Origin of the sequence: Sphingorhabdus sp. (genome assembly GCF_035329025.1) — a bacterium.
Classification (GTDB): domain Bacteria; phylum Pseudomonadota; class Alphaproteobacteria; order Sphingomonadales; family Sphingomonadaceae; genus Sphingorhabdus_B.
The window spans coordinates 1-56804 of sequence record NZ_DAOLHN010000016.1 but is presented as its reverse complement, the minus strand read 5'-3'; the positions used below and the strand labels follow the sequence as shown (position 1 = coordinate 56804).

The 56804-nt window shown below is 57.7% G+C and carries 53 protein-coding genes (1 of these 53 running past the window's edge); 20 read left to right on the top strand and 33 right to left on the bottom strand.

Annotated features, from left to right (window positions below; genetic code table 11):
• Positions 1–989 carry the 3' portion of a sigma-54 dependent transcriptional regulator gene (locus tag PKC81_RS06295; protein WP_324334209.1) on the top strand. It extends 433 nt beyond the left edge of the window, so the window shows 989 of its 1422 coding nt (coding positions 434–1422); its start codon lies off the left edge, out of view; its stop codon occupies positions 987–989.
• On the opposite strand, the gene PKC81_RS06290 is transcribed toward PKC81_RS06295, so the two are convergent.
• The 7 genes from PKC81_RS06290 to glmM all read right to left on the bottom strand — a co-directional run bounded on the left by PKC81_RS06290 (position 986) and on the right by glmM (position 7179).
• On the bottom strand, positions 986–1402 hold the full coding sequence (locus PKC81_RS06290) for a DUF2177 family protein (protein WP_324334206.1): 417 nt from the start codon (positions 1400–1402) through the stop codon (positions 986–988). The two genes, PKC81_RS06295 and PKC81_RS06290, sit on opposite strands and share 4 nt — an antisense overlap.
• A 66-nt stretch (positions 1403–1468) precedes the next feature.
• Positions 1469–2563: a dihydropteroate synthase gene (folP, locus tag PKC81_RS06285; RefSeq protein ID WP_324334204.1), complete on the bottom strand. Its 1095-nt coding sequence runs from the start codon at positions 2561–2563 to the stop codon at positions 1469–1471.
• Complete coding sequence (locus tag PKC81_RS06280; RefSeq protein ID WP_324334202.1) at positions 2560–3702, bottom strand: site-specific DNA-methyltransferase; 1143 nt, start codon at positions 3700–3702, stop codon at positions 2560–2562. Before PKC81_RS06280 ends, folP begins: the two co-directional genes overlap by 4 nt.
• A 231-nt stretch (positions 3703–3933) precedes the next feature.
• Positions 3934–4488, bottom strand: coding sequence for a ribonuclease HII (locus PKC81_RS06275; RefSeq protein ID WP_324334217.1), 555 nt, complete (start codon positions 4486–4488; stop codon positions 3934–3936).
• A complete protein-coding gene (thiD, locus tag PKC81_RS06270) occupies positions 4485–5618 on the bottom strand; it encodes a bifunctional hydroxymethylpyrimidine kinase/phosphomethylpyrimidine kinase (RefSeq protein ID WP_324334200.1) in 1134 nt (377 codons plus the stop codon). Before thiD ends, PKC81_RS06275 begins: the two co-directional genes overlap by 4 nt.
• Positions 5615–5839, bottom strand: a complete 225-nt coding sequence (locus PKC81_RS06265; RefSeq protein WP_324334198.1) for a DUF1272 domain-containing protein — start codon at positions 5837–5839, stop codon at positions 5615–5617. The genes thiD and PKC81_RS06265 overlap by 4 nt, the downstream gene beginning before the upstream one ends.
• Positions 5839–7179, bottom strand: coding sequence for a phosphoglucosamine mutase (gene glmM, locus PKC81_RS06260; RefSeq protein WP_324334196.1), 1341 nt, complete (start codon positions 7177–7179; stop codon positions 5839–5841). Before glmM ends, PKC81_RS06265 begins: the two co-directional genes overlap by 1 nt.
• Positions 7180–7330: 151 nt before the next feature.
• On the opposite strand from glmM, the gene PKC81_RS06255 reads away from it, so the two are divergent.
• Together PKC81_RS06255 and PKC81_RS06250 are read left to right on the top strand one after the other, a co-directional pair.
• Positions 7331–8566, top strand: a complete 1236-nt coding sequence (locus PKC81_RS06255) for a cation:dicarboxylase symporter family transporter (RefSeq protein WP_324334194.1) — start codon at positions 7331–7333, stop codon at positions 8564–8566.
• The gene (locus tag PKC81_RS06250) at positions 8563–9558 is read left to right on the top strand and encodes an aldo/keto reductase (protein WP_324334192.1); all 996 of its coding nucleotides are present in this window, start codon (positions 8563–8565) and stop codon (positions 9556–9558) included. The genes PKC81_RS06255 and PKC81_RS06250 overlap by 4 nt, the downstream gene beginning before the upstream one ends.
• Here the strand turns inward: PKC81_RS06250 and PKC81_RS06245 are convergent.
• From PKC81_RS06245 to PKC81_RS06230, 4 genes are all read right to left on the bottom strand, one after another.
• Positions 9553–10242, bottom strand: a complete 690-nt coding sequence (locus tag PKC81_RS06245) for an NnrU family protein (RefSeq protein ID WP_324334190.1) — start codon at positions 10240–10242, stop codon at positions 9553–9555. The genes PKC81_RS06250 and PKC81_RS06245 overlap by 6 nt on opposite strands.
• A 108-nt stretch (positions 10243–10350) precedes the next feature.
• Positions 10351–11643: an amidohydrolase family protein gene (locus tag PKC81_RS06240; protein ID WP_324334188.1), complete on the bottom strand. Its 1293-nt coding sequence runs from the start codon at positions 11641–11643 to the stop codon at positions 10351–10353.
• On the bottom strand, positions 11640–13043 hold the full coding sequence (locus PKC81_RS06235) for an amidohydrolase (protein WP_324334186.1): 1404 nt from the start codon (positions 13041–13043) through the stop codon (positions 11640–11642). The genes PKC81_RS06240 and PKC81_RS06235 overlap by 4 nt, the downstream gene beginning before the upstream one ends.
• Before the next feature lie 2 nt (positions 13044–13045).
• Positions 13046–14620, bottom strand: a complete 1575-nt coding sequence (locus PKC81_RS06230; RefSeq protein ID WP_324334215.1) for a peptide MFS transporter — start codon at positions 14618–14620, stop codon at positions 13046–13048.
• Between the two features lie 143 nt (positions 14621–14763).
• Here PKC81_RS06230 and PKC81_RS06225 point away from each other — a divergent pair, with 143 nt between their 5' ends.
• Together PKC81_RS06225 and PKC81_RS06220 are read left to right on the top strand one after the other, a co-directional pair.
• Complete coding sequence (locus PKC81_RS06225) at positions 14764–15333, top strand: nitroreductase (protein ID WP_324334213.1); 570 nt, start codon at positions 14764–14766, stop codon at positions 15331–15333.
• A 64-nt stretch (positions 15334–15397) separates the two neighbouring features.
• A complete protein-coding gene (locus PKC81_RS06220) occupies positions 15398–15739 on the top strand; it encodes a GntR family transcriptional regulator (protein ID WP_324334184.1) in 342 nt (113 codons plus the stop codon).
• Here the strand turns inward: PKC81_RS06220 and PKC81_RS06215 are convergent.
• Genes PKC81_RS06215 through PKC81_RS06200 form a run of 4 tightly spaced genes read right to left on the bottom strand, consistent with a single transcriptional unit; the run spans position 15736 to position 22529 of the window.
• Positions 15736–17682 (bottom strand): tetratricopeptide repeat protein, encoded by a 1947-nt coding sequence (locus tag PKC81_RS06215; RefSeq protein WP_324334182.1) that lies wholly within the window; start codon positions 17680–17682, stop codon positions 15736–15738. The genes PKC81_RS06220 and PKC81_RS06215 overlap by 4 nt on opposite strands.
• Positions 17682–19043 carry a PEP-CTERM-box response regulator transcription factor gene (prsR, locus tag PKC81_RS06210; protein WP_324334211.1) on the bottom strand — a complete coding sequence of 454 codons (1362 nt, stop codon included), beginning with the start codon at positions 19041–19043 and terminating at the stop codon, positions 17682–17684. The genes PKC81_RS06215 and prsR overlap by 1 nt, the downstream gene beginning before the upstream one ends.
• Before the next feature lie 2 nt (positions 19044–19045).
• Positions 19046–21139 carry an XrtA/PEP-CTERM system histidine kinase PrsK gene (gene prsK / locus PKC81_RS06205; protein WP_324334180.1) on the bottom strand — a complete coding sequence of 698 codons (2094 nt, stop codon included), beginning with the start codon at positions 21137–21139 and terminating at the stop codon, positions 19046–19048.
• A gap of 1 nt (position 21140) precedes the next feature.
• Positions 21141–22529, bottom strand: coding sequence for a TIGR03013 family XrtA/PEP-CTERM system glycosyltransferase (locus PKC81_RS06200; protein ID WP_324334178.1), 1389 nt, complete (start codon positions 22527–22529; stop codon positions 21141–21143).
• A 179-nt stretch (positions 22530–22708) separates the two neighbouring features.
• On the opposite strand from PKC81_RS06200, the gene PKC81_RS06195 reads away from it, so the two are divergent.
• Positions 22709–23740, top strand: coding sequence for a mannose-1-phosphate guanylyltransferase/mannose-6-phosphate isomerase (locus PKC81_RS06195; protein WP_324334177.1), 1032 nt, complete (start codon positions 22709–22711; stop codon positions 23738–23740).
• Here the strand turns inward: PKC81_RS06195 and arsB are convergent.
• From arsB to PKC81_RS06165, 6 genes are all read right to left on the bottom strand, one after another.
• Positions 23737–24795: an ACR3 family arsenite efflux transporter gene (gene arsB, locus PKC81_RS06190; RefSeq protein WP_324334175.1), complete on the bottom strand. Its 1059-nt coding sequence runs from the start codon at positions 24793–24795 to the stop codon at positions 23737–23739. The genes PKC81_RS06195 and arsB overlap by 4 nt on opposite strands.
• A 1-nt stretch (position 24796) precedes the next feature.
• Positions 24797–25300 (bottom strand): arsenate reductase ArsC, encoded by a 504-nt coding sequence (locus PKC81_RS06185; RefSeq protein WP_324334173.1) that lies wholly within the window; start codon positions 25298–25300, stop codon positions 24797–24799.
• An 8-nt stretch (positions 25301–25308) separates the two neighbouring features.
• Positions 25309–25797, bottom strand: a complete 489-nt coding sequence (locus tag PKC81_RS06180) for an ArsI/CadI family heavy metal resistance metalloenzyme (protein ID WP_324334171.1) — start codon at positions 25795–25797, stop codon at positions 25309–25311.
• Positions 25794–26147: a metalloregulator ArsR/SmtB family transcription factor gene (locus PKC81_RS06175; RefSeq protein WP_324334169.1), complete on the bottom strand. Its 354-nt coding sequence runs from the start codon at positions 26145–26147 to the stop codon at positions 25794–25796. Before PKC81_RS06175 ends, PKC81_RS06180 begins: the two co-directional genes overlap by 4 nt.
• Positions 26148–26321: 174 nt before the next feature.
• Positions 26322–28553 (bottom strand): adenosylcobalamin-dependent ribonucleoside-diphosphate reductase, encoded by a 2232-nt coding sequence (locus PKC81_RS06170; RefSeq protein ID WP_324334166.1) that lies wholly within the window; start codon positions 28551–28553, stop codon positions 26322–26324.
• A 110-nt stretch (positions 28554–28663) separates the two neighbouring features.
• The gene (locus PKC81_RS06165; protein ID WP_324334164.1) at positions 28664–30046 is read right to left on the bottom strand and encodes a short-chain fatty acyl-CoA regulator family protein; all 1383 of its coding nucleotides are present in this window, start codon (positions 30044–30046) and stop codon (positions 28664–28666) included.
• A 156-nt stretch (positions 30047–30202) separates the two neighbouring features.
• Between PKC81_RS06165 and PKC81_RS06160 the strand changes: the two genes are divergently transcribed.
• From PKC81_RS06160 to PKC81_RS06150, 3 genes are all read left to right on the top strand, one after another.
• Positions 30203–31804, top strand: coding sequence for an isocitrate lyase (locus PKC81_RS06160; RefSeq protein WP_324334162.1), 1602 nt, complete (start codon positions 30203–30205; stop codon positions 31802–31804).
• Between the two features lie 25 nt (positions 31805–31829).
• A complete protein-coding gene (locus PKC81_RS06155) occupies positions 31830–31991 on the top strand; it encodes a hypothetical protein (RefSeq protein WP_298600070.1) in 162 nt (53 codons plus the stop codon).
• A gap of 142 nt (positions 31992–32133) precedes the next feature.
• The gene (locus tag PKC81_RS06150) at positions 32134–32550 is read left to right on the top strand and encodes a hypothetical protein (protein ID WP_324334159.1); all 417 of its coding nucleotides are present in this window, start codon (positions 32134–32136) and stop codon (positions 32548–32550) included.
• Between the two features lie 83 nt (positions 32551–32633).
• Here the strand turns inward: PKC81_RS06150 and katG are convergent, their stop codons facing one another.
• On the bottom strand, positions 32634–34823 hold the full coding sequence (gene katG / locus PKC81_RS06145) for a catalase/peroxidase HPI (RefSeq protein ID WP_324334158.1): 2190 nt from the start codon (positions 34821–34823) through the stop codon (positions 32634–32636).
• Between the two features lie 173 nt (positions 34824–34996).
• Positions 34997–35782: a 3-hydroxybutyrate dehydrogenase gene (locus tag PKC81_RS06140; RefSeq protein ID WP_324334157.1), complete on the bottom strand. Its 786-nt coding sequence runs from the start codon at positions 35780–35782 to the stop codon at positions 34997–34999.
• 101 nt (positions 35783–35883) lie between these two features.
• On the opposite strand from PKC81_RS06140, the gene PKC81_RS06135 reads away from it, so the two are divergent.
• Together PKC81_RS06135 and PKC81_RS06130 are read left to right on the top strand one after the other, a co-directional pair.
• Complete coding sequence (locus PKC81_RS06135) at positions 35884–36786, top strand: neutral zinc metallopeptidase (protein WP_324334156.1); 903 nt, start codon at positions 35884–35886, stop codon at positions 36784–36786.
• Between the two features lie 6 nt (positions 36787–36792).
• Positions 36793–37941, top strand: a complete 1149-nt coding sequence (locus PKC81_RS06130; protein WP_324334154.1) for an alpha-hydroxy acid oxidase — start codon at positions 36793–36795, stop codon at positions 37939–37941.
• On the opposite strand, the gene creD is transcribed toward PKC81_RS06130, so the two are convergent.
• Both creD and PKC81_RS06120 read right to left on the bottom strand, forming a co-directional pair.
• On the bottom strand, positions 37922–39325 hold the full coding sequence (gene creD / locus PKC81_RS06125) for a cell envelope integrity protein CreD (RefSeq protein WP_324334152.1): 1404 nt from the start codon (positions 39323–39325) through the stop codon (positions 37922–37924). The two genes, PKC81_RS06130 and creD, sit on opposite strands and share 20 nt — an antisense overlap.
• Positions 39326–39412: 87 nt before the next feature.
• Positions 39413–40027, bottom strand: coding sequence for a LysE family translocator (locus PKC81_RS06120; RefSeq protein WP_324334150.1), 615 nt, complete (start codon positions 40025–40027; stop codon positions 39413–39415).
• Between the two features lie 80 nt (positions 40028–40107).
• On the opposite strand from PKC81_RS06120, the gene PKC81_RS06115 reads away from it, so the two are divergent.
• Entirely contained in the window at positions 40108–41094 is a 987-nt protein-coding gene (locus tag PKC81_RS06115; RefSeq protein ID WP_324334149.1) for an LLM class flavin-dependent oxidoreductase, read from the top strand.
• On the opposite strand, the gene sdhA is transcribed toward PKC81_RS06115, so the two are convergent.
• Genes sdhA through sdhC form a run of 3 tightly spaced genes read right to left on the bottom strand, consistent with a single transcriptional unit; the run spans position 41091 to position 43724 of the window.
• Positions 41091–42893: a succinate dehydrogenase flavoprotein subunit gene (gene sdhA, locus PKC81_RS06110; RefSeq protein WP_324334147.1), complete on the bottom strand. Its 1803-nt coding sequence runs from the start codon at positions 42891–42893 to the stop codon at positions 41091–41093. The genes PKC81_RS06115 and sdhA overlap by 4 nt on opposite strands.
• Entirely contained in the window at positions 42893–43282 is a 390-nt protein-coding gene (gene sdhD / locus PKC81_RS06105; RefSeq protein ID WP_324334145.1) for a succinate dehydrogenase, hydrophobic membrane anchor protein, read from the bottom strand. Before sdhD ends, sdhA begins: the two co-directional genes overlap by 1 nt.
• A gap of 1 nt (position 43283) precedes the next feature.
• Positions 43284–43724 carry a succinate dehydrogenase, cytochrome b556 subunit gene (gene sdhC, locus PKC81_RS06100; RefSeq protein WP_324334143.1) on the bottom strand — a complete coding sequence of 147 codons (441 nt, stop codon included), beginning with the start codon at positions 43722–43724 and terminating at the stop codon, positions 43284–43286.
• 172 nt (positions 43725–43896) lie between these two features.
• On the opposite strand from sdhC, the gene PKC81_RS06095 reads away from it, so the two are divergent.
• The 7 genes from PKC81_RS06095 (at position 43897) to PKC81_RS06065 (ending at position 49827) form a co-directional block, all read left to right on the top strand.
• Positions 43897–45237: a methyl-accepting chemotaxis protein gene (locus tag PKC81_RS06095; RefSeq protein WP_324334140.1), complete on the top strand. Its 1341-nt coding sequence runs from the start codon at positions 43897–43899 to the stop codon at positions 45235–45237.
• 57 nt (positions 45238–45294) lie between these two features.
• Positions 45295–45987 carry an SDR family oxidoreductase gene (locus PKC81_RS06090; RefSeq protein WP_324334138.1) on the top strand — a complete coding sequence of 231 codons (693 nt, stop codon included), beginning with the start codon at positions 45295–45297 and terminating at the stop codon, positions 45985–45987.
• Positions 45977–46879: a subclass B3 metallo-beta-lactamase gene (gene bla, locus PKC81_RS06085; protein ID WP_324334136.1), complete on the top strand. Its 903-nt coding sequence runs from the start codon at positions 45977–45979 to the stop codon at positions 46877–46879. The genes PKC81_RS06090 and bla overlap by 11 nt, the downstream gene beginning before the upstream one ends.
• Entirely contained in the window at positions 46876–47838 is a 963-nt protein-coding gene (locus PKC81_RS06080) for a 50S ribosomal protein L11 methyltransferase (RefSeq protein ID WP_324334134.1), read from the top strand. The genes bla and PKC81_RS06080 overlap by 4 nt, the downstream gene beginning before the upstream one ends.
• Positions 47839–47895: 57 nt before the next feature.
• Positions 47896–48492 (top strand): sigma-70 family RNA polymerase sigma factor, encoded by a 597-nt coding sequence (locus PKC81_RS06075; protein ID WP_324334133.1) that lies wholly within the window; start codon positions 47896–47898, stop codon positions 48490–48492.
• Positions 48492–49178, top strand: a complete 687-nt coding sequence (locus PKC81_RS06070) for an anti-sigma factor (protein WP_324334131.1) — start codon at positions 48492–48494, stop codon at positions 49176–49178. The genes PKC81_RS06075 and PKC81_RS06070 overlap by 1 nt, the downstream gene beginning before the upstream one ends.
• A gap of 94 nt (positions 49179–49272) precedes the next feature.
• Positions 49273–49827 carry a fasciclin domain-containing protein gene (locus PKC81_RS06065; RefSeq protein ID WP_324334129.1) on the top strand — a complete coding sequence of 185 codons (555 nt, stop codon included), beginning with the start codon at positions 49273–49275 and terminating at the stop codon, positions 49825–49827.
• A gap of 86 nt (positions 49828–49913) precedes the next feature.
• Here PKC81_RS06065 and phhA read toward each other — a convergent pair whose 3' ends face one another.
• Complete coding sequence (gene phhA, locus PKC81_RS06060; protein ID WP_324334127.1) at positions 49914–50783, bottom strand: phenylalanine 4-monooxygenase; 870 nt, start codon at positions 50781–50783, stop codon at positions 49914–49916.
• A gap of 15 nt (positions 50784–50798) precedes the next feature.
• Between phhA and PKC81_RS06055 the strand changes: the two genes are divergently transcribed.
• On the top strand, positions 50799–51482 hold the full coding sequence (locus PKC81_RS06055) for a DUF2459 domain-containing protein (protein WP_324334125.1): 684 nt from the start codon (positions 50799–50801) through the stop codon (positions 51480–51482).
• Here PKC81_RS06055 and ligA read toward each other — a convergent pair.
• The 4 genes from ligA to PKC81_RS06035 all read right to left on the bottom strand — a co-directional run.
• On the bottom strand, positions 51479–53545 hold the full coding sequence (ligA, locus tag PKC81_RS06050) for an NAD-dependent DNA ligase LigA (RefSeq protein ID WP_324334123.1): 2067 nt from the start codon (positions 53543–53545) through the stop codon (positions 51479–51481). The genes PKC81_RS06055 and ligA overlap by 4 nt on opposite strands.
• Positions 53542–55200, bottom strand: a complete 1659-nt coding sequence (gene recN / locus PKC81_RS06045) for a DNA repair protein RecN (protein WP_324334121.1) — start codon at positions 55198–55200, stop codon at positions 53542–53544. Before recN ends, ligA begins: the two co-directional genes overlap by 4 nt.
• Before the next feature lie 10 nt (positions 55201–55210).
• On the bottom strand, positions 55211–55999 hold the full coding sequence (locus PKC81_RS06040; RefSeq protein ID WP_324334119.1) for an outer membrane protein assembly factor BamD: 789 nt from the start codon (positions 55997–55999) through the stop codon (positions 55211–55213).
• A 157-nt stretch (positions 56000–56156) separates the two neighbouring features.
• Positions 56157–56804 (bottom strand): S1 RNA-binding domain-containing protein (locus PKC81_RS06035; protein WP_324334117.1); only part of this gene is annotated, 648 nt, incomplete at its 5' end.

Sequence of the window (56804 nt, the reverse complement as noted above, 5' to 3'; positions counted from 1 at the left end):
TTGAATTTGACGAGATCATCGGTTCAGCACCTGCCTTCCGCACGGCGCTGGCCATTGCGGCGAAGGCGGCGCGTAGCAAGGCCCCGATTTTGATCGAAGGCGAAGGCGGAGTCGGCAAGGAAGTCGTTGCCGATGCCATTCATGCCGCGTCACCGCGCGCACGCTTGCCGTTCCTGAAAGTGAATTGCGGTGCTCTTGCACCCAATCTGCTCGATTCCGTTCTTTTCGGTCATGAAAAGGATGCATTTGCCGGCGCTTTTGATCGCCGCGTCGGCATATTGCAGCAAGCCGATACCGGGACTGTATTTCTCGACGAGATCGACCAGCTGCCATCGGAAACGCAGGTCCGGTTGGTGCGCTTGCTAACCGAGGGCGAAATACAGCCATTGGGTTCTCCGCACGGCTATCGCATCGATGTGCGCGTAATTACCGCCTGCAACCATGACTTGATGGCCAAAGTGGCGAGCGGCGCACTCCGCGAAGACCTGTATTACCGTATCAATGTGGTTCAACTCCACATACCACCGCTACGTGACCGTATCGGCGATATTCCCGCTCTTGCCCGCCACTTTCTGGGACGCATGTCAAACCAGCCTGGCCTGCGCAGCTTGGGGATTACCGAAGAAGCCCTTGAGCTTCTCCGCAACTATGACTGGCCGGGGAATGTTCGCCAACTGCAGAGTGCGCTTTTCCGTGCCGCAGTGCTCTGCGATCGCGATGCGTTGACGCCCGACGAATTTCCCCAAATCGCAACTGCAGTCGGCAGACGAACCGAAGCTGTATCCAGCCATAAAGAAGGTGCCGGCGTCTCGCTGTTCGAACAGGACGGCAATATGCGGCCGCTTGAGGAAATCGAGGCCGATGTCATCCGCCTCGCCATCGGCCATTATCGTGGCCGTATGACCGAGGTCGCCCGGCGCCTCGGCATTGGCCGATCGACGCTGTACCGCAAGCTTGCCGATCTAGGTATCGAAAGCAGCGCCGCTTAATTCTTCCCGAGGATCAGCGTGGTCGCCCACCATCCGCATAGGGATGCGGAACCGGTTAAAATTGTTCCCCAGATAATGTCGAGCACAGTCACCTTGGTGCTCCAAACCTTCAGCGTGGCATAGTTGGTCAGATCATAGGTCATATAGCAAAAGAAGCCGAGCAGCGCGCCCCAAAGCAAGGCGGTCTGCCACTTGCCGTTGTGCAACGCGGGGCCGACAGCGAAGATCATCATGCCCAATATGTAGAGCAGATAGAAGACCACCGCTGGCCCAAGACGGAAGCCACCCTCGTACATCAAGCTGCCGATTTCGGGTTTATACAGACGCTCATACATGGTTCGCAGCCAGACGCTGTCGATCAATGCAAAAGAGACGCCCGTCGCGATATAGGCGACAACATATTTTGCGATCATGGTTGAATCTCCTGCTTGAAGGATAGCATCGGAGCCTTCACAAACGATACGGGTGAAACCCGCCGCCTAACCCGCGGTCAAAGCTGCATCGCGCAAGCCGCGCCAGACATGGATCGCTTGCACTGTTTCAGGCACATCGTGAACACGAACGATATGAGCGCCTTGCTCGACGGCCTTCATCGCGAGGAAAATCGAGCCGCCCAACCGCGCGTCGGCGGGGGCCTCATTTGACAGGGCACCTATCATGCGTTTTCGACTGGCCCCGAATAGGACGGGACAACCGATGCCATGAAACAGAGACAGATTGTTTGCCAGTGTCAGATTGTCGGATAGCGATTTGCCGAAACCGATGCCGGGATCGACCAATAAACGGTCACGCGTAATCCCGGCTGCCACCAACGCCTCTACGCGCTCCTCAAGCCAGTCATACACATCGAACAGCACGTCATGATAGCCGTCACTCTTGTGCGGATCGCTCGACTGGCTAGGCGCGTGCATCAGCACAATCGGGCAGTTGCTTGTTTTCGCAACCTCAAGCGTGCGATCATCGAACAGCAAGGCCGAGATATCGTTGATCATCTTCGCACCCGATTGCAAGGCAGCCTCCATCACCGCGGCCTTGCGGGTATCAATCGAAACGGCGTGGCCCGCTTTGGCCAAGCGTTCGACCACGGGTTGCACCCGCTTGATCTCGTCGCCTTCCCAGACCAGCGGAGCGCCGGGACGGGTAGATTCGCCACCAATGTCGATAATGGCTGCACCAGCAGCTGCCATTGCACCGCCAGTCTGAGCTTGCGTTTCCGGATCGTCACCATGCTTGCCACCATCGGAGAAACTGTCCGGCGTGCAGTTCAAAATACCCATGACCCGTGGTTGATCGAGCAGGATGTTGCGCACACCCATTTTTAGCGCAGGCCGTGGCGACGTGATATTGGAAAGTTGCGACCGGGCCTTTTCGGCCAGCTCGGCCGGCAGTCTGCCAAGATACGCTACCAATTCGGCAAGAGGTACCAGTGCTTTTGACGCCCGCTGACCACCCTCGGTTTCGATGACTTCAACTGCCGAAAAATAGACCATCGTCCCGGCAAGCCGCGCGGCCTGCCCGTCAAACCCGATGGGCGTCTCGATAAATGCGCAGGGGCGTAGGTAGATCTGCCTCACGGCTCATTGGCGAGCAGATAATTCTGCCGCAACTCGTCAATTACCTTCAATTCGCCCTCACGGGTCTGGTAATACCAGAACATCCAGCCATTGCAGCTCGGCGCATTCTGCACCAGCGCACCGATTTTGTGGATCGAGCCATATTTGTTGTTCCACACAAGCGAGCCGTCGGCCCGGACAATCGCACCAAAGCGGCGCTTCTTGTCGGTCAATTGCGCGCCAGCCCGCAAATAGCCATTCTCGACCAATTGGCCAAAGGCAACGCGGGGTTGCGACTTGGGCGATTGCATCGTTTCAAGCGAACTTTCATCAAGCGGCAGCGCCATTTCGATGCGCTCTTCGGCGACCTTGCAATAAGTGCTGTCACGCTCACAGCCGATCCAATGCCGTTGCAGCCTCTTCGCCACCGCACCCGTGGTGCCAGTGCCGAAAAACGGATCAAGCACGACATCGCCTGGATTGGTGCAGGCAAGAAGGATGCGATAGAGCAGCGCCTCGGGCTTTTGCGTCGGATGCGCCTTGGTGCCGTTCAGCTTCAGACGCTCCTTGCCGCCGCAAATCGGGATCACCCAGTCCGAACGCATCTGCAGCTCGTCGTTCAGCGTCTTCATGGAGCGATAATGGAAGGTGTAGCGTGCCTTGTCGCTCTTCGCCGCCCAGATCAGCGTTTCATGCGCATTGGTGAAGCGCGTGCCTTTGAAATTCGGCATCGGGTTCGACTTGCGCCAGATGATGTCGTTGAGGATCCAGAAGCCCTGATCCTGCAACGTCGCGCCGACGCGGAAAATATTGTGATAGCTGCCGATAACCCACAAAGTACCGTCGGGCTTCAGGATACGGCGCGCCTCAGCCAGCCATTCTTGCGTGAATTTGTCATAGGCCGCGAAATTGTCGAACTTGTCCCAATCATCGTCAACGGCATCGACCTGGCTGCCATCGGGGCGCTGAAGATCGCCGCCGAGCTGGAGATTATAGGGCGGATCGGCAAAAACCATGTCGACGCAGGCATCCGGAAGCGACCGCATCGCCTCGATGCAGTCCATTTTCAGGATGCTATCGAGAGGCAGGCTTTTCTTATCAACTTTTGCGACCTTGGCTGCGGCTTTCGGCTTGACCGCAATTTTTTCCATAACACCCATTGAACGAGGCTCCCCGCCTGAACAGCGCAAATCAGAGGCCAGCGATGAGTCTTCGGAACTCGCAGGTCAAGCAGTTTCGATTGCTGCGAATCGTTGGATTCCCTCGCGGAATCGCAAATATGGGCGGAACGAAAGGAGTCCGGCACAAGATATGGAGTCTTACGATTCCAGCAAGACTCAACCCCTAGTGGTGTTGCTCTAAAGACTCACCGTCAAAGATTTTACATTCAGTTACAGCAATTCCATCTGCGCGACCGGGGCAAAACTCCGGCGATGCAGAGGCGTCGGCCCCAAGCGACGCAGCGCTGAGAGATGCCCGGCAGAGCCATAACCCTTGTTGGAGGCCCAGCCATAGCCGGGGTGCATCGCGTCATAACTGCGCATCAAACGGTCGCGATGCTCCTTGGCGATGATACTGGCAGCAGAGATGCAGGGGTGGATGGCATCGCCGCCAATTACCGCCTGTGCAGGGTAACGCCATTTAGGCAAGCGGTTACCGTCTACCAGCACTTGGACCGGCTCAATCGCTAACGCATCAACCGCGCGTGTCATCGCAAGCATCGTTGCCTGCAATATGTTGATACTGTCGATTTCCCCCACATCGGCGACGCCGATCGCCCAGCGACACGACGCCTTGATCTGCGCCTCCAATTGCTCGCGCTTTTTAGCACTCAGCTTCTTGCTATCGTCAAGACCGTCTATCCCGCCTTCGCAAAGCACAACGGCAGCAGCGACTACCGGGCCGGCCAATGGCCCCCTGCCCGCCTCGTCCACACCGACAATCATATCCGCCAAGCGGGATAGCGCCGGTTCTCGCCTGCGCTGTACAGGCATACGATATTTCCGGATGGATCCAACAGGCGTGCCTCGCGCCAGCCCCAGCTTTCATCCAGCGGCATTTGTTCGAAGGCAAAACCCTCGCTCAGCAATTCGCTCACCCAGGCATCAAGCCGCTTGCTTTCGAAATAGACGACGGTGGAAGTGCCGATATCTTCACTGGCGTGGATCGAGAAGGTTACGCCATTGGGTACCTCAAACCGGGCATAGCCGTTGGACGGGCTATCTACGATCTGCTGCAGTCCCAGCGCCTTGTAGAAATCGACCGATGCCGCATAGTTGGTGCAACCAACTGTCACCTGGTTGAGCGAAGGCCCTTCAACCATAGCGTCCTCACGGACATATTGGTGGCCCATTGGCCCATGGCCCTGCCCGAGTCCTGGCGCATCGTGGAGAGCAAGTCGAACAAACAGGCGTGCGCGTTCGATCGACTGTTCAAGCGTAAAGCCCTGCCCCAATCCGGTCGCAATAGCACTGGCGAGCGTGCAGCCGGTCCCGTGGGTGTTGCGCGTTTCGATCCGCGGATCGGCCCAGTCGAAACCTTGTCCCTCAGCCAGATCAAGGCGATCGACAATAAGGTCGCCTGCCGCATGCCCACCCTTGATGAGGAGCGGGATATGGCGTTCGAGCAAAGCCTCTCGCCCGCCCAACGCCTCCAGCTCAGGCAGATTGGGCGTCGTCAAAGTGGCAAGCCGCATCAAGCGTTCGAACGCCGAAATCGTATCGTCATCGGCAAGGATTGCCCCGCTGCTCGCAACCATTACGGGGTCGAATACAATCGGGCAGGACAATTCGGACAGGCTGTCCGCAACTGCATGCGCGGTTTCCGCACTACCAATCATCCCGATCTTGACTGCATCGACGCCTATGTCGCTGAGTACCGCCGCGATCTGGTCGATCACCATTTGCGTTGGGATCATATGGACCGCATCGACGCCCAGCGTATTTTGTGCGGTGATGGCGGTCACCGCTGTCATCGCGTGACCGCCCAACATGGTGACGGTCTTGATGTCGGCCTGAATGCCGGCCCCACCGCCGCTGTCGGAGCCAGCGATGATCAGGATGCGTGCGGTAGTCATCCCTTATACTTTCTCTCGGTTGAAGCTGGATATTTTTCCAGAAGCTTTGCCGAGCGCGTGGGCCTGTCAAGCAGCTCACCACCACAATTGGGGCAGCGTTCGTCGAGCGCATCGGCACATTCGGCGCAGAAAGTGCATTCGAACGAGCATATGAAAGCACCGCCAGATTGCGCCGGCAAATTGGCGCCGCACTTTTCGCAATCGGGGCGCATTTCGAGCATCAGGCGGCCTCCTCTACGGCAGCGCAGATACGGTCAACAACAGCACGCACCTGTTTGGCATCGTCACCTTCGGCCATAACACGGATCAACGGTTCTGTGCCTGATGGGCGAATGACTAGGCGCCCCGAACCCTCCAACTCCTTTTCCGCCTCGGCAATCACCGATTTGACCGAAACATTCTCCAGCGGCTTGCCACCCGAATAGCGTACGTTTTTGAGCAACTGCGGAACCGGATCGAAGAGATGCAGCAATTCACTGGCCTTCTTCCCGCTCTCGACCAGTTCGGCGAGAACCTGCAGCGCGGCTATGGTTCCGTCACCGGTAGTGGCATGGTCGAGCAGGATCATATGCCCTGATTGCTCCCCACCAACATTCATTCCACGCGCGCGCATTTCCTCCAGCACATAACGGTCACCAACCTTGGCGCGGACGAGCTCGAGATTCTGGCTTTGCAAATAGCGTTCAAGACCGAGGTTCGACATCACCGTTGCGACAATGCCTTTCCCACGTAACAAACCATTGCGGCTCATCGCGGTTCCGAGCAGTGCCATTATCTGATCACCATCAACAACGCGGCCTTGTTCATCCACGACAATCAGACGGTCGGCATCGCCATCCAGCGCAATACCTATGTCGGCACCTGCAGCGACCACGGTTTCCTGCAGCGTCGCCGTGTGGGTGGAACCGACGCGATCATTGATGTTCTTGCCATTAGGATTGACCCCAATCGCAGTAACCCTTGCTCCCAATTCCCAAATGGCGGCAGGCGCCACCTGATAGGCCGCTCCATGCGCGCAATCGAGCACGACATGCAGACCGTCAAAGCGGATATGCTCGGGCAAGGTCGCCTTTACCGCGTGGATATAACGCCCGCGCGCATCCTCAACGCGCCGAGCACGGCCGATATCCATCGACTTGGCAAGCTTGGGCGGCTGGTCGAGCAGCGCCTCGATCGCATGTTCGTCTTCGTCCGATAGCTTAAATCCGTCGGGTCCAAACAGCTTGATGCCGTTATCCTCATAGGGGTTATGGCTTGCCGAAATCATCACGCCCAGATCGGCGCGCATTGAACGGGTAAGCAGAGCAACGGCAGGGGTCGGGATGGGACCGAACTGGACGACATCCATGCCCACGCTGGTAAAACCGGCCACTAGCGCATTTTCAACCATATAGCCCGACAGCCTTGTATCCTTGCCAATCACGACGCGGTGTTTGTGATCGCCACGCAGGAAATGCGCACCCGCTGCCTGGCCGACCTTCATCGCCATTTCGGCGGTCATGGCGCTAGCATTGGTCCGTCCGCGGATACCGTCCGTGCCGAAATATTTCCTGCCGCCCAACTGTCAGACTCCCGTTATTTGTTACGCCCAGCCTTAGCCAGCCAGAAGGACAGGTCCAAGCTGGAAATTCACTTCCCGCCGTAAAGTCTTGCCGCTTGTCAGTTGTGTCCAGCAGTGCATAAGAGGCGCAAAATCGACAATGGGAGCTTGCATGAAAAAGGCGTGGATCATTTTGGCAGCGTTGATTGCCGGATTGCTGATCGGGATGGCGGTTGGCGACCGGTCGCCGCTTTTCCACGATGCCGCTGATGTGGTTGGCACCATCTGGCTCAACGGCCTTCGGATGACAGTGATCCCGCTCGTCGTCGCCTTGTTGATTACCGGAATTGTACAGACAGCCAACGCAGCGAGCGCCGGGCGTACTGCGACACGATCGGTGATCACCATGATCTCCATCCTCGTGCTGGTCACCATCATGGCAGCGATTGTCACCCCTGCCCTGCTGGCGATTTTCCCGCTCGATCCGGATGCTGCACAAGCCTTGCGTCAAGCCATGGGCGCAGTCGAACCGGCTGCTGCGCCGCCGCCGTTCAGCGAGTTCCTGAAAGCGGTGGTCCCGACCAATCCGTTCCAGGCTGCGGCAAGTGATGCGCTGCTTCCGCTCATCATCTTCACCATCGCCTTTGCTTTCGCAATTACGCGGCTGGAGGCTGGCAAGAAGCAGATATTGGCGGGCTTCTTCGAAGCCATGGCCGAAGCGATGGTAACGGTTATCAGCTGGGTGCTCGCCCTTGCTCCGATTGGCGTATTTGCATTGGGCGTGGTGCTGGGGATGACGGCAGGCGCAGCTGCTTTTGGCGCGCTCGTGCATTATGTATTGGTAGTCACCGCCATCGGCACAATCATCATGCTGTCCGCCTATCCGGTGGCGATGTTCGGCGCACGTTTCAACCTGTTTGATTTTGCTCGTGCAGCGATCCCGGCGCAGTCGGTAGCGATTTCGACCCAAAGCTCACTCGCTTCGCTTCCCGCAATGGTGCAGGGAGCCAGGCAACTCGGCGTAGGTGCGCGCAGCACCGATATCGTCCTGCCGATGGCAGTCGCGATTTTCCGCGCAACCAGCCCGGCGATGAACCTGGCGGTTGCCATCTACGTCGCGCACTGGATGGGCATCGAACTAGGACCCGAGCAGATCGTCATCGGCGTTGCCGTGGCCTCGATCACCACGCTTGGCTCAGTCAGCCTTCCCGGCTCGATCAGCTTCATCGCAGCGATTGCGCCGATCTGCATCGCCATGGGCATTCCCATCGAACCGCTGGCCGTACTGGTTGCCATTGAGACATTCCCCGATATCATGCGCACATTTGGCAATGTAACCATGGATATCGCCGTAACCGGCACCATCGCCCGCGCAGAGGGCGACCTTGAAAAAGGAGAGGCAGCATGAAATATCGTGAATTAGGCCATGGCCTGAAAGTTTCCGCAATCGGTGTCGGCTGCATGCCGATGATCAAGGGCGGTAACATTCTCTATGGCGAAGCCGCCGATCCGGATGAGGCGATCAAGACCATCCACCGCGCGATCGATCTGGGCATCACCTTTTTCGATACTGCGCAGATCTATGGCCCGTTCCAGAATGAGGAACTGGTCGGCGAAGCGATCAAGGGCAAGCGCGACGGGTTGGTGATCGCGACCAAATTCGGTTTCCGTTTTGATGGCAAGCAGATCGTTGGTGTTGACGGCTCTGCGGCCAATGCAAAGCAGTCGGTCGAAGGTTGCCTCAAAAGGCTGGGCATCGACTGCATCGACCTTTTCTACCAGCACCGCGTCGATCCCAATGTGCCGATCGAGGAAACCGTCGGCGCGATGGCAGACCTCGTCAAAGAAGGGAAGATCAAGCATATCGGCTTGTCCGAAGCTGGCCCCGCGACATTGCGCCGGGCCGCTGCAGTCGCCCCGATAAGCGCGCTGCAGAGCGAATATTCGCTTTGGGAGCGTGACATCGAAGAGGATATCCTGCCCACCTGCCGCGAACTCGGCATCGGCTTTGTGCCATATTCGCCGCTCGGGCGCGGGTTCCTGACAGGATCGATCCGCAGCCTTGATGATCTGCCCGAAAATGACTGGCGCCGAAACGATCCGCGCTATCAGGGCGACAATTTCACAGCCAATTTGAAAGTTGTGGATGCCGTCAGCGAAGTCGCGGCCAAACATGGCGCGTCGAACGCGCAGGTAGCGCTGGCATGGCTGCTGGCACAAGGTGATGACATCGTTCCCATCCCGGGCTTCAAGCGCCGCGTCACTATGGAAGACAGCGCCAGGGCCGCAGATGTGACATTGGATGCGGACGATCTGGCCAAGCTCGAAGCCGCCGCACCGCGCGGTGGAACGGCTGGACCGCGCTATGGCGAAGCAGGCATGCGGATGGTCAGGCTATAGACCGACCCAGCGGTAAATGCCTGCCCCATAATTGCCGAACAGATTGTGCGCCCAGGTGGCCGCAAGCCAGAAGATTACGCCGATGAGCAATATGCGTGGCTCAACCTTCGCCAGTTGCGACAGGCGCGGTAGGAAGCTCGTCTGCCGTTCCCACTTGACCCAAGCGTCCCCGAGTGAAGCTTCTTTCTTGCGATCCTGCCCGTAAGAACCGGCTAGCGCTAGGAACACAAGGCTACCGTTAAACAGGAAAATGTCCATGCGCGGCGCAACCAGCATGTGCGACAGCCCCCATAGCGCAAATCCCCACATCATCGGATGGCGGGTGACGCGGAAAACGCCAGTAGGCACTTTGGCCGCTAGCGTGCGGATCATATCGCCATCGGGATCAGGCATTGCAGGATTGCCACGATGGGACCCAACGAACAGGATTGCCGCGAGCAAGGTCAGTATGCTCGCGACGATCCATATGGCATTGGTCGGAGCCCAATACAGCTCACCCACAGGCGCCTGCGAAAACGCCCAGATCATCCAGCCAAAACCCGCTAACGACACCAGCGAGTAAACGCCGAGAAAGCCCTTTTCACCAAGTCGCCCAATCATGGGTCGACGCAAGGGGTGCGACATCAGGAAATGGCTGCCCACGAAAAAAACGCAAGCCGTCAAAAGCGGTGCCAGACTATCCATTTCCCCATCCCATCCTTGAACCGGAGCCCTGAGCCTGTCGAAGGGCGTTTTACCGAGAGACGTGCTTCGACAGGCTCAGCACTACGGTGATGTATCAACCCACTTTAATCAATGTTCATAGGCTTTGGGCAATGCCCCTTCCTGCGGTGTACGATAACGGTCACGCAGCCTGTCTTGCCTGTTACCGAGCGGCTGTTCGACGCCATCAATCAGAACATGCGTCGGTGCGCTGGTCAGTTCGAGCGGATCGCCATCCCAAACCACCACATCTCCCGCCTTGCCAGCTTTCAAGCTGCCCAGGCGGTCGCCTACGCCGAGGATTTCGGCGGGGGCAGAGCTGATTGCAGCGAAGGCCTCATCCCATGTCAGGCCGCTGGCGCGCGGGACGCGCTGCAGGCTGACAAGGTTGCCGGCATATTGGGTGGTGTAGCGCAGCTGGTGCGAATCCCGGTCGTTGATCATCCCGATCGCCACCTTGACGCCAGCATCTTTCATACGTCCGATGTTGGACTGGGTGGCTCCCAGCATTTCAAATGTCGCAGGCAGATCGTTGAGCGCCGAAGCGATGACCGGCACGCCAGCCTGGGCCAGCTGCGAAGCCACCCGCCAGCCCTCGCTGGCACCAACGAAGACCATCTTGATCGCCGGAAATTCGCGTTTGAGCTCAAGCAGGCGAAGAATATCGTTCGCGCCCTCGACATGGATAAGCAGGCGCTGTTCACCGCGTAAAACGGCCTGCAATACGCGCGCATCTTCCTTCTTCAGCAGATCGTCGTCAAAGGCATCGGCACCCGCAGCATGATCCTGTGCTTCGCGCAGCATGGCGCGGAAGTGCAGATGATTGCCTGACCGGCTGCCGCCGGAAGCCTCTGCCCCAGCCTCACCAAATTCGACGAACTGGAAGGCACGCGCCCGCGTGACCGGATCGGTATCGGCACCCAGATCGGCAATAGCGCCCTGCCCCGCAAATATCCGGTCGCCTCCCTCGGGGGCGACCACGGCGCGGGTCACCCCGGCGCTGCGGTTGACGGCGATGGGGGAACGGAACGGATCGATTGCGGGTGCAACATCGATGGCAGCCGAAAAGCCGCTCTTGCCGCCGCCCTTGTCATTCGTGCCGTTGACCGCGTCGACCTCCGAAAGGCCAAGGCGGCTGAACCCGGCAAAAACGCCCGGCGTCACCCATTTGCCCGTTGCGTCGATAGTGCGCGCACCAGTGGGAACGGCTACACCCTTGCCCGCGGCAACGATGGTTCCATCGCGAACGACAACAGTTCCGCCTTCCATCGGGGCAGAGCCGTCGCCAACAACAAGCTTGCCGCCGGTAATGGCAATGGTTTCCGCAGCCGCAGGTGCAGTAAGCGACGCAATTGCGGCTGCAGCCAAAAGAAGATGCCTCATTTCACATCTCCTTCGCCGGGCTGGCCAAGTTCAAAGTCGCTCACCGGCCTGCGCTTTGCGTCGCTGGCATCGAACAACAGCGCTCCATCGACCCACACCTTGTCGGGTCGCGAATAGACCGACAATGGGTTACCGTTCCACAGCACAAGGTCGGCCATCTTGCCCGGTTTCAGGCTGCCGGTCATCTTGTCGATACCCAATGCCTTGGCCGGATTGTAGGTCAACCAGCTGATTGCGGTGGCATCCGATATCTGGAAACCCATGCGGCGGCCATTGGCCAGTGCCTTGGCTGCTTCCTGATTCAAACGCTGGATCTGGTTTTCATCATCCGAATGGATGATCACGCAGGCGCCCGCATTTTGCAATATACCTGCATTTTCGGGGATCGCGTCATAGGCTTCCATCTTGAAGCCCCACCAGTCGGCCCAAACTGCAGAGCAAACTTCATTTTCTTTCAGCAGGTCACCAATTTTATAGGCTTCGACTGCGTGGTGGAAGGTTGATACCTTATAGCCAAATTCCTTCGCCATATCGAGGACGATGGCCATCTCGTCGGCGCGATAGCAGTGGTTCTGGATCTTGATATCGCCATCCAACACGCCTGCGAGCGTTTCCATGCCGATGTCGCGGGTATATTCCTTCCCGCTGTCACGTTTTTTCTTATATTCCTGCGCCTTGATCCATGTTTGGCGATTGACCGCAAGATTGCCCATACGGGTCGAAGGCATGCGCCCCTTCGCGCCATAGACGCGCTTGGGATTTTCACCGCACGCCATTTTCAGGCCATAAGGGGCTCCCGGAAACTTCATTCCCTGTACCGTGCGGGCATAGACATTTTTAAGCACCACCGAACGGCCACCCATCAGGTTCGCCGATCCGGGCAGGACTTGGAGCGACGTCACGCCGCCATTGGCCAGCGCGCGGCTGAAGCCCGGATCCTGCGGCCAGACGCTATGTTCGGCCCAGACTTCAGGTGTGGTCGGAGACGTCGCTTCATTGCCATCATCATGCGCCGCGACCGACGGTGTCGGATAATCGCCGAGGTGCGAGTGGATATCGATGATGCCGGGCGTCACATATTTGCCAGCCCCATCAAACACAGCAATATCTGCCGGTATCGGAGTATCGGGGCCACCGACCGACTGGATCTTGTCGCCCGCAAAGAACACCACGCCATTGTCGATACGTCCGCCTTCACCATCAAAAATGGTGACATTGCGGATCGCCGTCGCCATCCCCGGATAAGGCTTATAGGTCGATGGATAGGGATCCTTGTTCAGCTTTGCCGGCTTTTCAGCAGGTGCCGCCGCCGAAGCGCTTTTGGGCGCTTCGGCGGTGTTCGAGCAGGCAATCAGGGCAAGCGGGGCGGCGAGGATAGACCAGCGGAACCGTTCCCTCATCTTCAGGCCGCCTTGTCCGCTGCAGGTTCCTCATCCTTCAGCGTATCCAGGTGCATCCAGCGCTTCACCATCGGCGACAGCAGGAGGACGACAACGGCAACGCCTATAGATATCCATCCGAACAGCTCATAGACGTCGAGCAGGCCCTGTTTGGTCATCTGGCCATCATGTCCGCCAGTGGCCTCACCGATCTTACCGGCTACGAAATTACCAACCGCAGTCATGTAGAACCAGGCGCCCATGATGAGCGAGGCGAGGAATTTCGGCGCAAGCCGGTTCATCGCCGACAGCCCGACGGGCGAGAGGCAAAGCTCTGCAGTCGTTGCCAGCAGATAATAGGCGAAGACCAGAATGACAGGCGTCATCGCTGCGACGCCGAAGGCTTCAGCGCCCCATACCAGCACCAGATTGGCAAAGCCCATTTGCAGCAATGCTAGACCGAATTTTGCGGGTGCTGAAGGCTCACTACCCCGCTTGCCTAGCCAAACCCAAAGGCCAGCAAAGACCGGCGCAAAAATCATGATGATAATCGGGTTGATCGACTGGAAGATCGCCGCAGGAACACCGCCACGATCCACAAACCGGTCGGTGAACAGGTTCATCGAACCACCTGCCTGTTCGAACAAACCCCAGAACAGCGGATTGAGCGAAATCAGGAACAGGATGGCAAACATGCGTTCACGCGGTTCCTTGTCCAGCTTGAAGCTTTCGTACAGCACATAACCAAGCAGTGAGACGCCGGAAACAACCAGCAAGCCCTGGATGACATCCTGATACTGCACCAGCGCCCAGATCACCGCGACCGATGCCAAGCCAATGCCGTAAAGGGTCATTTCCTTTGACTTTGTAAGCGGTGCAGGCGCTTCACCGGCGCCATTGAGGGCCTTCTTACCCAGCACGAAGACAACCAGACCGGCAAGCATGCCGATACCTGCAAGGCCAAAGCCCCAGCCCCAGCCAATGGTTTCACCCAGATAGCCGACAAGGATTGTACCGATCGCGGCACCGACATTGATGCCCATATAGAAAACCGTGTAGGCACCATCGCGGCGGATGTCGGTCAGCTTGTACAACTGCCCGACCATCACCGAGATATTGGCCTTCAGGAAGCCCGAGCCGACAATGATGAACGCCAAGGCGGCCCAGAATATGTTGATCGTGGGGTCGCTCTGTCCGCCTACACCCTCAACCGCCATCAGGGTGTGACCTGCCGCGAGCAAGAGCCCCCCAAACAGCACTGCCTTGCGCTGCCCCAGATATCGGTCGGCCAGATAGCCACCTAAAACAGGGGTGATGTAAACCAGACTGGTATAGGCACCATAGATCAAATTGGCCTTGCCATCGCTGAACAGCCAATGCTTGGTCAGATAGAAAATCAGCAGCGCGCGCATGCCGTAATAGGAAAAACGCTCCCACATTTCGGCGAAGAACAGCATGTAGAGCCCCTTGGGGTGCCCCGCAAATTCCGGTTCTTTCTGAATTGCGATTTTCGCGCCAATGGCGAGGAAAATGCCCAAAACGACGACGGTAATTGCAGCAATCCAGTCGCCTTCGACCCAAAGACCCATCGGTTTCATTCCGTTCACGCGAAACCCACCTTCCCAATTTTTGTTTGCTTCGCCCCTCCCCGGAGGCCATTGGGTAGGCAACCTAACGGAAAAATTGCGCCTGTGAAGAATTTTGTTGCGCTTGTTACCGCTTTTCGGTGAACGAAGGGCCGATGTTCAACGACCAAAGCTCACTCACCGCCTATCTTGCCTCCCGCCGTTCCGGCAAACCCCGTGACATGATCGCACCCGGGCCTGACGTCGGCCAGCTTGACGTCATCCTCACGCTCGCAATGCGCACGCCCGATCATGGCAAGCTCTTTCCCTGGCGCTTTGTAAAAATAGAGGATCGCCAAGCCTTCGCAGCACTGCTGGAGAAAGCATTTCTTACGTCCAATGCAGACGCCAGACCAGCGCAGATCGAGGCCGCAATTGCGCCAGCCTTCATGGCGCCGACGCTGGTCGCCCTGCTCTGTGCCCCACAGGAGAGCGCTAAGATTCCGGCGTGGGAACAGCAGTTGAGCGTCGGCGCGGTCGGGATGAACCTGCTGCACGCGGCGCATGCGCATGGCTTTGTCGCAAGCTGGATCACCGGCTGGGCCAGCTATGACCCTATTGTCCGCGAAGCCGTGTGCGATGGCGAGGAGCAGATTGCCGGGCTTTTCTACATCGGCACTGCAAGCCAGCCACTCGAAGAACGCCCTCGACCGGATCCTCAAAACATCATCCGTCATTGGCCCTGACTGCACAATTTAATCGCTAGGTTAAACTTGACGCGACATACTGTGTTATGGCAGTAAGGTGGTCATGAAAACCGAGAGCAAGCCCGTATATCTGAAACTGCGTGACGAGATCGCTGCAGCCATTCTTGATGGCCGCTTTTCAGAAGGTGACATGCTCCCCTCGGTCCGTGCCTTTGCCGCGCAGCAGGGTGCCAATCCGCTGACGGTGGCCAAGGCCTATCAATTGTTTCAGGACAATGGCTTGGTTGATGTGAAGCGCGGTGTCGGGCTGTTTGTAGCCCGTGGGGCGGTCACACGCCTGCGCACCACCGAACGCGACCATTTCATCAGCCATGTCTGGCCCGAAGTGCGCGCGCAGATGCAGCGCGCGGGAATCGATCCGGCGGAATTGCTCGCGCTTTCTTAAAGTTTCTGCGCTGCGCGGTAATCGCGCGCGATGTCCTTGTCGTCAGGCGCCAGCTTGCTTGCCTTGCGCAATAAGTCGCGGGCGCGTTTGGCATCATCACCCTGCAGCATCACTGCCCGGCCATAAGCATAGGTCGTCATCACATTCGCTGGATCAATCCGATAGGCCAATCGCGCTTCTCGCACCGCCTCATCATGCTCACCCAGCGCGGTCAAAGTGCGTGCGATATTGGCGTTCAACACAGAATCGTTGAAGCCGGTCCGCGCACGCATGCGGTACAAAATAGGCAACGCCTGATCCCACAGCTTTCGATCGATCAGATCAAAGGCGGCCAGCCTTTGACCTGGCAAACTGGATGGGTTGTAGACCAGATATTCGGCAATCACATTGCTGGCCGCATTGGCATTGCCAGCACCGCGATACGCCGCGACCAGCCGCCCCAGCACGGCATCATTCAGGGCAACCTTGCGGGCCTTCTCATAGGCCGCAATCGCCCCTACCCTATTGCCAGCTGCAAGTTCGACATCACCCGCTATCAGCTGGGCCTCGACCACGCCGTCATTTCCGGCGACCAGCGGAGATATGGCTTGGCGGGCTTGTCCAAATTGCCCTGCGGACAACAAAAGGCGCACATAGGGCAAAACCTTGCGCGCATTTTTGGGCTCGCGTGCGGCCTCTGCCGCAGCCGCACCCAACGCCTGTGTTTCAGCAAGCGCCAAGGGAGTGGTAATCGATGGATAGGCTGCCCTGTCCAGACGGAACGCGGCGGCATCACGCTCGCCCAACGCTTCCAATATGCGGCCAGCAAGCACTATGCTGTAGTGATCGGCATCTTCGCGGTTGGCGACGGGTGCAATTGCATCCCATGCTGCTGATTGGTCACCGGATCGGTGAAGCGCGCGCGCAAGCAAAGTACGCAGTTCAATATTATGTGGCTGTGCGGAAACCAGTCGCGTCAAGATTTCGATGGCGGTGTTGAAATTGCCCAATTCATATTCGCTGACCGCGACAAGCATTTGCGGCCCCGGCAGTTCGGCGAAGCGCCCGCCGACTTTTCCCATGATGCGTCGGGCGAGCGCATAATTCCCGGCGCGCGCCGCCAATATAGCCTGCATATAGAAAGCTTTGGCATTTTTTGTGTCGAGCGTCAGTATCTTGCGCGCCTGCACTAGCATTTCGCGATAGCGGCCCAACTCACCCAGCGTCGTGCCATATTCTTCAAGTGACGGCACGTCATTCGGGTCGATTTGCAATCCACGCTCAAACCAGGGCAACGCCGCCGCCAGCCCGAACTGGTCGCGCACCACACGACCACGCAACTCAAGTGCCCGCACATTGGCCGGGTTCAACGCCAACGCCCGTTCAAGCGCCGCCGTCGCCCCGCCCAGATCCGAAACCACGTAGCGCAGCCGCGCAACCTCGGTCCACAGACGATCATCTTTGGGTGCGAGTTTGAGACCGCTATCGAACGCCTGCCCGGCCGCAATGGTATCACCCTGGTCCATATAGACACGGCCCAATATGCGAAAGGCATAGGGCATGTTGGCGCGGGCCACAGTTTTTTGGGTCAAGGCCGTCTCTGCCTTGCCGGTCTCACCCGAAAGCCAAAGTGCGTGACCCAGAAGGTGGCTGTAAGCCGTCTCGGGCGCTCCCAGTTTTATGGCCTTGTCGATATGTTCGCGGGCCGTCTCCGGATCGAAAAGTTCCAGCGAAACTTCAGCCAGCTTCAGCTGCGCCTCGATCCATTCGGGTTCTGCGGCTGTTGCGTTGAGCAGTTCGACCTTGGCTGACCTGAGGTCGCGTTGATCAATATGATTTTGCGCGGCCTCAAAAGCTTCGCGAGCGTCGTCGTCAATCGCCGCGTGAGCAATGCCCGCCAGTAACGCAATCGCCAGCACGCTCCGCAATCCCGAAGTCAGCAACTGGCGAGAGGCGTGGGGCATCAGACATGGATCTCATATTGTTTCAGGAGATCATAAAGCGTTGGTCGACTGATGCCCAGCAGCTTGGCAGCGTTGGAAATATTGCCTTCCGTGCGCGCAATGGCCCGACCTATAGCCCGCCTGTCCGCGGCTTCGCGTGCCGCCTTCAGGTTGAGCAACCGGTCATCGTCATCGATCAGATCAAACTGGAGATCATCGACCGTTATGAACTTGCCCTCTGCCATGATTACGGCACGCTTTACACGGTTTTCGAGCTCGCGGACATTGCCTGGCCAATCCCATTGATCAATCGCGGTCAGCGCGCTTGAAGCGAAACCCTTGATCGATGGATTCATCTCTCGGGCAAAGCGGCTCAGGAAATGCTTCGCCAGAAGGACTGAATCACCCTGCCGTTCAGCCAGCCGGGGGATATGCACCGGAACTTCGGCCAGACGGTAATACAGGTCATCGCGAAATGTCTTGTCCGTGATCATCTGGTTAAGATCGCGGTGCGTCGCACAGACGATGCGAACATCTACCGGAATGGTTTTCCGCCCGCCAATGCGCTCGATAACGCGTTCCTGGATAAAGCGCAGCAATTTCACCTGCAGCGGCAATGGGATATCTCCCACTTCATCAAGAAACAGCGTGCCGCCATTGGCCAATTCGATCTTGCCTTCGGTGGTCTTGATTGCGCCTGTAAAAGCACCTTTTTCATGCCCGAACAGTTCGGACTCAAGAAGGGTCTCCGGGATTGCGCCGCAGTTAATTGCAACAAAGGGTTTGCCTTTACGCTCGCTCGCGTCGTGCAGTCCGCGCGCCAGCAGTTCCTTGCCGGTGCCGCTGGCCCCCAACAGCATAACCGACGCATTGGTATTGGCCACCCGCTCAATCGTACGCGCGGCCTTCAGCATTTCGGGGGACGCGGTGATCATCGAACCGAACAGCATTTCACCATCAGACGCTGGTGCCTGTGCCTTCTGGTTCTGCAACTCAAGGTCACGCACATGGAAGGCGCGCTTTACGATCAGGTGCAGCTCATCGATATCAACGGGTTTCTGGTAAAAATCCCACGCCCCGGCAGAGATGGCATGCAGCGCGCTCTCTTTTGCATTGTGACCGGAAGCAACGATCACCTTGGTATCCGGCTTGATCAACAGCATTTCTTCTAGCGCGGCAAAGCCCTCGGTCACGCCGTCAGGGTCAGGCGGAAGGCCTAAATCGAGTGTCACCACGTCGGGTTCTTCCGCGCGCAGCAACGCCATCGCCTCGGTACGGTTCGACGCGCAAAAGACCTCAAAATCCTCATAGGACCATTTCAGTTGCCGCTGCAGCCCCTGGTCGTCCTCGACAATCAGCAGTTTTTTCTTTGGCTGTTCCATCGTCATGCCGCCTCTTCGATGTCGTTGACTTGTGCCGCTTCTTTTGCCGCTGGGAGCAGCAGCGTCATTCGTGTGCCCTTCCCTACGCGGCTATCGACATGCAGATGCCCACCTAGCGACTGTGCCAACGCGCGGGCTTCATAAGCGCCGATGCCAAAGCCGCCGCTTTTGGTGGACTCGAACGGTTTGAAAAGCTGGTTCGCCACAAAGACTTCCGTCATGCCGCAACCCTTGTCCGTCACCCTGATGGCAACCCAATCATCCTGACGCGCAGCACTGACTCGAATCGGGGATCCGTCGTCGGTCGCATCGATCGCGTTCTGGACCAAATGGTTCAAAATGGTTTCGACCCGACCTGCATCCGCCATCGCGAGCAATCCCGGTGAAAAATCGGACTCAATCGGGTAGATCAACCTCTTTCCATGGATCACAGCGCTCACAGTCGTTTCGACATCCATCGGTGCGATCGCCGAATGGCGGGTCTGGCTGTGCTGCGACAGGCGAGCGAGCAGATCGTTCATCTTGCCAACCGAACCTTTGAGAGTCTCTATCATATCTGCCTGGAAATCAGGATTGCTCGCATGTTTTTCGGCATTGCGCGCGAGCAGACTCAGCTGGCTGACGAGGTTTTTGATGTCATGCATCACAAAGGCAAAGCGCCGGTTGAACTGTTCGAACTGCCGGCTTTCGGTCAGCTGTTCCTGGCTGGTCGCTTCGGCCAGATAGCTGGCAAGCTGGCGACCGACCACACGCATCATGTCCAGATCTTCCCAATCGAGCGACCGTTTGATCGGGGGTTTGGCAAGCACCGCAATGCCGGCAAGACGCCCGAAATGCACCAGCGGGATTACAGCCCAAGCACGTGTTTCGTCATACAACCATTGGGGAATCGCCGATTGATCAACCCGGTCATCGGTGCCTTCGCGCACTTCGTCCATCAACAATATATGTCCGGTACGTTCGAAGAAGGGCACTGTCTGCGAATTGCCTGCATAGGTCGGGATTTCGGCCGTTGGCCAGTTCCAGCGTGCCTGCAACACCAACCGCGATTCGCTGTCGCGGGTAAGCAACAGGCCAGCAGGTGATTCAAAAATGTCGGCCAGCGACTTGATAACCCGTTCGTGAAAAGGGGCGGCATCACTCGGGAACCCGATTGTTTCGGCAAAGCGCATCCATTCAGCCCGATAATCATAGCGGTGCTGGAAAAAATTCTTGGCGATAACGACATTCAGCCAGGCGCGGAACTTGCCGGACGGCAGGATCAACATGGCCCCAAGCGACATGGCAAAGATCAGGGTGATCTGGGCCATCCGTACATAACTGCCGCCCACAAGCTGCAACCCTGTCGCGAGCAGCACCATGCCAAACAGATAGGCGCCGATTGCGAGCAAAGAGACTGATTGAAACGTTACCGACCGCGATAGGCGAATCCGCCAACTGCTGTTGCGCCGCGTCCCCATTGCGAACACCGGCACCAGAATTGTCATGATCAGCCCGCGCATGGCGATGAATTCGGCGGGCCAATCACCCGAAAGATAGCCGATGGTGTAGAGGTTCAGGTCGTACATCCAGGTCGCGGCAAGCGCGGCCATGGGCAAGCTGATTCCCCAACGGGCCTCCGGTGCGGATACGGTGTATAGATTGTGGACCAGCACAATCGCCCCGATCGCGAAAATCATGCGCAAGAGCTGGACCGATTTGGCGGCTGCCGCGCTCGCCTGGGCATTGTCCGGGAAGGTCGCGAGCAAGGCAAAATCGATAACAGGCTGCAGCAACAGCGCCAGAAACAAGGCTCCGTAAAGGATCTTGATTGTGCGCGGGTGCGAATTGCCCTCACCGTTGAGCAGTAGCGCGTAAAGGAAGCCCAGCCAGCCAAGATTGCGCAGTGTCTCGCCGCTTGACGCCAGCAGGCTACCCGGCCCGCCCAGGATCGTGGCAATGCCCCAAAATGCCGTAACCGAAAGCGCAGCGATGAGTGCAATTTGCTGTCGGCTTTTGCCACCGAACTGCTGGAATACCCAGATGGCCAGCGCGGCATATAAAAAGCCGACCGCTGCATGGCCCCAAAAGCCGACCCAGGCGAGCGCTCCGCCCATTTCAGCGCGCTCCTTCCGGCCAGATGACCACGCGGATCGTCTGCAGCAGGATTAAAAGGTCGAGGAACGGCGTATAATTCTTGGCGTAATAGAGATCATATTCCAGCTTCTGGCGGCTGTCGTCGATCGACGCGCCATAGGGAAAATTGACCTGTGCCCAACCGGTGATGCCCGGCTTTACCATGTGCCTTTCGGCAAAATAGGGCAGCTGCTGTTCAAGGTCGGCCACAAATTCGGGCCGTTCCGGACGCGGGCCGACAAAGCTCATATCGCCCTTCAACACACACCATGTCTGCGGCAGCTCGTCTATGCGAACCTTGCGGATGAACTTGCCTATCCGCGTCACACGATCGTCGTTCTTGGCAGCCCAGATTGCCTTGCCATCTGCCTCTGCGTCGGCGCGCATGGAACGCAATTTGATCAGGTCAAAAGAAACGCCATAACGGCCAACACGTTGCTGGCGGTAAAAGGCAGGGCCTTTGCTTTCCAGCTTCACCAGCAGGGCAAACAGAAGGATCACGGGCAGCGTCAGCGCCACAAGGATCGCACTCGCGGTAATATCGAAGAGCCGTTTGGCAATTCCAGACAAACGTCGGCCCGATGAGAAGCCATCGGAGAAAATGAGCCAGCTTGGGTTGACGCTATCCAGATCGACGCGCCCGGTTTCACGCTCCAGAAAGCTGGAGATATCGTTTACATGGACACCCGTGGTCTTGATCCGCAGCAGATCCTGTAACGGCAGCGCGTTACGCCTTTCTTCAAGCGCCAGCACCACCTCACTCGCCCCAAGTTTCACGACAAAATCGGCAAGGTTGTAAATCGCCGAACGATTGATCGCTTCGGGGATGATACGCTTGGATTCGTCCATTGCGATGAAGCCGACAACAACAAAGCCGGAACCGCGCCGTGCCTCCAGATCCTTGATCCGCTGCGCCCGCTTCCCTGCCCCGAGCACCAGCAGACGGCGCTTAAAGCTCTCTCCGCCGATCAGGCTCCCCAATATCATGCGGCTGAGAGCGAGATAGGCGAACGACAGCACCATCGCGTAAAGTGAGTTGGAGCGCCAGAGCGTCATCCCCGGCAGCGCGAACGCCATGATTGCCATGAAGATAACACCGAGCGACACCGCAACGATCAGGCGGGCAATGGCGAAACGCAGCGACTGCAAGGCTTCGGCGCTATAGACGCCCACCGCCATTGCGGCGAGTTGCACGGCGGCGGCAAAAGTAACGAGCGGCCAGATGCGATTGCCAATATAGTCGACATGCATGCCGATCTGGTTGGCACGGATCACCCATGCGGTTTCGGCGGCAACCAGCAACAGGCACAAGTCCACCAACGCCAAAAACAACACGGCGTAGGGGACATAATGCTTGAACAGCCTGATCATATGTGGGCGCGACCTGCCATAATCTTGCACGATAGATAGCGGGCAAAAGTAAAGTGTCGCTTAATTTTACACTTCTTTATAAAGCGACATTTTATCAGGGATTTAGTTCCAACACCAACTGTCAAAAACTGCGACAGTCGGCGATTGCGGAAATAGCCGCCATCGAATAGGAATCATTTATGAAAATTACACCGGTGATCCTCTCTGGCGGCGGCGGCACGCGGCTTTGGCCGATGTCGACCCCTGAATGCCCCAAGCAGTTCCTGAAACTCGCTGACGATGCGACGATGTTTCAGATGACGTTGGCGCGGGTGATGGACCGGGATTTCTTCGGCCCGCCGCTAATCGTCGGCAACGCCGCGCATGCCGCCTTGATCGAAGAGCAAGCGCGTGAGGCAGGCGTGCCAGACGCCCTCACCGTCCTTGAACCCTGCGCCCGCAACACCGCGCCTGCCATCGCCCTCGCCGCGCTCGCGGTCGATGACGCCAAGGCCCCATTGCTGGTGATGCCGAGCGACCATCTGATCGCCGATGTTCCTGCCTTTCACGCCGCGATCATGGCTGCGCTGCCTCTGGTCGAGGATGGCTGGCTCGTCACCTTCGGCATCACCCCCACCGCGCCCGAAACCGGCTATGGCTATATCCGCATCGGGGAGGAATTGACGGCGGCGGTATCGCGCGTCGAACGCTTTGTCGAAAAGCCCGACGCCGCCACCGCGCAGGCGATGATCGATGCAGGCAACCATGCGTGGAATGGTGGCATCTTTCTGTTCCGCGCCGACATCTATCTCGGCCGGCTGGCGAGCCTAGTACCCGACATGCTGCACGCCGCACAAGCCGCGATGGACGGGGCCAAACGGCAAGGCGCGATGATGCGCCCGCAAGAATCCGCCTTCGCCGCCTCCCCCGCCGACAGCATCGACTATGCCGTGATGGAAAAGGCAGACCGCGTTGCCGTCGCCCCGGTCAGCATCGGCTGGTCCGACGTCGGCAGCTGGGACAGCCTGTATGAAATCAGCACAAAGGATGCGGCAGGCAACAGCATTCAAGGCGAAACCCGTCTGCTCGATAGCCACAACAATCTGGTGCGCAGCGACGGCCTGCGTATCAACCTGATCGGCGCGCACGACCTGATCGTTGTGGCGCATGGCAATGAAGTGCTCATCCTGCCGCGCGGGCACAGCCAGGATGTGAAGAAGTTCAGCAGTTAGGCGGGCACGCTGTCCGCAAACCAGCGCCGCCCAAACCAGAAGGCGACGTTGACCAGCAGGATCAGCACCGGCACCTCGACCAGCGGCCCGATCACCGCTGCAAATGCCACCGGGGATGCAAGTCCGTAGGCCGCAATCGCAACTGCAATCGCCAGCTCGAAATTGTTGCCCGCCGCGGTAAATGCCACCGCCGTGGTGCGCGGATAGTCGCTCTCGATCAGCTTGCCCATGAAGAAGCTGATCGTGAACTGGACCACGAAATAGATGGTCAGCGGGATGGCGATGCGGATCGTATCCCCCGGCAAGGTCAGTATCTCATTCCCCTTCAGGCTGAACATCGCGACGATGGTGAACAGCAGAGCGACAAGGGTGACGGGGCCGATCTTCGGCAGGAAGACATGCTCATACCATGCCTCCCCTTTGGCTTTGGCCAGCCATTTGCGCGTCAGGAACCCGGCGAGGAAGGGTATGCCGAGATAGATCAGCACCGCCTCTGCAATCGTCCAGAAACTGACATTGACGACGCTGCCCTCCAGCCCGAACAGCGGCGGCAGGAAGGCAAGGAAGAACCAGGCATAGACGCTGAAAAACAAGATCTGGAAGATCGAGTTGAACGCCACCAGCGCCGCAACATATTGGTTGTCACCCTTCGCCAACTGGTTCCACACGATCACCATCGCGATGCACCGCGCCAGCCCGATCAGGATCAGGCCGGTCATATATTCAGGCCTATCCGACAGGAAAATCACTGCAAGCGCGAACATCAGCACCGGGCCGATGATCCAGTTCTGCACCAGCGAGATCGCCAGCACCCTTTTATCCTCAAACACGCGCGGCAATTCTTCATAGCGCACACGAGCGAGCGGCGGATACATCATCAGGATCAGGCCGATGGCGATGGGGATATTGGTCGATCCCCAGGACAGGCTGTTGATCGCCTCGGGCAATCCGGCAAAAGTTGAGCCCAGACCAACCCCCAGCACCATCGCCATGAAAATCCACAGCGTCAGATAGCGATCAAGGAAAGACAGCCGCTTCAAATTGCCTTCAGTCATTTCAGGCTGCCCCTTCCATTGCACCAATCTCTGCCAGAGCCTTTTGCGCTTCCGCGTTGTCCATTGCCTCAAGGTCGAGCGCCATGAACGCCTTCACCCGCATTTCAAGCAAGCGCCAGGCCTCCTCGAACGCCGCATCGACCTCGGCCTCGCTACCTTCAACATCTGCTGGATCGGGCAGCCCCCAATGCGCTTTCAACGGGCTTCCGATGAAGACCGGACAGACTTCGCCCGCCGCATTGCCGCACACGGTAATCGCAAGGTCGATTTGCGGCGCATCGGCTGCGCTGAATTCATCCCAGCTTTTCGATCGGAAACCCGACACATCAATCCCGCGCCGCGCGAGCAGGCGGAGCGCGCCGGGGTGTGGCACACCCTTGGGCTTGCTCCCTGCGCTAAAGCCGCGCACGCGCCCTTCCCCATGGAGGTTGAACAAAGCCTCCCCCAATATCGAACGGGCGCTGTTGCCGGTGCACAGCACCAGCACATTGCGTATCTCGGGCATTCAGAACCTCAGCCGCAGCAGCCAGTGTTGGTGGCGGCGGGCGCAGCCGCTTCCTGCTTCGGCGCGCAGCAGGCATTGGCCGCGGCATTGGCCGAAACCAGCTGCTGCAATTCAGGATTGCCGCCGTAAACGGTTGCTTCGCCATTGGTGAGGAAAGCCTCCCACACCACGCCATCGGGGTCGGCGATCCAGCTTTTTTCCGATTGCGCATAGCAACAGGTGGTCGCGCCTTCCTCCAGCACCGGGCGGTCGGCGGCTTTCAGACGACCATAGACTTCGGCGAGCTCGCCCTGGTCCTCAACCTGGATACCCAGATGCTCAATGCCCTTCACCGCGCCGCATTTCTGCGAAATGGCAAAATTGATGCGCGGATCCTCCAGCATCCATTTGGCATAATCGGGCTTCACCACCGAAGGCTCCTGCCCGAACAGGCCCGAATAAAATGCGATAGAGGCGTCGAGTTTTTCGACCCCGACATGCACGTGAAAGCGTTTCATGCACTTTTCCTTTCATCGGATATGGCGGGCGCACAGCCAGACGAAGCATCGTCCGAACCGCAAACCGCACCCGCACAGCAATTTTCCATGAGGTAACCGATCAGCCCGTTCATCGCGGCATAATCGGCGGAGTAGATCAACGAACGCCCCTGCCGCTCCTGCCGGATCAAACCGGCATGGCTCAATTGGGCAAGATGGAAGGACAGCGAGCTGTTCGGCACCGCAAGCCGCTCCGCCAGCACCCCGGCAGGCAACCCCGAAGCCCCCGCCTGCACAAGCAAGCGAAACGCCGCCAAGCGATGCTCCTGCGCCAAGGCCCCAAGTGCCCGGATAATAGTGTCGGCGTCCATAACGACTCCTTATTTCGATATTCGTTGAAATATCGAACCATAGAAGGGAGTCAAGAGATATTTCGAGATTATTGGAAATATAAAGGCTGGCCCGGGTATGGGAGCTTGAGGCCGACAAGCAAATTTGAACGCTTCCGCTTTATATGGCGGCGCGATGCAGGTCCTTTTGCTTGCTTATCCACATTTTGAGTAACCGCACTCCAAACATTTGTTGCAGCCCTCTTCGCGTATCATGCCTGTCGCGCTGCATTGAGGGCAAATCGGACCGTGGGGAGCTGCGACCTGCTGAGTCGAATCTGCTTTGTAAATTACAGGAAGTTCTAATTGCCCCGGTGCAAATTGATGAAGATGCTTTTCGATTACCCCGCCAATGGCGGCCAGCAATGACGGAACATATTTGCCGTTCATCCATGAACCACCTCGCGGGTCGAACACGGCCTTTAATTCGTCTGCGACAAATGACACGTCACCTCCACGTCGAAAAACAGCCGAAACCATCCGGGTAAGGCCCAGCGTCCAGGCATAATGCTCCATATTTTTGGAGTTGATGAATATCTCGAACGGACGAACCGCTCCTTCAGCCTCAATGTTGTTTATCGTCACATAAACGGCATGTGCGCTGTCGGGCCATTTGAGTTTGTAGGTTGTTCCCTCTAGCGCATCGTCGCGCTGTTCCAGCATCGGCGGGTTCGAAATAGGCGCTTCAGCAGGCGTAACGCTCAGCACAGATCCTGTCACCGCGTTTGGCCGGTAGGTCGTGAGCCCCTTGCACCCGCGCCTGTAGCCCTCAAGATAAACATCAGAAAAATCTTCAAAGCTGATGTCTTCGGGAACATTCACCGTTTTCGAAATCGAACTGTCGATCAACATTTGTGCAGCCGCCTGCATGCGCACATGAGCGGAAGGGGCCAGGGATTGCGCACTCACAAACAGTTCGTCGGGCGGTACGACGTCACCCTTCACTTGACGCCAGGCGCGCAGAGCATAGTCCTCCACCGTTTCATGGCGCGCTGATCCGTCGGGGTTCAGGATACGACGCTGGTAGGAATAGGCGAATACGGGTTCAACGCCCGATGACACATTTCCAGCGAGCAACGAGGTTGTGCCGGTGGGCGCTATTGAGGTCAGGCAACCATTGCGCAATCCATGCTTCGAAATCAGCGATCTCAATTCCACATCAAGCGCCTGCAAATTCGGCTGATCGAGTATCGCAGGGTCATAAAGGCTAAATGCCCCTTTCTCTTCCGCTAGCAGGGCCGAGGCGCGATAGGCTGCGTCGCGAATAACCGTCAGCCAGCGTTCTGTCAGCGCTATTGCCGCATCGCTGCCATAGGCCCGTCCGCAGAACAGTAATGCGTCCGCCAGACCGGTAATACCAAGCCCTATCCGACGTTTCGCTTTTGCCTCAGCCTCCTGTTCTGAAAGGGGGTAACGGCTAATATCGATGATATTATCAAGAAAGCGGACGGCTGTAGCCGTCAGATCTGCCAGCGATGCCTCGTCGATCGATGCTCCCTGCTCAAAAGGAATGTCGACCAGTGCCGCTAGATTGATTGAGCCGAGCAGGCATGCTCCATAAGGCGGCAGCATCTGCTCGCCGCATGGGTTGGAGGCGCTGATGGTCTCACAATATGCAAGATTATTTTTATGGTTTACCCGATCAATGAAGATCACACCCGGCTCGGCCACGTCATACGTCGCCTGCATCAGCTTTTGCCACAATTCGCTCGCCTGCACAGTGCGATAGGTCTCACTACCGAAAACGAGCGGCCATTCCGCATCTCGTTCCAAAGCCTCCATAAAGGCATCGGTGACCAAAACTGAAAAGTTGAAATTGCGAAAGCGGCTGCCGTCGCGTTTGGCATCGATAAAATCTTCGATATCGGGATGGTCGATACGCAGACAGCCCATCATCGCCCCCCGCCGGGCACCCGCCGAGTGAACTGTCCGGCACATCGAATCCCAGCAATCCATGAACGACATTGGCCCTGAGGCGTCAGATCCCACGCCTTTAACCTCTGCACCCTTGGGCCGGATCGTCGAGAAGTCCATCCCGACTCCTCCGCCTTGCTGCATCGTCAGCGCCGCTTGCTTCAAATGATCGAAAATGCCTTCCAGGCTGTCGGGAATAGTACCCATGACAAAACAGTTGAATAACGTGACGGCACGTTCGGTTCCCGCGCCCGCCAATATCCTTCCGGCCGGGATGAACTGCATCTTGGCGATGGCATCTTCAAACCGCGCTTGCCACACGGGGCGCTCAATTTCACTTTCATTGCTTGCCGCGGCTTTGGCTACTCTGGCGGCAGTAGCTTCAAAATCAACATCACCGGGAAGATCGCCTTTGCCGCTGAAACGATACTTTGCTGCCCAGATCTCTTTGGCTATCGCAACATCGAAAAACATGTGATCCTCCAGTTTGTTCAACAGTCATAGGATCAGCGCGCGCTCACTAATTGATGCAAATCAATTCAAATAATATATATCAATTAAGCCGCTGCCTTTCGTCATCAGCTTCACTCCCCCGCCCAGACAAAGGGCGTCAATCCCCGTTCGCGTTCGTTGAACACAAGCACCCGACCTGCGGGCGGCGCGCTGCGTTGGGGGCAATCGGGGCGGGTGCAGGCGCGGCAGCCCAGGCCTATGGGGGTGGCCTCCCCCGCGCTCAGGTCTATTCCGCGCGCGGCGGCGAGCGGCGCGGCGAGTTGCGCGTTCAGCCCCAACCCAACGGCAAATTCGGCGCGGATGCCGCCTTCCCTGCCCGCCTGCGGTTGCACGGTGCGCGCGATGGTGAACCAGCGGCTGCCATCCTCCAGCTCGACCATATCCTTTACCAGATGGCCGGGCCGATCGAACGCGGTGTGCAGCCGCCATAAGGGGCAGCGCGCGTCGCTTTCCACCAGCGGCGATGCGCTGGCCCCGGCATAGCGTTTGCTCGATTGCCCTGCCCGGTCGATGCGCAGCATGAAGAATGGCAGGCCGCGCGCGCCGACGCGTTGCAAGGTGGTCAGCCGGTGCGCGACCTGTTCAAAGCCCGCGCCGAAGCGCCGCTGCAGCAGCTCTATGTCATAGCCCGTACCCTCGCATGCACGCAGGAAACGGGCATAGGGCATCATCAACGCGGCGGCGAAATAGCTGGTCAGATGGCGGCGATAGAAACGCTCGCTCGCGCGTTCGGCAAAGTTCGCGCCTTTGACCAGACCGTCAATCTCGGCACGCGCCTCCAGCGTGGCAAGCTCGGCTGCTGCGGCAAAGGTGCGGCTGGCGGGATCGAGCAGCTCGGAAAGCTGAAGCTGCCGCGCGTGCAGATCAAGCCGCTTCAGCCTGTCAGGCAGCACATCGACGGGCAGGATGCGGATGGAGAGCTGGTGCTTGACGCGGAGGCGTTCTGCGATGGCGCCATAAAGGTCGGCATTGGCAAGGCGCAGCTCGTCCGCAAGCGCCTCTGCCTGTGCGTCGAGATCGGCAAAATGGTTGCGCCAGCGTTCGATTTCCGCGCGGACGGCAGCGATGGCGTCGGCCTCTTGGCGCTCGCCTGCGCCCGACAGCCGGTCAAAGGCGCGGGCGAAGGCTTCGGCGGCATCGGGGGCGGCGGCGATCCAGTCCTCCAATTGCAATTTGTCGAGGTTGAGATCGCCGAATAGCGGGTCGGCGAGGCGCCGGCGGAGCGCCTCCACCCCGCCGCCGGGGGTTGCGCCGGTCAGGCTGCGCGCATCGAAATCGAACCGCTCGGCAAGACGCAGCAGGATCGCGGCGGTCAACGGGCGCTGGTTGCGCTCGATGAGGTTGAGGTAGCTCGGCGAAACCGCCAGCGCCTCCGCCATCGCGGTTTGCGTGAGGCCATTGGCGCGGCGGATACGGCGCACGGCATGGCCTGCGAAAAGTTTCTGCTCGGTCATAGGCGTAACTTATGTCAATTTATTTACAATATTACAAGCATGGGCGCATTTTGTGCGACGCACACACAACATTTTTGACAAATCTGACTCACAGGAAGGCCGCCTACATAGGTAAGACGTCTCCATATCAGACCTCCCAAACAAGGATTTGTCACAATGACCTATCAGGAAGAAATCAAGGCAGCTGGCCAACTCATTGGTTCGCAAAACGGAACCTGGGATTCGATCAGCCCCGAATCCGTCGCCCGCATGCGCCTGCAAAACCGTTTCCAGACCGGTCTCGACATCGCCCGCTACACCGCAAAGATCATGCGCGAAGACATGGCTGCTTATGATGCCGACCCTGCCAACTACACCCAATCATTAGGCTGCTGGCACGGCTTTATCGCGCAGCAAAAGATGATTTCGGTGAAGAAGCATTTCGGCACCACCAAGAAGCGCTACCTCTATCTTTCCGGCTGGATGATTGCCGCGCTGCGCAGCGAATTCGGCCCCCTGCCCGACCAGTCGATGCACGAAAAGACCAGCGTTCCCGCACTGATTGAAGAACTCTACACCTTCCTGCGTCAGGCCGACAGCCGCGAACTCAACCTGCTCTTCCGCGACCTCGACAAGGCACGTGAAGAAGGCAATGCGGCGGCTGAAGCCGAACTGCTGAACAAGATCGAGAATTACGAAACCCACGTCGTTCCGATTATCGCCGACATCGACGCAGGTTTCGGCAATGCCGAGGCAACCTATCTGCTCGCCAAGAAGATGATCGAAGCCGGTGCCTGTGCCCTTCAGATCGAAAACCAGGTTTCGGACGAAAAGCAGTGCGGCCACCAAGACGGTAAAGTCACCGTTCCGCATGAGGATTTCCTGCAGAAGATCCGCGCCTGCCGCTATGCCTTCCTCGAACTCGGTGTTCCCGATGGCATCATCGTTGCCCGCACCGACTCGCTCGGCGCTGGCCTGACCAAGCAGATTGCAGTGTCGAAGGAACCGGGCGATCTGGGTGATCTGTATAACAGCTTCCTCGATTGCGAAGAAATCGACCCGGCAACCGCGCAGAATGGCGATGTCATCCTCAACCGCAACGGCAAACTGCTGAAGCCGAAGCGCCTGCCTTCGAATCTTTTCCAGTTCCGTTCGGGAACCGGTGAAGACCGCTGCGTGCTCGATTGCATCACCTCGCTGCAGAATGGCGCCGACCTTATCTGGATAGAAACCGAAAAGCCGCACATCGAACAGATTGCTGGTATGGTCGACCGTATCCGCGAAGTCGTTCCCAATGCGAAGCTCGCCTACAACAACTCGCCCAGCTTCAACTGGACGCTCAATTTCCGCCAGCAGGTGTTCGACGCCTGGACCGCAGAAGGCAAGGACGTGTCGGCCTATGACCGTGCGAACCTGATGAGCGCATCCTATGACGAAAGCGAACTGGGTATCGAAGCGGACCGTCGCATCCAGACTTTCCAGCGCGATGCTGCAAAGCGGGCGGGCATCTTCCACCACCTGATCACCCTGCCGACCTATCACACCGCAGCACTCAGCACCGACAACCTTGCCAAGGATTATTTCGGCGAGATGGGAATGCTTGGTTATGTCGCAGGCGTGCAGCGCAAGGAAATCCGCCAGGGCATCGCCTGCGTCAAGCACCAGAACATGTCCGGTTCCGACATTGGCGATGACCACAAGGAATATTTCGCCGGTGAAGCTGCCCTGAAGGCCGGCGGCAAGGACAACACCATGAACCAGTTCGCCAACGCGGCCTGATTTAACCGTCCAAAAGGAGTTAGCTATGAGTGAACCAGCACGTTCCCGCGCAGTCCTTTCAACCGAGGACTTCAAGCTGATCCGCAAGGCGCTCGCGCAATATCTGCCCACTGTGGAAGATGGCGAAGAATCGAAGAAATTCGCCCGCCTCTACCACCGCTTGGGGAGCGCCGCCAAACTGGGCTGAACGAGTTTTCCTGGGGAGGAAAAACTGCCTTGGGCCGCCGGTAAAATTACCGGCGGCCTTTTTCTATGCAAACGCCAATCAATCGTTTTTTAACGATAAAGCTCTAGAAAACCGGCTGTATTTCGCGAAACTGAGGTTGATCATGGATAATATCCAGAAAAGCGTCGTAGCCGTCCTGTGCGTTGCCGTATTTGCTGCGTTGATTATACCATCTGAAAGCAGCGTCAAAACCGAACAGGCTAGTGCGCCTGAAGCTCCGGTGCCCACGCCGCAACCTGTAGTTGCTCAGGAAACTGCCGATGCACCGGCAGAGGGCGATGAATTTGCGGAGCAAGAAGAAGCTGAATTTCCTGACGAGTTTGAAACATTCGGGCAACCGATGAACGACGCCCAACCTTTGGGCACGAATTCAAACTCAAGTGAAACACAATCCCAGCAGACGAATTTGCCGGCAGGTGCCCTCAACGGACAATCGGCGAACGTGGGTCAAAATTATGCTGATCAGGTGGCAGCTGGCTCAACCGGCGCGCCGATACGCACCAACCAACCCGTCGAATAACGCCCAGATAATCATCCTGCATTTAACGCATGAAAAAGGCCGCCGCGCAGCATGCGCAGCGGCCTTTTCAATATCCATTGCAATCAGGCGAGGTCGAACCTGTCAGCGTTCATGACCTTTACCCATGCCTTGACGAAGTCGGCGACGAACTTCTGCTCATTGCCTTTCTCCGCATAGACTTCGGCCACTGCGCGCAATTGCGAGTTGGAGCCAAAGACGAGGTCGGCCCGCGTTGCGCGCCAACGCTCTGTGCGACCGCCGCGTGTGTAACCGACAAATTCCTCATCCTGGCTGCCTTCAACGGCCTCCCAGAAAGTATCCATGTCGAGCAGGTTCACGAAAAAGTCATTGGTCAACTGGCCAACGCGGTTGGTGAATACGCCATGTGAACGCCCCCCATGGTTGGCACCCAGCACGCGCAGACCACCAACGAGAGCCGTCATTTCCGGAGCTGAAAGACCGAGCAATGCCGCGCGATCAATCAGCAATTCTTCGGTCTTCACCGAGAATTTGTTCGACAGATAGTTACGGAAACCGTCGGCGCGAGGTTCGAGCACGTCGAAGCTCTCGACATCGGTCCATTCCGCAGTCGCGTCACCACGGCCACCGGTGAAGGGAACGGTGACGTCATAGCCGGCATCCTTGGCAGCCTTTTCGACCGCCGCGCTGCCTGCCAGCACGATTGCATCGGCCATCGACAAAGAACCACGCAGTTCATCAATCTTTGCAAGCGTCGCAGCCAGCTGCTCGGGTTCGTTTACAGCCCAGCCATTTTGCGGCGCCAAGCGGACGCGCGCTCCATTTGCGCCACCACGGTGATCGCTCTTGCGATAAGTCGATGCTGATGCCCAAGCTGCTTTGATAAGATCGCTGGCAGCGACACCGCTAGCAAGGATCTTGGTCTTGAATGCAGCAACGTCTGCGTCCGAAGGCATCGTGCCTGCGGGAACCGGATCCTGCCAGATCAGGTCTTCCTTCGGCACTTCCGGACCATGATAGCGGGCTTTGGGGCCCATATCGCGGTGACATAGCTTGAACCATGCACGTGCAAAGGCATCGTCAAGTGCCGCCTGATCATCACGGAAGCGTTCGGAAATCTTGCGATACTCCGGATCCATCTTCAGTGCCATGTCGGCTGTGGTCATCATCGTCGGCACACGCTTCGAAGGGTCGCGCGCATCGGGGGCCAGATCTTCCGGATCGGGATCGATGGGCGTCCACTGCTGTGCGCCAGCTGGGCTGTGGACGAGCTTATAGTCATATTTGAACAACAAGCGGAAATAGTCACCGCCCCATTTGATGGGGTTATTCGACCATGCGCCTTCGATGCCGGACGTCGTAATCTTGCCCGATGCAATTTGCTCCGGATCCGTCGCCCAGCCAAATCCCATCTTTTCCAAAACTTCCGACTCGGGGCTTGCGCTCAACTGGTCAGCGGGAATTGCGCCATGTGCTTTACCAAAAGCGTGGCCGCCTGCAGTCAGTGCAACGGTTTCTTCGTCGTTCATCGCCATGCGCGCAAAGGTAATCCGCATGTCGCGTGCCGACAAAAGCGGGTCAGGATTTCCGCCCGGGCCTTCCGGATTGACGTAGATCAGACCCATCTGAATCGCAGCCAGAGGATTTTCGAGATCGAGCTGCTTCTCCGGCTGGATGCGGGTTTCGGCACCCTGGTCGACCCAAAGATCTTCTTCACCCCAGTAAATGTCTTTTTCGGGTTCGTAGACGTCGGCTCGGCCGCCGCCGAAACCGAATACTGGTCCACCCATCGACTCGATGGCGACATTGCCTGCGAGAATGAACAGGTCAGCCCAGCTGATTTTCTGGCCATATTTCTGTTTGATCGGCCACAAAAGGCGACGCGCCTTGTCCAGGTTGCCATTGTCGGGCCAGCTGTTCAGCGGAGCAAAACGCTGCTGACCACTATTGGCGCCACCGCGGCCATCAGCGGTGCGATAGGTGCCTGCAGCGTGCCAGGCCATACGGATGAATAAAGGACCATAATGGCCATAATCGGCCGGCCACCAAGGCTTGCTGTCTGTCATCAGCGCTGTCAGGTCAGCCTTTAGAGCCTGATAGTCGATCGACTTGAACGCTTTGACATAATCAAAGTCCGGCCCCATCGGGTCGGGCGAAACGCCGCCCTGGTGCAGGATGTCGACGGGAAGAGCTTCAGGCCACCAATCCTTGTTGGTACGGCCCAGCAGCGAGCGCGCTGCATCCTTGTGGACCGGGCAACCGCCGCCGGTGTTGATGGGAGTTTGGTCGTTCATGGCTTTTCCTATCCTGTTTATGAGTTCGCGTTCTGGTGCGTCAGACAGCACTATAAGTTCAAACTATCTCAACCCCATGACAATACCATCGAGTTTTTCCTTGCACTGTTATCGACTAAATCGATTGCTTGAGTGCCAAAGTTCCAATTTTTCGAAAATGCGGCACATTTTGGCTATTGAGCTGTCCAGCCCCCATCCATCGAGAGATTGGCGCCGGTGATAGCTCCTGCCGCATCGCTGCACAGATAGACTGCCAGCGAAGCCAACTGCTCCACCTGCACAAATTGCTTCTGCGGCTGCGCGGCGAGTAACACGTCGTTTATCACCTGATCGCGTGTCAGCCCGCGTGCTTTCATAGTATCGGGGATCTGGTTTTCTACCAGCGACGTCCAGACATAGCCCGGGCAGATATTGTTTACGGTGATGCCATCACGGGCGACTTCCAACGCTATGGTCTTAGTAAAACCGGCAATACCGTGTTTTGCGGCGTTGTACGCGCTCTTGAACGGCGATGCGACGAGACTGTGCATCGAACCGGTGTTAATGATGCGGCCCCAGCCCTTTTCCTTCATCGCGGGCACAACCGCCTTGGTAGTGTGGAAAGCAGACGACAAAATTATTGCGATAATTGCATCCCATTTGTCCTCCGGGAAGCTGTCGACTGGCGAAACATGCTGGATGCCGGCATTGTTGATCAATATGTCAGGCGCGCCCAATTTGGCGGTGCAATCAGCGACCATCGCACGAATTTCCTCCGGCTTAGTCATGTCCGCTGGCGAGTAAAGCGCACCTGCATTGCTGGTGCGGATCAGTTCTTCAACATGCCCCTGAATTTCAGCCGCATCGCCAAAGCCGTTGATCATCACGCTGGCACCTTCGGCGGCCAAGGCACGTGCATAGCCAAGGCCTATGCCCGATGTGGAGCCGGTAATCAGAGCGGTTTTGCCTTTGAGAAACATGGGAGAAGTCCTTTGCGGTACTGTTTGTAAATACGCCTTCTTCCTTGCGCTTTTGCAGCAAAACCGCAATGCTTGATTGAACGCGAGTAGGGAGAATCGCCATGCGTCTCGACGATCTGGATCCAAGCAGCAACACCCGTGACCACGGCACCGGTGGCGGAGGTTTCAGCATGGGTGGCGGCGGTGGCGGCATGGGCTCGCTGATATTCGGGCTGCTTCCTCTATTGTTCGGTCGAAAAATGGGATGCGGCACATTGCTGATTTTGGCTGTTGTCGGCTATTTTGTATTTTCCAGTGGCATGCTCAATCTGAGTGGCAGCGAAATGGCGCCAACTGAAACAGCACAGCAGAGCGCGGGCGGCAATCAGGCGTGCGACACGCAGGAAGAGCTGTTTGCTTGCCGCGTTCTCAAATCGACCGAGGACACATGGGGCGCACTGTTCGCGCAAGCTGGCCAACGTTACCAGCCAACGACACTCAATTTCTATCAGCAGGGCACACAATCAGGCTGCGGCTCTGCACAATCGGCAATGGGGCCATTCTATTGCCCTGCTGACCAAGGTGTCTATCTCGACACGACCTTCTTCCAGCAAATGCAGCAGATGAGTGGCGGCGGCGATTTCGCTTATGCTTATGTCATCGCGCATGAAGTCGGGCATCATATCCAGAATTTGACGGGCGTCGCTGATCAGGTTCGCCGCGAACAGGCACGCGCAAGCCAGGCCGAAGGCAATGCTTTGCAAGTGCGGATGGAGTTGCAGGCAGATTGCTATGCCGGTGTTTGGGCAGCCAAAAATGCTGCTCGCATCGAAGCTGGGGATATCGAAGAAGGCATGCGTGCCGCCCATGCAATCGGCGATGACAAGCTTATGCGCGATGCCGGACGCGCTCCCGTCGAGAGCATGTTCACGCATGGCACGAGCGAACAGCGGATGGCAGCGTTGAAACAGGGTCTACAAAGCGGTGATCCCAATAGTTGCGACTATTTCGGCGGCGCATCCTGACCTTCAATGCGTCTCTCCGATTGCCACAATGTTGAAGATTTCCGGCGGCTGGCAAAACGCCGCCTACCCTCGCCTGTCTTTAACTATATCGACGGAGCGGGTGATGATGAGGTAACCAAGGAACGTAATACATCGTCGTTCGACGATTGCGACCTTGTGCCCAATGTTCTTGCCGGTGTTGAAAACATCGACATGTCGGCAACCGTGATGGGCAAGAAAATCGGAATGCCGTTGTTTCTCTCTCCGACAGCGTTGCAGCGGCTGTTCCACTGGCAGGGGGAACGCGCGGTGGCGGCTGTGGCCGAGCGCTTCAACACCTGGTTCGGCATTTCGAGCCTTGCGACGGTCAGCATCGAAGAGGTCGGTGCTGCAATCAAGACGCCCAAGATGTTCCAGCTTTACATCCATAAGGACAAGGGGCTGAACAGGTCGATGGTCGAGCGCTGCAAGGCAGCAAATTTCGATGCCATCACGTTGACGGTAGACACCATAGTAGCTGGCAATCGCGAACGTTGTTTGCGTACCGGCTTCACCTCTCCGCCGCGCTTCACACCTTCTTCGGTGCTGAGCTATGCCACACACCCCGGCTGGGTGATGAACTATCTGTTCCGCGAGAAATTTTCGCTGCCCAATCTTTCAACGCATGTCAGTGAGGGTACCAATGTCGCGGTTTCGGTGGCGGATTATTTCAACACCATGCTCGATCAGTCGATGGACTGGAAAATGGCCGAGGCGATCCGCGCCGAATGGGGCGGGCAATTTTGCCTGAAGGGTGTGATGTCGGTCGAGGATGCCAAGCGCGCAGTAGATATAGGAGCGACGGCGATCATGGTTTCGAACCATGGCGGGCGGCAGCTCGATGGCTCGCGTTCGCCCTTCGATCAGATCGCCGAGATCGCCGATGCCGTAGGCGGGAAAATCGATATCATTTGCGACGGTGGCATAAGGCGCGGAACGCATGTGTTGAAAGCGCTCGCGGCAGGAGCAACGGCTTGCTCGGGTGGCAGGCTGTATCTTTATGCTTTGGCGGCTGCGGGCGAACCCGGGGTTGACCGTGTGGTCGGCAAGCTGCGCGACGAGATCGAACGCGGCATGAAACTCATGGGCGTCCGATCCGTCGCTAAACTTGACCGCTCTATGCTGCGTTGGCGGTAGGCTCCTCGCCGCCCCGCTTTGCTCCCCAATCGATGTGCCGGGTTGCCCACATCACCACCGCGAGGGCGACAAAGAGCAGGATCGATCCAATAATCAGAGCATAGGCTTCAAGATTGAGCAGGACGTAGAGCGTGGCATACAGCCCGACCAGCAGCCCGCCGATCACCCGCGCGCGCAGCCAGCTTTTCAGTACCGCTGCGGAATAGGCAGTCAGCAAGCCGGTAATCGCGCCACCCGCCAGCAGATAAGCCCAGGTGAAGCCGATGACCTCGGCAAAGGCGAGCAGCATCACGAAGAACAGCACTAGCCCTGCCCCGGTCAGCAGATATTCTGCTGCCGCAACCTTTGCCCCGCCGACCACGTCAAACATCAGGAAAGCGAGGAAGGTGAAGCCGATGAACAGGAAGCCATATTTCACCGAACGATCGACCTGGCTGTAAAGGTCAACAGGTTCGATAAGGCCTATCGTGGCGGCTTGCGAAGGTCCGCCCACGGGCTGCGCACTGGCCGATGAAGCCACCATCGGTGCGACATAGCCGCCATCAAGCTGCGGCATGCCGAGGTCTTCTTTCAGCACAAGAGACTGGCCAAGAGCCAGGTTGGTAACCTTGTGCGCCGAAGAAAAGCCCTTGTCCGAAATCGTGCGCTTGGTCGGGAGGAAATCACCGGCAAAGCTTGGGCTGGGCCAAGTCGACTTGACTTCCCAACTGGTTTCCTTGCCACGCGGTACCATTGTCAGCGATTTGTTGCCGCGGAAGGCATAGCTGTAATTGACGTTCAGGGGCGTCGTGCCATCCCAGTCGATGAAGGTAAAAAACCCTGAATTGCCTGAGGCCGCCAGCCCCTTGCCCGGTTGCAATTCCAGTGCAGTTCCATTGACTTGCACTTTGCTGTCCGCCTGCAATCCCCGCGCATCCGAAATACCAAAGCGCAATTCAGCTCCGGCCAGGTTGAGGCTATCACGGGGGATGCCGTAGCGGGCGAAATCGGCTGGCAGTGCAAACCGCGCACTGCCGCTATTTTCGGCAACAAACAGCACGCTTTCATAGATCGACTTCTTCTTCCGCTCGGGGCGAAGGTCGGTCTTCATCGCGTTGGTTTCAGGCGAAAGAAACAATTCGCGCTGCACCCGCACGGTCCGCGTTGTCTGTTGGCCATTTTCGGTCACGGTTTCGACATTGTCGGTGGTGTAAGGAATGACCAGCACCGGCCCGACCACAACCTGCGGCCCGCCCCAGCCTGCAGCAATCGAGGTCTGGGCGGTATTGGCCTGTTCCTGCCTGTCCCAAGACAGTGCAAAAACCATCATCAGTGGGATGGCGAGCACAAGGCCGATCAGCCCCGCAAAAAACAGTTTGAAACCGGGAGAACGTTCGGTGGCCATAAGAGCTGCTCCTCTCCACTCAATTCATCGATAAATTTGCACGCTTCATCTGCGACCGCCAAACTGAACGGCGAGTGAACGCCACCATCAATTCGCTGTACTGATAAGAAACCAGATTGCGACCGCCGCGATCAACAGTGCACATGCCTTCCGGACAAGAACAGCATTTTGTCCTCGCTCAAACCACTCATGCGCCCGCCCGGCCAGCAAGGCGAGCAAGAGGTGCACAAGCGTCGCCACAGCGACATAGGTCGCGGACAGCAGCAGCGTCTGCGGCATAATCGGCGCAGCACTATCGACATAGCTGGGCAGGATTGCCACGAAAAACAGAGCTGCTTTCGGGTTCAACAGGTTGAGCAAAAGCCCGTGGCGAAACCAGCGCACATTGCCGTTGTGGGCATGTTCGGGCGAAACGTCGCTCTTTCCTTCCCACGCTTTCCAGGCAAGCCAAAGCAGATAGGCTGCCCCTGCGTAGCGCAACAGAGCAAACAAATGGGGAGAGGCCTTCGCCAATTCTGCCAGCCCGAAGGCCGCCGCTGCTCCGACAACGGAAAGACCCAATGCAATGCCTGCAGTGGCTGCCAGCGCAGCCCGTTTTCCAACGCTAGCACCGGTCAACGCAATCCAGGCCATATTGGGGCCGGGCGTTAGCTCGATCAGAATTGCGGTAAGCAAAAAGGGAAGGAAATTGGACGTGAACATTCACCCTGCCTATGGCAGCACCCACGGCCACTGTCGATTGCTGCTTGGCATTTTCGGGGCGGCGTGACTAGATGATCGCGATGACAGCTTATTCCATTCTCGATCTCGTATCCGTCGTTGAAGGCGGAACAGTGCCACAGGCGCTGGCCAATGCCGCTGATATGGCCGCTTATGCGGAAAGCTTGGGCTTTACCCGTTTCTGGGTAGCCGAACATCACGGGATGAAAGGCATTGCCAGCGCGGCGACCTCGGTCGTTATCGGCCATATCGCTGCCGCCACTCAATCGATCCGCGTCGGCGCAGGTGGCATCATGCTGCCCAACCATGCGCCACTGGTGATTGCAGAACAATTTGGGACGCTCGACGCCCTACATCCTGGGCGTATCGATCTCGGGCTGGGCCGTGCTCCAGGCAGCGACCAGCGCGTCGCCCACGCCATCCGACGCACGCTCGACAGCGATCCCAATGCGTTCGTCCGCGATATTGTCGAGCTGCAAAGCTATTTCGCAGACGATGGTCGCACCGGGATCAGTGCAACCCCCGGGGCTGGAGCTGATGTGCAACTCTATATCCTCGGTAGCAGCCTTTATGGCGCTCAAGTCGCGGCACTGCTTGGCCTGCCTTATGCTTTTGCCAGCCATTTCGCGCCGCAATTGCTAGACGAAGCGCTGCATATGTATCGCAGCAGCTTCAAGCCGAGTGCGGTGCTCGAAAAACCCCATGCCATGGTGGCGATGAACATCATCGCGGCGGATAGCGACGAAGAGGCAGAATATCTCGCCAGTTCGATCCAGCAAAGCTTTGTCGGCCTGCGCACCGGCAACCCTCGCCAGATGCAACCGCCCGTCGAAGGCTATAAAGCCGGTCTGCCCCCGCATATCGCCACGATGCTGGACGAACTGCTGTCGTGCAGCGCGATTGGCTCGCCCAATACGGTTGCGCAGGGGATTGCGAAGTTCATCGACCGAACGCAGGCCGACGAAATCATCGTCGCCTGTTCCATGTTCGATCATGAAAAGCGCAAGCGCAGCCTGGACCTGACGGCCCAGGCTTTCAATTCGCTTTAGTAAACGCGCGCCTTGGGCTTGATATACTCGACCTCATCGGTCAGCGTATAATCGTGCACGGGGCGATAGTCCAAAGTGACCTTGCCGCCCTTGCCGCCCCAGCCTTCGAACCAGCTGACGGTGTGCTTCATCCAGTTCTTGTCGTCGCGATCGGGGAAATCCTCATGCGCGTGCGCGCCGCGGCTTTCCTTGCGGGCGTTGGCACCTTCGATGGTGCAGATCGCCTGGCTCATCAGATTGTCGAGTTCGAGCGTTTCGACAAGATCGGTGTTCCAGATCAGGCTGCGGTCGCTGACCGAGATGTCCTGCATCCGCTGGTTCACCTTCTGCATGATTTCGCAGCCCTCGGCGAGCAACGCGCTGTCACGGAAAACTGCCGCATGCTTTTGCATCGTCTGCTGCATCTGCAAGCGCACTTCGGCGGTGGGTGAACCACCCTTGGCGTTGCGGAAATGGTCAACGCGAGCGAGTGCCAAATCGGCCGAATCCTTGGGCAACGCCTTTTGCGCAGCATTTGACTTCAGCGTTTCCTTGAGGTGCAGGCCGGTTGCGCGACCGAACACCACGAGGTCGATCAGCGAGTTCGATCCCAGACGGTTGGCCCCATGGACAGACACGCACGCCGCTTCACCAACAGCATAGAGGCCGGGAACAACAACTTCAGGGTCTTCGCCCTTCTTGGTCACAACCTGGCCGTGATAGTTGCAGGGTATACCGCCCATATTATAGTGAACGGTCGGGCAAACCGGCAGCGGTTGCCGCGTCAGGTCTACGCCCGCGAAAATCTTGCCGCTCTCGGTGATGCCCGGTAGGCGCTCTGCCAGCACCTTGGGATCGATATGGTCGAGGTGCAGGTAGATATGGTCCTTGTTCGGGCCGACACCACGACCTTCGCGCATTTCTAGTGCCATTGAACGCGACACGACGTCACGCGACGCAAGATCCTTGGCCGAAGGCGCATAGCGTTCCATGAAACGCTCACCCTCGCTGTTGGTCAGATAACCGCCCTCGCCGCGCGCACCTTCGGTGATCAACACGCCTGCGCCGTAAATACCGGTGGGGTGGAACTGGACGAACTCTAGGTCCTGCAACGGAAGGCCAGCGCGCAATACCATCCCACCACCGTCACCGGTGCAGGTGTGGGCGGAGGTTGCGCTGTAATAAGCGCGGCCATATCCGCCAGTGGCCAGCACAACCGATTGCGCCTTGAAACGGTGGATGCTGCCATCGTCCATGCACAGCGCAATAACGCCCCGGCACTCACCATCTTCCATGATCAGGTCGAGCGCGAAATATTCGATGAAAAAGTCTGCATCATATTTCAGGCTCTGCTGATAAAGCGCGTGCAGCATGGCGTGACCCGTGCGGTCAGCGGCAGCGCATGTGCGCTGCACCGGCGGGCCTTCGCCCATATTCTGCATATGGCCGCCAAAGGGGCGCTGGTAGATTGTGCCGTCGGCGTTGCGCGAAAACGGCACGCCGGCATGCTCCAGTTCGTAAACAGCCGCTGGAGCTTCACGCACCATATATTCGATAGCGTCCTGGTCACCCAGCCAATCCGAACCCTTGACGGTATCGTACATGTGCCAGGTCCAGTGATCGGGCGAGTTGTTCTGGAGCGAGGCAGCGATCCCCCCCTGAGCCGCAACGGTGTGCGAGCGCGTCGGGAACACCTTGGTGATGCAGGCGGTTTTCAAACCAGCTTCGGCAGCGCCCATAGTCGCGCGCAGACCCGAACCGCCTGCACCGACAACAACGACATCATAGGTATGATCGATGATCTTATAGGCTTCAGACATCAGGCGGGCACTCCGGCAAAGGCATGCTTGGCGACCATGAAAATGCCAAATGCGGCGGCGCCAATTACGTAAAAGTTCAAAAGGGTCAGCGCGGCAAATTTGTTGCCGTCGTCATGCACATAGTCCTCGATGAGAACCTGCAGGCCGAGGCGGACATGCCAGAAGATGCTGACCAGCATCAGGATCATGGGCACGGCAACCGATGGCTGGGCCAGCCAGGCAGCGACAGTCTCATGCTCAAAATTTGGCAACAACAATAGCGACAGCACCAGCCAGCTGGTGAGTAGCAAATTGCCGACAGCGGTCAGGCGCTGATCGATCCAATGCTTGCCGCCATGCTTGGCCGAGCCAAGCCCGCGAACGCGCCCGAGGTTGGTTCCGTTACCCATCTCAAATCCCCATAAAACGCGAAGCGACCAGCATCGCAACCAGCGCCGTTGCAGTCAGCGCCGCAATAAACACCGCAATAGACCAAGTGCGCACTGTGGTCAGTTCATAGCCGGCACCGAGATCCATCAACAAATGGCGGATGCCCGAGAAGAAATGCTGAAAAAAGCTGTATGTCACTGCCAGTCCGAGCAAGCGGAAGAACCAGTTAGCGGAAGTTTGCAGGCCCGTGGCTTCGGCACCCGCAGATACTACCCAGGATTGGAAGCTAGCATAGCTTTCCGGCCCACCCGCAATAGACGCAATCCACCATAGCAAGGTCAGCATTCCGGCAGTTGCGAGCACAAAGCCTGTCGCGCGGTGGAAGATGGACACCGCCATATGCGGCCCCCAGCGGTAGATCTGCAAGTGCGGCGAAATCGGCCGGTTCGGATTCTGCGCCATCGGCTAAGCTTCCCTGTTCAAGTTTGCGTCGCTCTTTACCGCTTTGAACCGTCTGCGCAAGGTGCGGGATACGGAATTTTGCCTGCCATGGATAACCGGGCGTTAACCAATCCCGCTTAACTTTGCACACCTAACAAGATGTAACGTGCAGGTCGCAATTCGGGAGTTCGCAATGTCGGATATGGAAAAGTCACTTTCGGCTGAGTTTGACACGATCGTCAAAGCCTTTGATTTTGATGGTCAGATGGCGTCGAAGTGCCGTGACTTGCTTGCGATCGTCGATGACGAAATGGATGCCTTTGCTTCCTATTATTGGGAATATTGGACAAGTTTCGGAGATACCGAACAGCTCCGCAATCCGGAATATGTGGCTGCAATGGTCAAATCGACCGCGAACTATATCCGTGAGCGCATGCGCGACATCAAAGGGACGATGTGGCGAGAATATCTGAAGGCACAGATTATTGCTGCTTGCAAGGATCGGGTTCCGCTGGGGCATTTGCTGGCCGCATCGACGCGTGCCAGCCAGCGCTATTTCGACATTTTTGATGCCAAGCTCGAAGCCAATGATCCGGCGCGCGACAGATTGATAAAGACCGTGCACGATTTTACAGCGGTAGAACTTGCCGTCACATCAGCCTGTTACGTCCATTATCAAAAGATCGTCCAGCGCGAACAGAAGGAAGGCTACACTGCCCAATTCGAAAGCGAGATCGGTTCCAGCACAGCTGAGATATCGGAACAGGCTAACATTCTCCGCCAACAGGCTGCAGCTAGCACTGCGGTTGCCCAAGGTATGCTTAGCAAGGCTTCAGAAGTAGCTACTGCATCCGAACAGTCTGCCGTAGCGATGCGCGAAGCGGCCCAAACTGCGGCTGGATTGATCCGTGCGATTGAGGATACGCGGAGCGAAGTTGAAACCGCGGCAGATGTTGCGAATCGCGCCACCGAGCGCGCTCAGGAAGCGGTTGAAGCGACCGACACTCTTTCAGAACAGTCGAAGTCGATCGAATCTATCCTTGGCCTGATCCGCGATATTGCAGGCCAGACTAACCTTCTCGCTTTGAACGCCACTATCGAAGCAGCGCGCGCTGGCGATGCCGGTCGCGGCTTTGCAGTTGTCGCGCAGGAAGTGAAAAGCCTCGCCAACCAGACCGCCGAAGCGACTGATGAAATTGCCGGCAAGATTACGGCTATCCAGAATGCCACCAAGGCGTCGGTCGAATCAAATGTCGCCATCAAGACTGCGGTTGAGGATGTGCAACATAGCGCAGAACGAATCCGCCATGCGATGGAAGAACAAGCCCAGACGGTGACCATGATCACGGCATCGGTCGATGAAACTGCACTCGCCGCAGACCTGATGTCGAACACCATCGCCGCAATCCGCGCCGATACGGAAAATGTCGTCTCGGAAATCTCGCAACTTGAAGCCGGGTTTGGCGATGTCGAAGGCAATATTTCCTCGCTGCAGGCCAATGCCGGAAAATTTGCCGCAAATCTGGTTCGCTAATCAGCGCATTCGCTAAGCAAGGTTGAATTTCATTGCCCGCTGTGGAAGGCAGCGGGCATGACCTTGCATATCTTAGTAACGGGCGGATCGCGCGGTATCGGCGCGGCCATTGTCGATGAGCTCGGCGACGACAACGTCCTCGTCCACGCAACTTCGAGCGCGCATGGCGACTTGAGCGATCCTACCGTTCCATCCGAAATCTGGCACAATGCGTTGCAGGAAATGGGCGGACGCGTTGACGTGCTCGTCAACAATGCAGGTGTGTTTGAAGCCAATCCGATCGATCTCAGCGATATCGAATGGCTCGATGGCTGGGAGCGGACGATGGCGATCAACTTGACGGCTTCCGCCCAGCTTTGCCGTCTTGCGATCCTCCACTGGCAGGCACTGGGCCAGGAAGGCCGGATCATCAATGTCGCCAGCCGAGCCGCCTATCGCGGCGACAGCCCTGCGCACTGGCATTATGCCGCATCAAAAGGCGGGATGGTCGCGATGACCAAGAGCATCGCCCGCGGTTTTGCCGCGCAACAGATCTATGCTTTTGCGATCTGCCCCGGCTTTACGATGACGGGAATGGCCGAGGACTATTTGGCAAGCCGCGGTGGTGACAAGCTTCTGGCCGACATACCCCTTGGACGGGTGGCGATGCCGGAGGAAGTGGCAACGCTCGTCCGTTTTTGCGCGCTGGAAGCTCCGCCATCGATGACTGGGGCGGTACTCGACATAAACGGAGCCAGCTATGTTCGCTAAATCGGTTGCAGCCCTTGCTCTCATTGGAACAGCCCTGACAGGTTGTGCCGCGAACAGTGGTACGCAGTCCGCCGCAACTGCCAAGTTTGAACCCATCGCCAAAGCCTGCGAAGGCCGCGATGGTTGGGGTGATCCTGCTCCACCGGCGCATGTCTATGCCAATGTATACATGGTAGGAACCTGTGGTATCGTTTCACTATTGATCACGACGCCACAGGGCCATTTCCTAATCGATGGCGCAATCCCGGAAGCAGCGACCGAAATCGCTCAAAATATCCGCGATCTCGGCTTCGATCCGAAGGATGTGCGTTATCTTTTGAATTCCCATGAGCATTTTGATCATTCTGGCGGCTTGGCAGGATTGAAACGGATCACTGGCGCCAAAATGGTTGCCCGTGCCGAGGCCAAGGATGCTCTCGAAAGCGGCACTGTGCATCCTTTGGATCCCCAAAGAGGGCTTTTCGATCCAGTCGAAGGGGTCAAAGTGGATCAGATAATCCGCGACGGCGAAACGCTGAAAATCGGCAATCAAGTTCTAACCGCGATTGCCTCGCCTGGTCATTCGCCCGGTGGCACAAGCTGGCGCTGGCAAAGCTGCAACAATGGAAAATGCTTAAACATCGTTTTTGCGGATAGCTTAAGTGCTGTTTCGGCGGACGATTATCATTTTAGCGACCATCCAGAATATATAGCGCCTTTGCGGGCGACCATCTCAAAAATCGCCTCGTTCGAGACTTGCGACATTCTGATCACCCCGCATCCTTCGCAAAGTGGTTTTTTCGAGCGTCTTAATGGCGACGAGCCGTTGATCGACGCGACATCTTGCTCTCAATATGCGGCGGGCTCGCTGGCAAGACTTGAAAACAGGCTCGCCAAAGAAGCCGCAAAATGAACTGGAAGCTTACCCTGCCCTGCTCGCGCGCCGAGGCAGAGGCGATGCATGAGGATGATGAATGGCTTGAGCAGTTCGAAAACCTGCCGACACTTGTCGCCGATGAGTTGGAGGCCTTTAACGACGTGAAATGGTCGATACAGGCCTATTTCAATGTAATGCCTTCACAGCATGATACTATACTGCTTGAAAGCCGATTGGGCGCAAAAGCTATTGTCGAGAAGCTCCCAGACGAAGATTGGCTAACGCTCAGCCAGACAAGCATCGATCCGGTGCATGCCGGGCGGTTCTATGTTCACACGTCAACCAACAAGGGCTCCATCCCCGCAGGCGCGAAGTCCTTTCTGATAGAGGCCGGACAGGCTTTCGGAACTGGCGGGCACGAAACGACCAGCGGGTGCCTTGCCATGCTTGACCGGTTGCACCGTAGCGGAAAACGCTATCATCATATTGCCGATATCGGCACTGGAACAGGCCTGCTGGCTTTCGCTGCACTACACCTTTGGCCACGGGCAATGGTGACCGCATCGGACATCGATCCCGTAAGCATAGATGTGACACGCGAAAACGCCTCTGTAAATGGCGTCTCCTTAGGCCGGAGAAGCGGCCAGGTCGCGCTCTATGTTGCGACAGGAACCGACCATCCGGGAATTGCTGCCCGCGCACCCTATGACCTGCTGATTGCCAATATCCTTGCAGGACCACTGGTGGAATTAGCCCCAAGTTTCGCCTCAGTCATCGCTGAAGGCGGCACATTGATCCTTGCCGGTTTGCTCGACACGCAAGCCGATAAGGTAGCCAGCGCCTATCGACGCAACGGCTTCCTGCTGGTCGACCGTCAGGATAACGGCGACTGGCCATGCCTGCGTCTGGTCAAGCGCCGACACTATGGATATCGCCGCCCGATCCACGCGTCAGGCCGCACCAGCCAGCCACCGGGCGATTTCGGTACCTGGTAGCGACTACCGGCCAAATCCCGTTTTGCGCTCGCCTGCTTGAGCGTCGATAATTGTCACATGAACGCGCAACCCGACGCAAGCCAGATGGCCATCGCACGCGCGACGCGCGAACGCGAATTGCTGAGCGATGCGCTGGGCCGGGTTGGCATCGGCGACAGAAAAGCGTTCGAATTTCTCTATCGGCGAACCTCGGCGAAACTTTTTGGCGTTTGCTTACGTATCTTCGGTAACCGGAACGAAGCCGAGGAAGCCTTGCAAGACGCCTATCTGACCATCTGGAGCCGTGCCGCCGCCTTTGACAGGGACAGAGCGAGCCCGATCAGCTGGCTGGTTGCCATCACGCGCAACCGCGCGATCGACAGGCTTCGCGCGCGCGACAAGGGCAAGCCTGTCGATCTCGAGGAAGCTTTGGCCATTCCCGATCCCGCACCCGATGCAGAAAAGCGATTGGAGGAAAAAGACGAAGCCCGCGTTGTGGATAGCTGCATAGAAAGACTCGACGATCGCGACGCCAATTTTATTCGCGCGGCCTTCTGGAACGGGCGGACCTATGCCGATCTTGCCGTTGCTGAATCGACACCGCTGCCAACGGTGAAAAGCCGCATCAGGCGTGCGCTGATCAAGCTGCGCCATTGCCTTGAGGGCATGAGCTGATGCGCTTGACCGATGAGGATATCGCAACCGCTGGCGAACTTGCATTGGGCCTGCTCGATAAGGCCGAGGCAGCACAGGCGCGCGCTCGACTTGCCGATGATCCCGAGTTTGCGACCGAATATGCCAAATGGCCAGACCGCATGACAGCAATGGAGCCGCTGATTGAGGACGCTCCTTCGCCCGCTGTCTGGTCGCGGATCGACGCTGCGATCGCTTCCCAACCGCGTCAGGACAATGCGGGCACTCACCTTCGCATCTGGCAAGGATTGACGGCCGCTTCATTCGCCGTTGCACTGGTGCTTGCGACCGTGCTGTGGCGCCAGCCCGAGACGCAACTTGTCCCGGCACAGCCGCAGATTCTGGTCGCAGCGATTGGAGCAGAAGGTGGACGCGAAAGCGTCGCCGCCAACTATTATCCGCAAACTGGGGCGTTGCAGATCATCCCGATTTCGCTTGATACAGGTAAGCTCTATCCCGAATTGTGGATCATACCGGAAGATGGCGTCGCAAGGTCGCTTGGCATGATCGACCCCTCAAAACCTGCTGTTCACTCCATCCCAGAAGCGATGCGACCGCATTTGCACAAAGGTGCGCTGTTCGCGATTACACCCGAACCAGCAGGCGGTGCACCGAACGGAAAGGCAACCGGACCAGTGATCGCCAAAGGTGCAATCGACACCATCTGAAAAAATTTTTCGTTCCGCTGCATCCATCTCGCTCGTCATTCCGTAACTGCGTCCGACATGTACATCCCCCACATGTCTTGCAGAAGGAAAGACCATGAAAAAGAACCTCTTCAAGATTGCAATTGCAACTGCAGCCATGGCTTCGGCCGCAACCGTTGGCCATGCGCATAACCATGGCCATAGCGGCCATTCGATGGCGGCGCCGAAGACCAATATCGTCGAAGCGGCCGTCGCTACGCCTGATCTCTCGACCCTCGTTACCGCTGTCAAAGCGGCTGGTCTGGTCGATACACTCGCCAGCCCCGGCCCCTTCACCGTGTTTGCGCCCACCAACGCTGCCTTTGGCAAGCTCCCTGCTGGCACTGTCGAAACGCTGGTTAAGCCTGAGAACAAGGGCACGCTGACCACCGTTCTGACCTATCATGTTGTTGCGGGCACCTTTGACAGCAAGGCTATCGCTGCCGCGATAAAGAGCGGTAATGGCAAGGCAACGCTCACCACGGTTCAAGGACAGAAGCTGACTGCATCCATGTATGGCGACAAGCTGATTGTTACCGATGCCAAGGGTGGCAAATCGACCGTCGCCCTCGCTGACCTTCGCCAAAAGAACGGCGTTGTCCACGTCATCGACAGCGTGTTGATGCCGTAACGCCCTTGTTGGCGACCGGTACTCCGATCCCCCCTCCCATCAGCCGGTTGTCAACCACGCCCCCTCCCCATTCGGGAGGGGGCTTTTCATTTGGCCTTGGAATGTGCGTAAGTCTGTGTGCCGTGCGTTATGACGTCGTCTTGGGGCAGGATATCGGCAATCGGAATATCGGGTAGCGATTCCAGTTGCGTATAAAGCGGTGCGAAATCGGTTTCGACCGTGACCTTCAGCAGATGCTCGAGTGACGGGATGACAAAATAATTCTGCTGGTAATCGTCGATCCGATATTCGGTGCGCATCAGGCGCAAAAGATCAAACCGGATCCGGTTGGGGCTCGGATCGTCGAGGCAGAAGATGCTCTCGCCATAGCTGGACACAATCCCAGCGCCGTAAATACGCAAGCCTGCTGGCTCCTCGATCAGTCCGAACTCGACGGTATACCAATATAGCCGCGCCAGCTTGTGCAGCGCGCCAAAGCCAAGGCTGCGCAGACCACCCTTGCCATAGGCTACCATATAATCCGCAAACACCGGATCGGCGAGCATCGGGACATGGCCGAAGACGTCGTGGAAGACATCAGGTTCCTGCAGATAATCGAGCTGTTCGGGGGTGCGGATGAAATTGCCGGCAGGAAAGCGACGGTTGGCGAGATGGTCGAAAAACACATCGTCGGGAACCAGACCCGGTACAGCCACCACCTGCCAGCCCGTCGCCGCCATCAGGCGTGAATTCAGTTCGCGATAGTCGGGAATCCCTGGCTTTTCGAGCTTCAGAACATCGATCCCGCGCATGAAGGCATCGCAGGCCCGACCGGGCAGCATTTCCGACTGACGTGCGAACAGCCGGTCCCACATCGCATGCTCATCGGCCGAAAAGGCCTCCCAAGATTGCGGAATTGTCCAATCCGGATTTGCGCCCGACGGCGGAGCATCATAGACATGGGTAAAGTCGGCCATGAAAGATAGTTACACTTGAAACTGTTTCGCATCAACAGCGTTGGTACTGCTTTGCGGGCTTTGATTAGCTGGCCGCTGCTTGTGATCGGCCTCTACTTCTTGGCGGCTTTTGCAGGCAGTTCCATTCCTGTAAACTCCGATTGGCGCGAACCTGATCAGGGCATACCGGTTTTTGTCGAAACCAATGGCGTTCATGTCAGTCTGATCGTCCCGATGTCCGCCGCTGGCGAAGATTTCTCGGATCTCATCCGTCCAGAGCATCTGTCAGACAGCAATATTTACGGCACCCATGCCATGATTGGTTGGGGCCATGGCCGTGTCTATCGGAACGCCCGCACCTGGGGTGACGTCAAAAGCGGTGACATAGCATCTGCGATCATCGGCTCTGACGAAACCACGCTCCATATCTACCACGTCATCGATCCACGCCCTGCCTCGCATCGCAAACGCTTTTTGGTGAGCCAACAGGCATATAAAAGCATTATCGCGTCCATCCGATCCACATTTCGTCTGACCACCGGCGGGCGAAGCAAGGCCTATCCTGCTTATGGAGCGAACAACCTGTTCTATGACAGCAAAGGCCATTATTCGGCCTATACCACGTGCAACGAATGGACCGGTGCGGTGCTTCGAAAAGCGGGTATTCGCATGGGCATCTGGACGCCTATGCCCGGCGGGGTGATGCGCTGGTTTGACTAGCCGGCGGAGGCAACAATCGCGGCCCAGGCGGCTTCGTCGATAACCTCTATGCCCAGTTCCTGCGCCTTTTTCAGTTTCGAACCCGCGCCAGGGCCAGCCACGACAAGATCGGTCTTGGCGGATACCGATCCTGCCGCTTTCGCGCCCAATGCCTGCGCCTGCGCCTTCGCCTCATCGCGGCTCATCGTTTCGAGTGCGCCGGTGAAGACCACGGTCTTGCCGGAAACCGACGATGCCTTGACCTCAACGACATAGTCGGGCGGCGAGACCTGCTGCAGCAGGTCTTCCCAAACCTCAACATTGTGCGGTTCGTGGAAGAATTCGCGCAAGGCTTCCGCCACCACGGGCCCTATGCCGTCGATTTGGGTGAGTTCGGCCTCGCCCGCTTCCGAAGTTGCCACTTCGCGCAAGCGCGGAAGTGTCTGGAAGTTCTTCAACAGGTCGCGCGCAGTAACGGCACCAACGTGCCGGATGCCCAAACCGAACAGCAAACGTGCTGCGTCTGGCGCTCTTTTCGCCTCAATGGCATTCAACAGGTTGTCCACAGACTTTTCCTGCCAGCCCTCGCGGCCCAATATCTCGGCGCGATGCTCTCGAAGACGGTAGATGTCTGCGGGTGAATGCAACCAACCAAGGTCAAAAAATTCCTGGATGGTCTTTTCGCCCAGCCCTTCGATATCGAGCGCGGCCCGGCTGACAAAATGCTTCAGCCGTTCAACCCGCTGCGCCGGGCAGATTAGTCCGCCGGTGCAGCGGACATCAACTTCGCCTTCCTCGGCGACGGCTTCGCTTCCGCATTCTGGGCAGTGATCGGGGAATTGGTAATCGGGCAGTGTTGCATCACGGGTCAGATTTTCGACGATCTGGGGGATTACATCCCCTGCCCGCTGCACCTTCACCCTATCACCGGGACGCACGCCCAGTCGCGCGATCTCATCGCGATTGTGGAGGGTCACGTTCGAGACGACGACCCCACCAACAGTCACCGGCTTCAACCGGCCTACCGGCGTCAGCTTGCCTGTGCGTCCAACCTGGATATCGATTGCTTCGAGCGTCGTCTCGGCCTGCTCCGCCGGGAATTTGTGGGCAATCGCCCAGCGCGGCGCCTTGGCGACAAAGCCCAATCGCTCCTGCCAGTCGAGACGGTCGACCTTATAGACCACGCCATCGATGTCATAAGGCAGGTCTGCACGCATGCGCTCGATCTCTCGATACTGCGCCAGCGCGCCCGACGCACCATCGACAGGCTTCAGAAAAGGCGAAACCGGAATGCCCCATTCCGCAATAGCCTGCATGACGCCAAATTGGTTGTCCGCGGGCATGGCGCTCGCCTCGCCCCAGCCGTGCGCCAGGAAACGCAAGGGCCGGGATGCCGTCACTTTTGGATCCTTTTGCCGCAGCGATCCTGCCGCAGCATTGCGGGGATTGGCAAATTGGCGGGCTTTTTCGGGATCTTCCGCCTCGGCCAGCAACCGGGCATTGAGCGCCTCGAAATCGGCCTTCGCCATGAACACTTCGCCGCGGACTTCAAAAACCGCCGGAACATTGCCGGACAAGCGATGCGGAATATCAGCTATCGTTCGCACATTGGCGGTCACATCTTCCCCAACTTGCCCGTCGCCTCGCGTGGCCGCCTGCACCAGTTCGCCATTTTCATAGCGCAACGAACAGGACAGGCCGTCAATCTTATCCTCTGCCGTCAGCGCGACCGACGTATCGGCAGGCAGATTCAGGAAGCGCCGTACGCGCGCCACGAAATCCTCGACATCCTCATCCGAAAACGCATTGTCGAGGCTCATCATCCGCTTGGCGTGCGTCACCTTGCTCAGTGGTGAGGCCTCCACGGCCGCCCCAACCTGTGCATTGGGGCTGTCCGCACGAACCAGATGCGGAAAAACCGCTTCCAGTTCGTTATTCCGCCTGACGAGCGCATCGAACTCAGCATCCGAAATCTCGGGTGCGTCATGCGCGTGATATAGCTTGTTATGATGCGCAATCGCCTTGGCCAGACGCATCAATTCGTTGGCAGCTTCGGCTTCGGAGAGGTTTTCAAACTCGCTCACACCCCCTCCATCAGCCGTGCAGCTTGGGCGCGCGCCTCATCAGTAACTTCAGCTCCGGAGAGCATTCGGGCAATTTCCTGTCGGCGCCCCTCAGAGTCGAGACGCGTTACACCGGTGCGCGTCACCGTGCCTTCGCTCGACTTGGCAATGAAATAATGCGCCTGCCCTTTGGCTGCGACCTGCGGGCTGTGGGTCACGGCAAGGAGTTGCTTACCCCCGCTGGCAAGACGGGCGAGACGTTCACCTATCGCCGAGGCAACGGCACCGCCTACCCCGCGATCAATTTCGTCGAAGATGATAGTTCCGGCCCCGCCCTCTTCGGCCAATGCAACCTTGAGCGATAGGATGAAGCGCGATAACTCCCCACCCGACGCGATTTTCGCCAGCGGTGCAAAGGGCGCGCCAGGGTTGGTCGAAATGAGGAATTCAACACGATCCATGCCCGATGCAGTCCAACGATCTTCCGGAAGCGTTTCCACGGCAGTCTGAAACTTCGCCGCGTCCAGTTTGAGCGGTGCCAGTTCCGCAGCAACCGAAGCATCGAGGCGCTTGGCGGCGTCCGTTCGCTGCGCGGACAATTCAGATGCCGATTTGCGATAGGCTTCGGCATGACGGGCAACTTCCGCCTCCAGCTTGGTCAGCCCTTCTCCACCCGCCTTGATGGCATCCAGTTTCGTCGCAAGCTCGTCAGTCAGCTTCGCCAACTCTTCAGGGCGGACATTGTGCTTGCGTGCCAAGCCGCGAAGGTCAAACAACCGCACTTCGATGGCATCAAGCCGTTCGGGATCGAAGCTCAAGGCTTGAGTCGCGGCGATCAACTTGTCCTCGGCTTCGCTTGCCTCAATGACGGCGCGATCCAGCGCGGTCAGGGCTTCAGCAAGCAAGGCATGTTCACCTGCAAGGCGATCAAGCTTTCGTGCCGCGCTACGCAGTTTTGCGAGACCGCTTTCTGAACCTTCAAAGGCTTCCAGCACTGCACGCAAATCTTCGGCGATGCGTTCGCCCTTCTGCATGTCGGCGCGTTCAGTCGCGAGCAGTTCTTCTTCGCCCTCTTCGGGTGCAAAGCGGCGCAATTCGGCGACGGCGTGCTCCAGCCATTCGCGATCGCGAGCGGCATTGTTCAGTGCCTCTCGGGCACTATCGAGCCGGGCCTTTGCCTCTTGCCATGCTTCAAAATGCCCCGACACCAATGCCGTATCGCATCGGCCAAAGCTATCGAGCAGCGCCCGGTGCCCACGCGGGTTCAGTAAGCCGCGATCATCATGCTGGCCGTGAATTTCAACCAAGTGAACACCTGCATCGCGGAGCAATGCAGCCGAACAAGGCTGGTCATTGATGAACGCCTTGCTGCCGCCATCAGCACGAACCGAACGGCGTACCATTACCGGTTCTCCGGCTTCGATAACGATGTCGTTTTCGGCGAGCAGTTTCAGGACATTGATCGGCGCATCGAAACTGGCCGTCACCTGTGCCTTGTCAGCACCTGAACGAACAAGCCCGCTGTCAGCGCGAGCGCCCAGCGCCAATCCAAGCGCATCAAGCAAGATCGATTTACCTGCGCCAGTCTCACCGGTGAGAACACCGAGGCCTGCTTCAAATTCGAGGTCAAGTGCCTCGATCAGCACCACGTCGCGGATCGAAAGGCCCGTCAACATAGCGGCAATGTCACGCTCCGGGAGCGTGTTTCTGCATCAGGTCGTATGCGCGCTGATACCATTTGCTGCCGGGATAGTTGGCACCCAAAACCGCAGCGGATCGTTTGGCTTCTTCCGGGATACCCATCGCGAGATAGCTTTCAGTCATGCGATACAGCGCTTCGGGAGCATGGGTCGTGGTTTCATATTTCTGCACGACTTCCTTGAAGCGAAGCGAAGCCGCAAGCCATAGTGCACGACGCTGATAGAAACGGCCGATTTCCATTTCTTTGCCCGCAAGATGGTCACGGACAAGGTCGATCTTCAAACCGGCATCAGCGGCATAACGCGTATTGGGATAGCGCCTCTGCACCTCACCCAGCGCAGAGAGAGCTTGCTCGGTAATCTTCTGGTCGCGGGTTACGTCGCTGATCTGCTCATAATAATTCAGAGCAATCAGATAATAAGCGTAAGGCGCATCCTTGTTGCCCGGATGGATCGACAGGAAGCGGCGAGCCGAAGATGTGGATTCGTTATATTTCTGCGCCATGTAATAGCTGAACGCACTCATCAACTGCGCACGGCGCGCCCAGGGCGAATAAGGATGCTGGCGCTCCACTTCGTCAAACAATGCAGCTGCAATTTGATACTGCCCTTTATCCAGCTTTTCCTTCGCCGCCATGTATAGCGTATTGACGTCACGCGCGACGTAACGGGTATCCGAGCCACCGCCACCTCCGCCAAGCCCCAATGAGGAGCATCCTGACAGTAATAAGACGGACATACCGAGCGCGAGTGGTGCGATAAGCTTTTTCTGCATGGGCATCCCTTAATGGCACTTGGCGCCGTCGCCAAGGCTTTTGCGCTTTCTTTATTCGCAGGTCTGTATCCGCGATGAACCAGTTCGCAAGAAGACAGCCGATACAACGAAAAAGGGCCGCCGAAGCAGCCCTTTCCCTTAGTCTCTAGCTGAAAGATCAGTCTTTCAGGAAATCCGGAACATGGTTCGGATCTCCGCCTTCTCCGCCTTCCGAACGCTCCCGACGCGGGCCGCGATCACGTCCGCCGCCGTCACGACGCGGTCCACGGCCACGATCGCCACCTTCACGGCGGGGACCACGGTCTCCGCGGTCGCCACGATCCGAACGCTCACGCGGTTCGCGAGGCGGGCGGGTGTCTTCCAATTCTTCACCGGTTTCCTGATCGACCAGACGCATTGACAGGCGAACCTTACCACGCGGGTCGATTTCGAGGACCTTGACCTTGACGTCCATGCCTTCGCTGACAACATCGGTCGGCTTTTCAACGCGCTCGTTCTTCATTTCACTGACATGGACGAGACCGTCCTTACCACCCATGAAGTTCACAAACGCACCGAAATCAACGATGTTGACGACCTTGCCGTCATAGATTTTGCCGACTTCAGCTTCTTCGACGATGCCCGAAATCCATTTGCGGGCGGCTTCGATCTGCGAAAGGTCGCTCGACGAAATCTTGATCAGGCCTTCATCATCGATGTCGACCTTCGCACCAGTGGTGGCGACGATTTCACGGATGACCTTGCCGCCGGTACCGATGATGTCACGGATCTTCGACTTGTCGATCTGCATCGTTTCGATGCGCGG

What these genes read in the sequence shown, in the direction of transcription:
- PKC81_RS06240 (WP_324334188.1), bottom strand. Translation starts at nt 11,643, where the DNA reads ATGAGGCATCTTCTTTTGGCTGCAGCCGCAATTGCGTCGCTTACTGCA.
- PKC81_RS06130 (WP_324334154.1), top strand. Translation starts at nt 36,793, where the DNA reads ATGCGTCTCTCCGATTGCCACAATGTTGAAGATTTCCGGCGGCTGGCA.
- creD (WP_324334152.1), bottom strand. Translation starts at nt 39,325, where the DNA reads ATGGCCACCGAACGTTCTCCCGGTTTCAAACTGTTTTTTGCGGGGCTG.
- PKC81_RS06070 (WP_324334131.1), top strand. Translation starts at nt 48,492, where the DNA reads ATGCGCTTGACCGATGAGGATATCGCAACCGCTGGCGAACTTGCATTG.
- PKC81_RS06250 (WP_324334192.1), top strand. Translation starts at nt 8,563, where the DNA reads ATGAAATATCGTGAATTAGGCCATGGCCTGAAAGTTTCCGCAATCGGT.
- PKC81_RS06140 (WP_324334157.1), bottom strand. Translation starts at nt 35,782, where the DNA reads ATGTTTCTCAAAGGCAAAACCGCTCTGATTACCGGCTCCACATCGGGC.
- sdhA (WP_324334147.1), bottom strand. Translation starts at nt 42,893, where the DNA reads ATGTCTGAAGCCTATAAGATCATCGATCATACCTATGATGTCGTTGTT.
- PKC81_RS06200 (WP_324334178.1), bottom strand. Translation starts at nt 22,529, where the DNA reads ATGATCAGGCTGTTCAAGCATTATGTCCCCTACGCCGTGTTGTTTTTG.
- recN (WP_324334121.1), bottom strand. Translation starts at nt 55,200, where the DNA reads ATGTTGACGGGCCTTTCGATCCGCGACGTGGTGCTGATCGAGGCACTT.
- PKC81_RS06175 (WP_324334169.1), bottom strand. Translation starts at nt 26,147, where the DNA reads ATGGACGCCGACACTATTATCCGGGCACTTGGGGCCTTGGCGCAGGAG.
- PKC81_RS06235 (WP_324334186.1), bottom strand. Translation starts at nt 13,043, where the DNA reads ATGAGGGAACGGTTCCGCTGGTCTATCCTCGCCGCCCCGCTTGCCCTG.
- PKC81_RS06220 (WP_324334184.1), top strand. Translation starts at nt 15,398, where the DNA reads ATGAAAACCGAGAGCAAGCCCGTATATCTGAAACTGCGTGACGAGATC.
- PKC81_RS06195 (WP_324334177.1), top strand. Translation starts at nt 22,709, where the DNA reads ATGAAAATTACACCGGTGATCCTCTCTGGCGGCGGCGGCACGCGGCTT.
- phhA (WP_324334127.1), bottom strand. Translation starts at nt 50,783, where the DNA reads ATGGCCGACTTTACCCATGTCTATGATGCTCCGCCGTCGGGCGCAAAT.
- PKC81_RS06090 (WP_324334138.1), top strand. Translation starts at nt 45,295, where the DNA reads ATGACCTTGCATATCTTAGTAACGGGCGGATCGCGCGGTATCGGCGCG.
- PKC81_RS06255 (WP_324334194.1), top strand. Translation starts at nt 7,331, where the DNA reads ATGAAAAAGGCGTGGATCATTTTGGCAGCGTTGATTGCCGGATTGCTG.
- PKC81_RS06230 (WP_324334215.1), bottom strand. Translation starts at nt 14,620, where the DNA reads ATGAAACCGATGGGTCTTTGGGTCGAAGGCGACTGGATTGCTGCAATT.
- PKC81_RS06160 (WP_324334162.1), top strand. Translation starts at nt 30,203, where the DNA reads ATGACCTATCAGGAAGAAATCAAGGCAGCTGGCCAACTCATTGGTTCG.
- prsR (WP_324334211.1), bottom strand. Translation starts at nt 19,043, where the DNA reads ATGGAACAGCCAAAGAAAAAACTGCTGATTGTCGAGGACGACCAGGGG.
- PKC81_RS06165 (WP_324334164.1), bottom strand. Translation starts at nt 30,046, where the DNA reads ATGACCGAGCAGAAACTTTTCGCAGGCCATGCCGTGCGCCGTATCCGC.
- thiD (WP_324334200.1), bottom strand. Translation starts at nt 5,618, where the DNA reads ATGACTACCGCACGCATCCTGATCATCGCTGGCTCCGACAGCGGCGGT.
- PKC81_RS06185 (WP_324334173.1), bottom strand. Translation starts at nt 25,300, where the DNA reads ATGCCCGAGATACGCAATGTGCTGGTGCTGTGCACCGGCAACAGCGCC.
- PKC81_RS06215 (WP_324334182.1), bottom strand. Translation starts at nt 17,682, where the DNA reads ATGCCCCACGCCTCTCGCCAGTTGCTGACTTCGGGATTGCGGAGCGTG.
- katG (WP_324334158.1), bottom strand. Translation starts at nt 34,823, where the DNA reads ATGAACGACCAAACTCCCATCAACACCGGCGGCGGTTGCCCGGTCCAC.
- PKC81_RS06095 (WP_324334140.1), top strand. Translation starts at nt 43,897, where the DNA reads ATGTCGGATATGGAAAAGTCACTTTCGGCTGAGTTTGACACGATCGTC.
- sdhD (WP_324334145.1), bottom strand. Translation starts at nt 43,282, where the DNA reads ATGGGTAACGGAACCAACCTCGGGCGCGTTCGCGGGCTTGGCTCGGCC.
- PKC81_RS06115 (WP_324334149.1), top strand. Translation starts at nt 40,108, where the DNA reads ATGACAGCTTATTCCATTCTCGATCTCGTATCCGTCGTTGAAGGCGGA.
- PKC81_RS06120 (WP_324334150.1), bottom strand. Translation starts at nt 40,027, where the DNA reads ATGTTCACGTCCAATTTCCTTCCCTTTTTGCTTACCGCAATTCTGATC.
- PKC81_RS06290 (WP_324334206.1), bottom strand. Translation starts at nt 1,402, where the DNA reads ATGATCGCAAAATATGTTGTCGCCTATATCGCGACGGGCGTCTCTTTT.
- PKC81_RS06150 (WP_324334159.1), top strand. Translation starts at nt 32,134, where the DNA reads ATGGATAATATCCAGAAAAGCGTCGTAGCCGTCCTGTGCGTTGCCGTA.
- bla (WP_324334136.1), top strand. Translation starts at nt 45,977, where the DNA reads ATGTTCGCTAAATCGGTTGCAGCCCTTGCTCTCATTGGAACAGCCCTG.
- PKC81_RS06080 (WP_324334134.1), top strand. Translation starts at nt 46,876, where the DNA reads ATGAACTGGAAGCTTACCCTGCCCTGCTCGCGCGCCGAGGCAGAGGCG.
- PKC81_RS06040 (WP_324334119.1), bottom strand. Translation starts at nt 55,999, where the DNA reads ATGCAGAAAAAGCTTATCGCACCACTCGCGCTCGGTATGTCCGTCTTA.
- PKC81_RS06075 (WP_324334133.1), top strand. Translation starts at nt 47,896, where the DNA reads ATGAACGCGCAACCCGACGCAAGCCAGATGGCCATCGCACGCGCGACG.
- PKC81_RS06170 (WP_324334166.1), bottom strand. Translation starts at nt 28,553, where the DNA reads ATGTTTTTCGATGTTGCGATAGCCAAAGAGATCTGGGCAGCAAAGTAT.
- prsK (WP_324334180.1), bottom strand. Translation starts at nt 21,139, where the DNA reads ATGGGCGGAGCGCTCGCCTGGGTCGGCTTTTGGGGCCATGCAGCGGTC.
- PKC81_RS06280 (WP_324334202.1), bottom strand. Translation starts at nt 3,702, where the DNA reads ATGGGTGTTATGGAAAAAATTGCGGTCAAGCCGAAAGCCGCAGCCAAG.
- PKC81_RS06225 (WP_324334213.1), top strand. Translation starts at nt 14,764, where the DNA reads ATGTTCAACGACCAAAGCTCACTCACCGCCTATCTTGCCTCCCGCCGT.
- sdhC (WP_324334143.1), bottom strand. Translation starts at nt 43,724, where the DNA reads ATGGCGCAGAATCCGAACCGGCCGATTTCGCCGCACTTGCAGATCTAC.
- PKC81_RS06245 (WP_324334190.1), bottom strand. Translation starts at nt 10,242, where the DNA reads ATGGATAGTCTGGCACCGCTTTTGACGGCTTGCGTTTTTTTCGTGGGC.
- PKC81_RS06275 (WP_324334217.1), bottom strand. Translation starts at nt 4,488, where the DNA reads ATGATTGTCGGTGTGGACGAGGCGGGCAGGGGGCCATTGGCCGGCCCG.
- PKC81_RS06135 (WP_324334156.1), top strand. Translation starts at nt 35,884, where the DNA reads ATGCGTCTCGACGATCTGGATCCAAGCAGCAACACCCGTGACCACGGC.
- PKC81_RS06065 (WP_324334129.1), top strand. Translation starts at nt 49,273, where the DNA reads ATGAAAAAGAACCTCTTCAAGATTGCAATTGCAACTGCAGCCATGGCT.
- PKC81_RS06180 (WP_324334171.1), bottom strand. Translation starts at nt 25,797, where the DNA reads ATGAAACGCTTTCACGTGCATGTCGGGGTCGAAAAACTCGACGCCTCT.
- PKC81_RS06155 (WP_298600070.1), top strand. Translation starts at nt 31,830, where the DNA reads ATGAGTGAACCAGCACGTTCCCGCGCAGTCCTTTCAACCGAGGACTTC.
- PKC81_RS06265 (WP_324334198.1), bottom strand. Translation starts at nt 5,839, where the DNA reads ATGCTCGAAATGCGCCCCGATTGCGAAAAGTGCGGCGCCAATTTGCCG.
- arsB (WP_324334175.1), bottom strand. Translation starts at nt 24,795, where the DNA reads ATGACTGAAGGCAATTTGAAGCGGCTGTCTTTCCTTGATCGCTATCTG.